The following is a 49015-nucleotide window of genomic DNA, read 5'->3' as shown; positions in this document are numbered from 1 at the left end:
GGAGGAGGATGTGAGAATCCAGTGCTTGCATTTGGAGTGATTGATTTCCCAAAATACTTTACACCAAACAATGATGGAATCCATGATGTATGGAAGATTCAAGGATTGGAGAGTGGAGATTATATTAGTGTAGAGATTTATATCTTTGATAGATATGGAAAAGTAATCTCAAAACTAGATCCATTACAAGGATGGAATGGACTTTCAGTTCATGGAAATCCGCTACCATCAACTGATTATTGGTTTACTTTAGATATCGTTAAGCAAGTTGGACAAACACAAGAAGGTCTGCCAACAACTAGACGTTATACGAAGAAAGGACATTTTAGTTTGATTAGGAGATAATACTTTAAACTAATAAAAATAAAAACCTCTCAATTTCATTAAGAATTGAGAGGTTTTTTTATTTAATAAAAATTGTATTGAAAACAAATTTGGCTTAGGGATAGCAGCGGCATCCTTTTGCGTAGGAACGGAGCAAAAGATATAGCGGATAGCCCGACCTAAAATGTAATGGAGGGAAAGCTCCAGAAGTTAATTTTCCAATTTGTAAAAAGGTTCTAAAATCTTTTTGTTATTAGAATAAATTGCAAAAGCGATATTTTCAAATTGATTTGGGAATTTTTCTGAAATTACTTCCTTAAAATACGTTGCAATATCTTCAGGATTGTTTTGAAAAACTCCACATCCCCATGCACCTAAAACAACAGAAGTATGATTGTTTTCAAGAGCAATTGCGAGTACTTTTTCAATTCGGATTTTCATCACATTTTCGATTAAATGTGCTTTTTTAGCTTCTTTTTTACGTACAATTCCTGCGTTTACAGCTGGAGCTGTGATGATGCTACAAGTAACTAAATTTTCTAAATTTTCTCCACTTTCATCTTTGAAAATTGGAACATTTGGACTATAAATCATATAGTCTGTGTAAAGACAAGATCGCGTATTTCGATTAGTTTGATAATATTCGCTAGCATTTAAAAGTGTAGGATAAAGTCCGGTTGCACGAGCAATACTTTCTTCTTGTGCCTGACTTCCACCAAGAAAACCACCACCTGGATTTTTCGCAGAAGCGAAGTTTAAGCAAATTGTATTTTCAAAACCGTTTTCAATTAATTTTCTTGTTGCATTTAAAGTGGTATCTCTAATTACATAAATATTTGTTTCAAAAGTCGGTTTAGTAGACCAGTCTGTTTCTAATAATTTATCAGATTCGTTTGGTCTATATAATTTGGTGTTTTTTTCTGCTTTTGTTTGAATGTCTTTAATTGTAATTTTCTTACCAGAGGAAGTTGAGAAAAAACCATCATCTAGGATTTTTAAAGTTTCTTCTGCTAAGCTTTTTCTTTTTTGTCTGTTTGTGTTCATTTTTATTTTATACCAATTTTTGTTTGAATTTCTTTAGGAACAGGATACACTTTTTCAGTAGGAAGTAATCTTTTAGCTTCTTTATACTTCCCTTGTTTTCGAAGTTGATTGATTTTTTTAGTTAAAGGAGTGAAATCAATAATTTCTTGTATACCTTCATTATTAAATTCCTCGATTAAAAATCTGCTAATTCCAACTTGAATGGAACGTTCATTTAATTTTCCACCTTTTAAAGTTCTTTCAGGATCCCATTGAATATGAACTTTTGCATTTGAAAATTGTTTTTCCCAATCAAATCCAGAAGAATAAATTTCTTTATCAGGATGTGTTAGAACTCCTAGAGAAAGTGCTTTTTCCCAAAAATCTCTTTTAATTTTTATACCTAAAATAAATTCTTGATTACTTTTTGTTCCCCAATTACTTCTCTCCATTAACCAGAGATAGGAAGGTTTAATCCAAGTCATTCGATGAAAAGAAAAAGGAGTTTCAAATTTATTGTTTCTAATTGCTGGTAAGGCAATATTTTTATTATAAGCTTGATAAACAGTTATTGTTTCTTTTGTAAAAGTTGCTCTAATTTCTTGGTTTTTCATTTTTCATTTTCAAGCAATAATTTATTTTGTTTTTGCAATGATACAAAAAAATAGAAAGTAACGAAATATAAAAAGACTATCTTTAATACAAAAGATAGTCTTTCAAATCATACTAATTGAAACCAATATTTATAGCTTCATCAAATCTAAAGTAAATACTATTCAACTGGGTCTGGAGGTAAAATAATATAACCCATATCTAAAGTTCCTACGAACTTTTGAACGAAAGTTGGATCATGCATAAAACTATTATTGTTTAAAAATTCTGCATGATAAGCCAAACCATTAATTCCTCTATACACCTTCACTTTGATATAATAGTTCGCTACAACGTTTCCGTTTACCTTTTTACGCATTCTTCCTGTGAAAGTTTGGTAATCTGGTGCTGAAATTTGAGCATAATCTCCATCATAATTATATGCTGCACCGTCGAAATAAAAGCTTCCTTTTACAGAACCTTCTGCTGGGAATTCTTCGATTAAATCTCCAGGAATGATAACTTGCGCAGAAGTTACAAAAGACAGTGCAAAGATTGCTAATAAGCTTAAAATAAGTTTTTTCATTTTTTTGTTTAAAAATTTAGATTATTAATTTATTCATCCAAATAAGGAACTTACACACCTTATTTAGTTTAAATAATTGTGAAAATATTTCTTCAATGTTTGTAGTAATAATCGATTATTCTCTTTAACAAAATTTTGTTACTCTAAATAAATGAAAAACTTATAATTATCCTTGTCTTTTTTTTACAAATACTGATAGAATATTATCTAATATAAAAGATAAAATAGTATTAGTATAACTATTTATATAAACTTAATTTTTATTGTATTGATTTAGATATAAATTTGTCAATTAAAATATTAAAATGAAAAAAGAGCAGAAAAAAGGAATTCGAAATTTAGTATTGATTTTTTTATTTTTTATTGTTTGTTTTGCTGCGTATAAAAAAGATAAACAAATTAAACAAAAAGATATCGTTTATGGATGTAGAACACATTTAATCGAAAGAAAATTAAATGATGAGCAAAAGATTGGAAGAAAAATTTTCAATTCATATTGTTCGGTTTGTCACAAATTAGATAAATATATTCTAGGGCCCAAATTAAAAGATGTTTCTAAAAATGACTGGTTGAAATTTCAAAAGAAGAGAGTAATAAGGAAAGATTCTATTTATAATCATGAATTATTTTTTTCTGAAGAATCTATTGTTTTAGATTCTATTTCTTTAGATTATTTATGGAAATATTTACATTGATTTTTTCTAAAATATAATTAGAAAAACACGTATTTTTGCTTTTAATTGGAAACAAAAAAAAGGTTTTTCAGTCTTTAAATTAAAAACATATTAAATAGTTTATTTTCAATTATTTAATATGTTTTTTGTAATTTATATGTTAAATAGATTTTATTTATCTATTGTTAAAATAAACATTTAAATTATTGATTTACAGTTGTTTAAATAAATTTAGTTCAAGTTTTAGTTTAGATTTTTAATTTGTTAAAATACTGAAGAACTCATAATTGTTAATTTTTAAAAATTTGTTGCTTTATCAAATATATTAATGTCATATTACCAATTTCTGTTCAGAATTTATTCACTTACAGAATAACGGAAGCTGAAGCTTCTTTTTTGAAAAAAGGAATGCGTGTTGCAGTTCCATTTGGAAAGTCGAAAATCTATACTGCGCTTGTAGAAGAAATTCATGAAACTGCTCCTACGAAATACGAAGTCAAAGATATTTTTCAGATTTTAGACGAAGAACCAATTGTAACTGAAAAACAATTACTTTTTTGGAAATGGATTGCAGAATATTATATGTGTACTTTGGGCGAAGTTTTTCGAACAGCAGTTCCGACAGCTTTTATTTTGGAAAGTGAAACGATTGTTTTTAAAAATCATTCTTTTACGGAAGAATCCATGTTAAATGACAATGAGTTTTTGGTTTTTGAAGCGTTGACAAATGCATCTCAATTGACAATTCAAGAAATCAGTAAGATTATATCAAAGAAAAATTGTTTGCCAATTATCAAATCTTTATTAAAGAAAGAAGCGATAAAAGTAAAAGAAGAAATTTTTGAACAATACAAACCAAAATTGGTAAAATATGTTCGATTAAGTGAAAAATGGGAAAGCAATGAAAAGCTTGGAGAATTATTAGATTCATTAAATCAAAGAGCTCATAAGCAAAGAGAAATTGTTTTGACTTTTTTCCAATTAAAAACTTCAGGTAAACCAATTACAGCAAAAACTTTACAAGAAAAATCAGGAACTTCGAGTGCTATTTTAAAAACTTTAGTTGATAAAGGAGTATTTGAAATTTACCATATTCAAACAGATCGAGTTTCATTTCAGCCTGAAGAAAAAGAAAAAATTAAAGAATTAACTGAAGCACAAGCAGAAGCTTTTGAAAAGATTGTCGATTCGTATAAAGAGAAAGATATTACGCTTTTTCAAGGTGTTACATCAAGTGGAAAGACAGAGGTTTATGCGAAATTAATTCAACGAGTAATTGATGCTGGAAAACAAGTTTTATATTTAGTTCCAGAAATTGCTTTAACAACACAATTGATTGAGCGTTTACAATTGTATTTCGGAGATCAAATGACTGTTTTTCACTCGAAATATTCGGTAAATGAACGCGTAGAAGCATGGAATCATGTTTTGAATAAGACAGAAAAATCAAAACTAGTTATTGGCGTTCGAAATGCAGTTTTTTTACCTTATGATAATTTAGGTTTAATTATTATTGATGAATCGCACGAATCCTCATATAAACAATCTTTAAAAGCTCCATATTTTCATGGAAGAGATGCAGGAATTGTTTTAGCAAAATTATTTCATGCTAAAACGTTGTTAGGTTCTGCGACGCCTTCTTTAGAAAGTAGTTATAATGTAGAGCAACAAAAATATGGATTCGTTCCTTTAACAACACGTTACCAGAATATTTTACTTCCAGAAATTGAATTAATTGATATTAAAGAAAAATATCGAAAAAAGCGTATGAATGGTCATTTTTCAGATCGTTTGCTTAAAATGATGGAAGAAGCTTTAGAAGAAAAAGAGCAAATTATAATTTTCCAGAATAGAAGAGGATATGCGCCAATTTTAGAATGTAAAACCTGTGGAAATATCCCAAATTGTCCAAATTGTGATGTTTCTCTGACTTTTCATAAACATCGTAAAGAACTTCGTTGTCATTATTGTAATTATGTTCAAGCTGTGCCACATAATTGTGTTGCATGCGGAAGTAGAGAATTGGATACAAAAGGATTTGGAACAGAGCAAATCGAAATGGAATTGGAGAAATTGTTTCCAAATCATAAAATTGGAAGAATGGATTCGGATACTACAAGAAAAAAATATGGATTTCATACTATAATTTCTAAGTTTAAAGCACAAGAAATTGACATACTTGTTGGAACACAAATGCTTGTAAAAGGTTTGGATTTTGATAATGTAACTTTGGTTGGAGTTTTAAATGCTGATACGATGTTAAATTTTCCAGATTTTAGAGCACATGAAAAGAGTTTTCAGCTTTTAACACAAGTTGCAGGAAGATCAGGGAGATTTAAAAAAAGAGGAAAAGTAGCAATTCAGACATTTAATCCATATCATCAAATTTTACAACAAGTTTCTACAAATGCCTATAATTTGATGTATAAAGAGCAATTACATGAACGCTGGATTTTTAAATATCCGCCTTTTTATCGTGTGATAAAATTGACTTTTAAACATCGAGATTATCAAAAAGTAGAAGCAGGAGCAAATTGGTTTGCACAAGGTTTAAGAAATGGGTTTCAAGAAAATGTTTTAGGACCTACAATTCCACCAATTTCTAGAGTTCGAAATGAATATATTCGAACAATTATTGTAAAAATTCCACCAAAACAAGGTATTAAAGGAACGAAGAAATATATTCAGAAAATGAAAAATACATTTCAAGCTGTTGCAGAATTTCGTCCAATTAAATTCATAATTGATGTAGATGCTTATTAATCTAAAAAATATTTTTAAATATTTATTGCTTAAAACTTTCTTTTTAAATTATTGATTTCAAATAATTTGAAAACATCTTTTTTTAGTTTGCTGTTTGTTTTTTTAATTAAAATATTTACTATCTGTAATGATTCTAAAAATTACCGACTAATAGGGAAATTTAGAACAAAACATGTATAGAATAGCACTTGCAACATTAGGATTATTAGTTGCGTCATGTAATACTTCAGAAGGAAAAAAGGAAATTCACAAAGAAGAAAAGCCTCAAGAAATTAAAGTAGATATTTCAAAATATCCAGTAGAATTAGTTAAAGTTTTTGAAGCACATGGAGGAATCCAAAATTGGAAAAACCAGAAAATGCTTTCTTATAAGCGTGGTGGTGAAAAATTCATGACGGATTTACATACAAGACAAAATGTTTTAGAAACTGAAAAATTCAAAATGGGATTTGATGGAAAAGAAGCTTGGATTCAACAAGATTCTACTTATTTCAAAGGGAAACCTGAATTTTACCACAATTTATATTTTTATTTCTTAGCAATGCCTTTTGTTTTAGGAGATGATGGAATTGTGTATGATACAAATGTTGAACCGATTACGGTGGACGGAAAAACATATAAAGGAATTAAAGTTTCTTATAATGATGGTGTAGGAACATCATCAAAAGATAATTATATTTTATTCTACGATGAAGAAACACATCAAATGAAATGGTTAGGTTATACTGTTACTTATTTTTCAAATGAAGCTTCAGAAAAATATAGCTTAATCAAATATGAAGATTGGAAAAATATTGATGGCGTTTCTTTACCAACGAAATTAACTTGGTTCGATTTTACAGATTATAAAGTTGGAGAACCAAAAGGAAAACCTACTGTTTTTGACAATATTATGTTGAGCAAAGAAGCTCCAAGTCAAGACATGTTTATGAAACCATAATTTTTATCTAAGGAATCTATCTTTGAGAGGGATAGAAAATCAAAAAAAGCATTGATATTTATTTTCAATGCTTTTTTTATTTGAATAAATTAAAATTGTCTTTTTCCTTTTTTTAAATTATTTGTAATTTAAATGAAAATTGAAAAAAGGATGACAAAAAATGAAGTTAAGGGAATTAGTTTTGCTTTTTTAACAGCTATTTTAATTGGTGTTGAATTAATTGTTGTAAAACTTGGTTTAGATAAAATTGATGTAATTACTGTTATTTGGTTACAGTATTCTTTAGCGATGATTGGATTTTTGATTATGACACAAAAGATGAAATTCAATAAAACTAGAATTAAAGAAAATTATAAAATGATTATTATTTCCAGTTTAGCACAATTGGGAAATATCGTTTTTCTTTACAATGCTATTTCTGAACTTTTTCCTGATTTTGTAGCAATGATGGAGCTCTCTGGCGATTTATTTGTGATTGTTGGTGGAATTATTTTCCTACAAGAAAGTATTTATAGAATGCAAAAAATTGGTTTTGTTTTAGTGCTTTTAGGAATCGGACTTTATTTTCATCAAACTTTTTTTCAAGTGGAATCGAAACATTTTAATTTAGGCTTATTGAATTTATTATTGGCTGAAATTTGTTGGGCTGTATATGCTTTGACACAAAAAGTTTTAGTGAAAAAAGAAATTCCTGCTTGCAATTTAAATTTCTTCACTTTCCTTTGTACAAGTTTATTTTTGCTTCCTTTTGTTGAATTTGGTCATATTTCTAGTTTCAATACTGGAATTTGGTTTTTAATTGGAATTGCCGTTTTTTCAACTTTATATACATACACTTCTTTTATTAAAGCTTTTGAATATATTGATGCTGGAAAAGTGAGTGTTATCTTAGCAATTTCGCCTTTTTTGACTGTAATTTTAATTTACATTTATAATTTATTTGGAGAAAACCCTATAAAATTAACTACGTTAAATACTTTAGAAGTTTTCGGAGGTGTTTTACTTTTTGCAGGCGCAATTTTGAGTAGTTGGACTCCAAAAACTTCAGAAGCGAAAACTTAATTTTTTGGCAAATATTCTTTTGGAATTGGATTTTCTGCTGTTTCTCTTAACCAATAAACTGTCAAAACATACCATCTTCCGTTTTCATAATAAAGCTGAATATTATTAATTCCACGCAAAGTTGGTTTTTCTTGTTCTTTTGTCATTCGAATTTCATAAGTAGTAAAAACTTGCGCATTTGTTCCAAAAACATTTTGTGTTCGGTGAATTTCTCTTTCAAAAAAACCATTTTTTTCCATCCAAATACCATGTGTTTCAGAAAATTCTCTAGGACTTATAAAAACTAATGAATCTTTACCAGTTTTTGAACGAACAGAATGAATTAAATTTGCTTTTGGATGATATAGATGTAGAAATAAATTCCAATCTCTTTTCTTTCCAGCTGGGCCAGAAATAACTTCATATAATGTGTTGATTGTCGAATTTATATCTTTCGTATATGCTGAATAATCTTTTTCTTGAGCTTTTAAATTCGAAAAGAAAAAAGATAGACAAATAAAAAGTATTAGTTTTTTCATATAAATTTGGATTTATTCTAGATTTAGTAAAAATAAGAATTCAATTTACACTTTAATAAAAAAATAAAGAATGAAATTTATAGAAATTGAGCCAAAAAATAGTTTTGAATCTAATAATCCAAAAATTGAAAAATTGTATCCACAATTTGTAAAAATTTTAGAAGAATTAAATAAGAGAGAAGTTCCTCAAGAAATTGTAGAAATTATAAATAAAGAAATTCAAAAAATAAATGAAACAAAAGATGAAGTTTTAGCTTTACGAAAACAAATTATGAAATCGCAATTAGTGATTTTAAATATTGTGGAGAAAAAGATGAAATTAGTAACAAAAAATTATTATAAAAATTTATGGTTAACGCTTGGAATGACAGTTTTCGGACTTCCTTTTGGAGTTGTATTTGCGTTTGCTTTAGATAATATGGCATTTATCGCGATTGGTTTGCCAATCGGAATGGCAATTGGTTTAGGTGCTGGATCTCAAATGGATAAAAAAGCTGAAAAAGAAGGAAGAATGTTAAATATTTAATTCCTTATAAAATAAATTAGATAAAATGAAAAACCTCAGAATTTCTGAGGTTTTTTTTGTTATTTAGAAAGATAAATTAAAGCCAAATCATCTGTAAGAACATGATGATAATCAACTTCCAATTCTTGGATTTTTTGATATAATTCTTGTCCACTTTTTATATTTTCATTTAATAAAAAATCAATTACCTTATCTTCTTTCCATTCTTTGTTTCGAAATTTTAAATTTTTAAAAGAGAAAATTCCATCTGTTGCAATAATCAATTTTTCAAAAGTAGAAAGCTTCATTTTTTGAGGGAAATTAGTATACCAATTTTCAAAATCTTCTTGTAAATGATATGCTAAATAATCAGGTTTATCATTTTGATCAAAAATAAAAACTTCTTTTTCTGTATAAATCATTCCATCACCAATACAAATAATAGTAGTTTTTTGAGTTTCAATATTTGTAATTCCTAAAATTAAAGTGGATAATAATTCATTTGTTTCTAAATGTAATTGATTTTTAATCTGTTTTAATTCAAAGAATAATTTAGAAACAACATTTTTTAAAATAAAATCAATAGATTTTTCAGTTGCTGAAACAAATTCTTGATAATAAAAGTCTTTTGCTATTTTCCGTAATATTTTACCAAAAAGAGTAGAAGCAAAGGAAGATTCTGTTCCCATTGAACAACCATCCATCACAGCGATTAATTTTAAATTTTTTGCAATTTTTTCTTCAACAAGGAAATCTTCACAGTTGTTTGTATGAAAACTTCCGATTTTCAATAAGTTAAATGAATTCATAGACTTCAAAATTAATTATAATTTATTTCATATTATGTATAATTTTTAGATTAGTTTACTAAGAATTCTTTAATTGGCATGTGCTTTGTTATGAGATTCGAAACTTATTAACTTAGAATAGAAAACCAAACAATCATGAAAAAAAACTACATTTTATTAACTTTAGCTTTATTGCTTAGTATTCAGTTATTTGCTCAGAAAAAATACAATGTCATTGTTTATACAAATGAAAATGAGAATTTTTGGTTGACACTAAATGGTGTAAAACAAAATGAAGAACCAACAACCAATGTAAAAGTGACAGATTTGAATGCGCAGAATTATGCGATTAAAATTATTTTTGAAAACAAACATAAAGAACCTTTAGAAAAAACACTTTGGTTACCTGAACAATCATCAGAAATTACATATCGAATTAAGAAAAAGAAAAAAGGAAATTTAGTTTTAAGGATGTTTTCCGTAGTTCCTTTACAAGAATCTGTAATTCAAAAATCGGATAAAAGTGTGGTGAAATATACTCCAGTTCCAAGAAATGCAACAGAATCTACAAAAGTTGTAACAACTACGACAACAGTTTCTGGAGGAAAAAAGAAAGGAAATAAAGGAGGAAGTATCAGTGTAAATATTGGAGATAATAGTTTTGGATTAGATGTAAATATTAACGATTCAGATGCTGATACAGATAAAGAAGTTGTTGTTACAGAAACAATTACCACAACAACACAAGAACCAGAAGTTGTTTATGAAATTGTAGAAGAAGGATGTCGTTTTCCAATTGAAAATGGAGAATTGAATAGAGCAAAAGAATCCATTTCTTCTAAAAGCTTTCCTGATACAAGAATTAGTATTGCAAAACAAATAATCGATAACAATTGTTTTGATGCAAATCAGGTGAAAAATTTAGTGAGTATTTTTACTTTTGAAGATTCAAAATTGGAAGTTGCAAAATATGCTTATCATAAAACTATTGATAAAGAAAATTATTATAAAGTAAATGATGCTTTTGATTTTGACATGACGATTGAAGAATTACAAGATTACATTCGAAATCAACAATAAATTATTACCAAACTTTAAATTAATTCTAATATGAAAAACTATTTAATTTTTACACTTTTATGTTTATTTTCATTTACAACTTTTGCGCAAAATGATTATGAACTTACAATTTTTAATAAAAGAGAAAAGAAATTTACACTTTTTATAAATGGAATAAAACAAAATGATCATCCGACAGATGAAGTTACAATTCCAGGATTAACAGATCGAAAATATAATTTAATGATTATTTTTAAAAATAAAAATTTAAAATCTTTCCAAGAAGAAATTACAATGCCAGATGAATCTGGTGAAATTGCTTATAAAATTAAAAGAAAGAAAAAAGGTGATTTTTATTTAAAATTATATGCACAGATTCCTAGAGAATATAAAGATTTTATTCACGTAGAAGATAATGAAGAAGTGGTTGATTCTGAAGGTCCTGATAATGAAGTGGAAGTGGTTGTAGTAAAAGAAGATGAATGTAAACCGATGACTTCTTCTGATTTTGATTCTGCTAAAAAATCAATTAAATCTAAAGCTTTTAGCGAAACAAAAATTCGTGTTGCTAAGCAGATAATTGATTATAATTGCTTTACTGTTTCGCAGGTTGGAGAACTAATGAAGATTTTTTCTTTTGATGATTCAAAATTAGATATTGCAAAATATGCTTTTGATAAAACAACAGATAAAGGAAATTATTATAAGTTAAATGATCTTTTTTCTTTTGATTCTTCCATCGAAAAACTACAGAAATTTATTAAAAATCAAGAAAAATAAACTAAAAATAGCCTTCAATTTGAAGGCTATTTTTTTATTGTAATGCTTTATAAAATTCATTTCTTAATTCTTCCACTTCATCTGCATTGTATTTTCTAGAATAATGAACTGGTGTCGGATTTTTCACTTCACATTCTTTCATAATTTTTGCAGAAGCACTTGCATAACTATGAAAATTTAAAATAGCTGCTTCTTTATCTTCCTCTTTATAAAATGCTTCAATATAAACTTGATTTGTTTCTGAAAATAGATTTTTAATTTTTTCATGATTTTCAGAATTTGCAGCATGATCCATGATAATTCCAAAAGAATCTCCTTGTTTTCGCTCTAATAAATGAAATAAATCTTTTGCAAAATAAGTAGTTCCTTCAATTTCTATTTCCTGATTTTCATTTTTGGAGTCAAATGCTTCTTTAAGTTGTCTTGCCCAAATTCCACCTTTAAAACCGCTATCTTTAATATTTAATTTCACAGTGTCAAATTCTTTAAAAAGATAGGCAATGGAAGGTGTTTTATGATCTAAAATTGTAAAATCAACTTCAAATTTTTTTGTTTTATAAATTTTTTCAGAAGTTACAGTTTTCAATTTTTTTAATTCCCAAGTTGGAGGAATTAATTCATAATAATCAATTGTGTTTTCATCAATAATCTCACGAATTTCATAAGCGATTGCATTTTCTTGAATTAAATTCCAAGTAAAACCTAGAATTTTAGCTTGAACTTGTTTAGCAATATCTTTTGGTCCACAAATAACAATTCGTTTTTGAATTCCTAGTTGATGTCTTAAAATTGTATCGAAATTGATAAAATGATCGATGTGTGTATGACTTATAAAAATAGCCTCCGTTTCATGACAATCTTTTATAGTTAAATTGCTTGCATCTCCGCATTCGCAAATAAAACTTCCACTATAATTAGAAACTTTTACCATTACGGAAATATCTTCATCAGCATTATTTTTTAATTCTGGTGTAAACATATGTAATTTTTTTGCAGCGAAAATAGGGAAAATATTTTATGAAATTGAATTCAATAAAAAAACTCCAACCAAAACAGCTGGAGTTTTTAATATATTTTTAAATAATTATTTACTTGCAAAAAGTTTTACATCACTTTCAGAAACTTGACTTCCTCCTAGGATGATTAATCGTTCAACAACATTGCGAAGCTCACGAATATTTCCTGTCCAATCATAATCTTGTAAAAGAGTTACGGCATCTTGTGTAAAAGATTTTGGAGCACTTCCTTGTTCTTCACTAATCTTTTTTGCGAAATGATTTACCAAAGCAGGAATATCTTCTTTTCGGTCATTTAAAGAAGGAACTTTAATTAAAATTACAGCCAATCTATGATATAAATCTTCTCTAAATTTCCCTTCTTCAATTTCTTGTTTTAAGTTTTTATTCGTTGCAGCAATTACACGAACATCCACTTTAATATCTTTATCAGATCCAACTCTAGAAATTCTATTTTCCTGTAAAGCTCTCAAAACTTTAGCTTGTGCAGACAAACTCATATCACCAATTTCATCTAAGAAAATAGTTCCGCCATTTGCCAATTCGAATTTTCCAGCTCTATCTTTATTTGCGCCTGTAAAAGAACCTTTTACATGTCCGAAAAGTTCACTTTCAATAAGTTCAGATGGAATTGCAGCACAATTTACTTCAATCATTGGTTTTTTCACACGATCACTTTTTTCGTGTAACCAATGTGCAACAATTTCTTTTCCGGCTCCATTTGGTCCAGTAACTAAAACTCTTGCATCTGTATGTGCAACTTTTTCAATAATAGATTTAATATGAACAATTGCTTCACTATCACCAACCATTTCATATTTTTTGCTTACTTTTTTCTTTAAAATTTTATTTTCAGTAACCAGTTTATTTTTGTCCAGCGCATTTCGAACCGTATTTAAAAGTCTATTTAAATCTGGTGGTTTTGAGATATAATCAAAGGCTCCAAGACGCATTGTGTTGATAGCAGTATCAATATCACCGTGACCAGAAATCATTACCATTACCGTTTCTGGTTTAACAGATTTTAATTTTTCTAATACTTCAACACCGTCCATTTTTGGCATTTTAATATCGCATAAAATTAAATCGTAATCATTTTTGGTTGCCATTTCAAGTCCCATAAGACCATCTTCAGCTTCTTCAATTTGATAAGCGTCGTTTTCTTCTGCAATGATTTTTTTCAAAACTCGACGAATTGCAGCTTCATCTTCTATGATCAGTATTTTTGACATTCTTCGCTAATTAGTTAATTTTTGTTAATGGTTCTTTTCTTTAGTTTTGATACTTTTTCTTTCTATCGAAAAAACTATTCAATAAATAAAAATTGACTTAAAAGACTATTAACTTTACAAAGTTCTATTTTTATTTTTGGTCTAAAAGTTATAAAAATGATAAAATGTATCCAACTAAAGTTTTTGTTAATTAAAATTGTTTGGCTAAAAGTGTTTTTAATTTAAAATAAACTAAAATTAAAAATTGCTTAGTATTTTAACCATTTCCATAAGTCTTTGTAAGTAGGCTTTTTACCGTACATTAAAATTCCAACTCGATAGATTTTGGCAGCAAACCAAACAATTCCAAGGAACGTAAGCAATAATAATACCATAGATATTGCTAATTCTCCCCAAGAAACACCGAAAGGAATTCGCATTAACATCACAATTGGTGAAGTTAATGGAATATATGAAAAAGCAACAGCAATTGGACCATGAGGATCGCTAATTACAGCAGCAAATCCAACATAAACAGCTAACATTAATGGTAAAATTACTGGAAGCATAAATTGTTGTGTATCAGTTTCATTATCAACAGCAGCTCCGATTGCAGCATAAATTGAGCTATATAAAAGATAACCTCCAAGGAAATAGAAAATAAACATTACCACAATTTTTAGAATAGGTAATTGTAAAATCTCCACTAAAATTTGTTGAATTTTTCCTTGACTTTGAATTTCTTTAATCGCTTCTAATTGCTCAGAATTCATTTGCATTTGTGGTGTTTGTGCATGAAGTTCCGAAGAATCGATTCCAAGAACAATAGTTAAAACAAATCCGAAAATAAAAATTAAAACTCCCCAAATAGCAAATTGTAATAATCCAGCAAAAGCATTTCCTAAAATTTTTCCAAGCATTAAATGAAAAGGGCGAACAGAAGAAATAATTACCTCAATAATTCTACTTGTTTTTTCTTCAATTACACTACGCATTACAGAAGCTCCATAAACAATAATAAACATCATGATTAAATAACCAGAACCCATTCCGATAATGGTTTTAATAATTCCAATGATTTTAGAAGTTTTTTCTCCAGAAAAATTAGAAAGTTTAATGTCTGCCTTTATATTTGAAGCCGAAAGTTCAGTTTTATCAATTCCAAATTCTTGTAATTTTCTTGTTCGAAGATTTTTTTCAATTACATTTTCGATATTATCCAAAATGTTTACACTTGGTGTATCATCAGAATGAAACTCGATTTTTTTAGCTAATTCATCAATATTTTTAGTTTTAGGAATTACTAAAAGTCCATAATATTTTTCTTTTTCAGTTATTTTCTCCGCTTCATCAACACCCAATGCTGTAAGATCTTTATATTGAATTCCGTCAACATCTTTAAAATCTTGTTTGGTGAAATAGGCTGAACCATCAACATATGCAATGGTTTTAATTTTATCGTTATTTACTTTGCTTAAGAAAACTATCAAAAATCCCATTCCAACCATCAAAAGTGGACTTAAAAAAGTCATGATGATAAAAGATTTGTTACGCACTTTCGCGTTGAATTCTCTTTTGACAATTAATTTTAAATTACTCATTTTTCTTTTTAAATAGGATTTTAATTATTTTCTACAGATTGGATAAAAATATCGTTTACACTAGGAATCATTTCAACAAAGTGAGAGATTTCGGCTCTTGAAGTTAAAAATTGCAATAATTCGTTTGGTGAAGTTCCTTTTGGAATCTGAATATTTAGTTTTAAATTATCATAGATAGAATTAAAACTAGCTTCTGAAATAGAGAATTTTTCATTTAATTCATTACGTAAAATTTCTGTATTTTCTGTATGAATTCCAACTTCAAAAGTATTTGTTCTAAATTGTTTTTTTACATCGATTAATTTTCCATCTAAAATTTTATTAGACTTATGAATTAAAGCAATATGATCACAAAGTTCTTCCACAGATTCCATTCGATGTGTAGAGAAAATGATGGTTGCACCTTCATCACGAAGTTGTAAAATTTCATCTTTAATCAAATTTGCATTCACAGGATCAAAACCACTGAAAGGTTCATCGAAAATCAACAATTTTGGTTTGTGCATTACAGTTACAATAAATTGCACTTTTTGCGCCATTCCTTTAGAAAGTTCCTGAACTTTTTTTCCCCACCAATTAGAAATATCAAATTTTTCAAACCAATATTCCAAGCGAGCTTTTGCTTCTTTTTTAGACAATCCTTTCAATTGGGCTAAATAAAGTGCTTGTTCACCAACTTTCATACTTTTATATAAACCTCTTTCTTCAGGTAAATATCCAATATCTTTAATGTGTTTTGCTTCTAATTTTTCATTGTCTAGATAAACCGTTCCTTGATCTGGTAAAGTAATTTGATTTATAATTCTAATTAAAGAAGTTTTTCCTGCACCATTAGGGCCTAAAAGACCAAAAACGCTTCCTCTTGGAACAGCAAGAGAAACATCATTTAATGCTCTGTAATCTCCGTAATTTTTAATAATATTTTCGGCAACTAGTAAATTATCCATGTATTCACTTTTTTTTACCAAATATACAGTTTTAAAGTAAAAATGAGATTAGAAAAAATGTTTTAAAAAGAAAAGGATTTTTAAGTAGAATTTAATTGAAAATCTTCATAAAAAATTAAGTCAAAAATATTATGATTTTCTTGTTTTTTTAACAGATAAAATTTGGCTAAATGTTAAATATTCTAAAAAGCTGATAAAAACATAAATTATTGATTGTCAGTAAATTAAATATGTTTTAAATTTATAATAAACAAAATTAAATAATATGAAAACAATTAATTACTATTTAGTTTTATTGACTATTATTTTATCGTTTTCTGCCTGTGTGGATAAAGAAACACTTCCAACAATAGAAGAGGAGGCTGTAGGGTTTTTATATACAACTACAAATTCTTCAAATGGAAATGAAATAGTAGCAATGGGACGAAACAGACATGGGGCTTTGACAGAATTGAAAGATTCGCCATATAGCACAGGAGCAAATGGTGATGCAATTCGAGGTGATTTTGATTCACAAGAAGCGATGATGCTAGTAGGAGATTTTTTATTAGTTGTGAATGCGGGAGGAAATCCATTGAATGGATCAATTAGTGTGTTTAAAGTAAATAAATATAATGGTACTTTAGAACAAGTAGATCAAAATCCAGCAACTTCAACAGTTGACAATTGTGATTCAAAAGGAGTGAGACCTGTGAGTTTAGCACATACTTTTGATTCAGGAAAATTATGGGTGATTGTTGCAAATCAGTATGCAAATCCAAGTTACACTGGAAATCCACCAGTTCAAAATGGAACAGTTGAAAATACGAATTTACGTAATTTAGCAGTTTTTGAATTAGATCAGTCTACAGGAATTTTATCATATAACAATACAGATATTGTTTATAATGATGGAAATTATGGAGGACCGTCTGCAATTGCTTTTAATTCTACAGGAACAAAATTAGCTGTAACAACTTGGGGAGTTCCACATTTTGAGGTTGCAGAACCAGATCCAGCTTTACAACAACCAAGTAGAGTTTATTTCTATGATTTTAGTGGAGGAATGTTATCACAAACTGCATATTTTGAAGAAGAAGGAATTTCAGGAAGTATTGGTTGTTCTTGGAGTCCAAATGATGCATATTTATATGTAGCAAACTTTAATTTAACAGCAGATAAAGAAGCAAATAGTTTAACTGTTTTAGGAACAGATGCATCAAAAGCTCAAAATTTTGCAACAGGAGATAGAAATGATGAGGCTTGTTGGACATATGTTGGAAACAACCAGTTAAATTTATTTGTAAGTAGTTTTGGAGAAAATATAGTTTCAAGTTTTGAAATTGATCAGATGACTGGTTTAGTCTCAAAAACATTGAATCCTAATTTTTGGGGAAGAAGAGGAAATGTTCCTCCAGGAGATACAAAAGATATGTATGAATTCTATGATAATAGATTATATGTTTCGGGAGCTCTGAAAACGCATGAGATTAGTATTTATCATGTTAGAGGAGATGGAAAGCTTCATGAAATTAAACATTCACCTTTTGTAATTCCTTCTTCAAGAAACAGAAGTAGTTATGATAATGCATTTTTAGGATTAATAGGTTTCGAACGAAAGAAATAGATTAATTGTTTTATTTCATATATCATATTTAGTAAGAATTCCTAATCGATGAAGATTAGGAATTTTTATTTTGTATGAGTTTAAATTTTATTTTCCAATAGTTTCACCCATTTTTACAACAGTTTCTAGACCATTTTTTGTGTTTTCTAGTAAATCTGAATCTAAAGTAATTTTACCTTTTTCAAAGAATAAAACTAGAGTAGAACCTCCAAAAGCAAAATATCCTTTTTCACTTCCTTTTTCTACAATAGAATTTGGTTTATACGTTTGAATAATACTTCCAACCATAGTTGCTCCAACTTCTGAAATTAGAATATCACCATTTTCTTTAGTTTTTAAAATGCTGTATTCTCTTAAATTCTGACAAAAAATTTCTAAGCTTTTTTGTAGTGCTAAAGGAGAAACAGAAAAATAATCTCCATTTATAATTTTAGAATCTGAAATTTCACCAGTTGCTGGCATATGAAAACGATGATAATCAACAGGAGCTAAACGAATAATAACCATTGCTCCATCTTTATATTTTTCAGATAAATTTTTATCGTTTAAAAAAGTTTCAGCAGTAAATTCGCTTCCTTTTACAAAAAAAGAATTACTATCTTTTATAGTTTCGAAAGCTAATAATTTTCCATCAGCGGGAGATACAACTCCATTTCCAATTGGTCTTGCTTCTGGTTTGATTTTTCTATAGAAAAAATCATTAAATGTTTTAAAACCTTCTTTTGGACAAATATATTCAGACATGTCCATATTATATTCTTTAATAAATGAGTCAATTCTGTTTTTTGATATTCCAGAATTCATGAACCATCCACCAAAACTAGAAACGATTTTTCTTTTAAATAATAAATGTAAAGTAGCTTTACCAATTGGTGAATTATATAAAAATTTTAGCATTCCAGCTCCTGGAATTTGCTCAACTATTTTTTTTCCTGTTTTTCGATCAACAAAAGTAACGGACTCCATTCTTTTTATTTCTATTCTTTTTAAAGTTATGCTTCTTGCTTTTCTTGAAAAAAAGCTCCCAAAGATACTATATCAAAAATAAACTAATTGTAACATTTGGTAAAAAATAAACATATTTATTTTTCTAAAAGCAATTTTCTAAATGTCAAACTCATTCTTCCATTTTCTGTATTTTTCTTCGGAATTGCATGTTGCCATTCTTTTTGAACTTCTGCTGTCATGTAAAACAAAGAACCAGAAGGTAATTGGTATTCTTTTTTGATTTCTGGATTAGCAATATTTCTAAAGCGAATTGTTCTTGTTTCTCCTAAAGAAATAATAACAACTCCTGTATTTTCAGCTAAAATATCAGTTTGATCGGAATGATATCCCATTTTTGAATTTCCATCCAAATAATAATTAATCAAGCAATTGTTTGGTTTAAATCCAATATTTTCTTCAATCAGATTTAAAATATTTAATAGACTTTCTGGAAATTCTTGAAAAGGATATGAAATTTGAGAATAATTATACGCTTCTCCAAAACTAGCAGTTTTTCTAGCTTTCATTCTTTCATCCCAAAGAACAAAATCTTTAAGAAATGAGTATAATTCTGCGGAATTTTCAATAAAATTCAGAAAAAATTGAATTCCGATAATATTTTTTTCTTTTAACATCGTTTTTAAAATTTAATAATATAATATCATACTTTTATCTAATATTTATAAAAAAATAATGCAGATATTTTGAATTTAATAAAGATTATTTCTATCTTGAATAAAGGAGAGAAATGCAAAATGCGAAAATAATTAAATATTCTATTATTATTAATTTAAAATTTTGATAAAATATTTAGTTTTGCTGAAAAATATTCAAAATAAAATTAACAAAAAAAGAGATTGAGATTTTAAAATAATTAAAATTTACATCTTGAAATTAAAATTTCTTTTTTGATACAATTGTATTAGAATTTTTTAAATACTTGAACAGAAATATTTAGCTATAAAAAGAAGAAAATTACATTATGGAACATTATAATTTCTTTGCAGGAAATGATTTTAAAGAAAGATATCTAGATGATATAGAGTGTTTTGTCGAGCATTTTGTAGATTTTAATTTTGTGTTTATGGATGAAAAAGAGTTGGAGATTTTACTTTCTCTTATCGGAATTCCAAAACCGAAATGGATTGAAATTGACAGTGATGATTATTCCAAATATTACGATTTTTCTGGTTTTAAATTACCAGAATTTACGGAAGATGATTTTAAAAACTTTTATGAAAAGTGGATAAATAAATCGAATAGGAATAATAATATGGATGAATATGGAAGTTTGTTGTTTTTACAGCAATTTTCAAAAAGATGGAACCAGAGAAAATTCCGAATTATCGTTGTTGAAAAGTAAAATTCACTAAAAAATAAAAAGATTTTCATATAATATTTCCTAACTTCAAAAGAAATGTTATTTCTATGTTTTTTAGGAGATTTATTGTCAAATTGGAAGAAAAATTATTTAGTCCTGGAAGGGTTTTATTTCAGAATTTAAATTCGTATACAAAAGATTTTAAACAATTAATTTCAAAAATAAATAAAGATAAACTACAAGAAGTAGAAGTAATTACACATGGAGTAGGTTCTTGGAGATTTTATCCGATGGGAATTAATAAAGATGAAATTGTTTATGGAAATGGATTTGAATTTCAAAAAACACCAGCGAAAAATATCAACGATTTGATAGATGAGGTTTTAAAAAAGAATCCTACAATTTCTTTTGAAATAGATGTGCAATATCCTCCAGAAAATCATGAAATTCGAAAGAAATTTCCTTTGAATTATGGATGTGTAATTCATGATATTCCTAATTGGGAAAAAATAAAAGTTACTTCAAAAGCTACACAATATTTACAAAGAAATTCTATAAAAAATGTTTTAAATCATTTTGTAAATTGTAAATATTATCAAAAAAGTAAATTACATATTGAAATTAAAGTAACAGAAGAATGTTATGGAAATCAGACTGTAAATTGTGAACTTATTTGTAGAGACTTAGCAAAAGATTTACTAGAATTCATAGAAAAATATAAAAGAGCATCTAATGAAAATTGGATTTGGATTACTTCTTTTTCACCTAAAGCTTTAAAAATATTTCGTAAAAACTTACCTGAAAATTTAAGAAATTCTATAGAATACTCTTTGATTTTAGGATATCAAGGTGGATTTATAAAATCTAAATTAGCACAATTAAAAGGATTTGTTCCAGCTTTTGATGAGAAAATCAAATTAGAAATTTTAGAAATGGATTGGTTGAATTGTATTTGGTTTTCTATACAAGGAATTCCTAATTTTAAAGAAGAATTTATTATATTAAATCAAAAAAGGAAAGAAAGAAATCCAAATATTCCTAATTTAGAATTTAATTTTTCAACATATCAATTTCGAAAAGAAAAGCTTTTTTTGATGCTTTTAAAACATGGAAAATATCCTTTTAATTTTAGAAGTTTTTTAATAGATATTGATGATAAATAAAAATAGTATTAGTATTTAAATCTAAATTATCCGAAACATATTTTTTATTTTATTTAGAATTTTTATTCTGTCAAAAAATCAAGTTCTCCTTTATTTATTTTTTTAGTGAATTGTTTAGAATCCCTATCATTGTTTAAAAAATTAATTACCACAAGATTTGACGATTCTAGATAAGTAAAATTGAAATTTTTCTGTGATACATGAATGTTACCATTGAAAGAAGCTGGATTTGATTGCCAACCAATTTTATTATTTTTTAAAAAATCAATAAATTTTATCCACTTTTCAGAATTTATTTTAATTTCTTTAGTTAGGTTTATATTTAAATTCTTTTGGTTAAGAATTTTCAAAGAGAATGATTCTTTTTGATTAATTATATTATTAAAATCCAAATTGCTTTGGCAGCTAGTCATTGTTAGAATTATAATTATTGTCAGAATTAAATTTCTCATTTTCATATGGGTTCGATTAATTATAAGGAAAAATCATTTTTCATCAGGATTCCAACTGGTGTGTGAATAATAATTTAAATTAACTTTCTTACCAAATTTTTGAATTACTTCTTCCATGCTATCAAAAGTATCAATAATGGATTGTTCATCTAAAATATTATTTCCTAAATGCCAATCAATATAAAGTGGTTCTCCAAAAGGAGTTTCACATTCTTTTTGATCTTGGTAAATAAATTTTAAGAAATGATCGGTAAGAGTCGGATTATCATAATCTCTAGCGAGAGAAAGATAACAATATTTAACCAACTCAGTTTCTTCAGAAGATATAATTGGTGTATCATTTTTATGTGTAATTTGACAACAAACCAAACGGTCTTGTTCATCATAAACTCTGATCCTATATCCTATCTTAGTTTCATTTTGATAAATGTAAGTTTCTCTTTCTCTTTCGATAAAAAAATTACCTATAGGAACTTTACGATCTATAAAAACAACAGAATCAATTTGTTGGTAGGATTCTTTGAAAATATCTTTCTCGTTTTCTCCTTTATCCAAATAATAAGTTAGTTTCCAAAATTCCTGATTTAGATAACTTTCTATTTTTTTAATAATACCATTTTCTTTATATATTTTTTCATAACTACCATCTTCTAAAGCTTCTTTTTCAGTCATTTCAGATGTTAAAATATTAATATAGGGATAAATGCGAGCATATGTAATTTCCATAGTTTTGTTTTTTTTTGAATTAATAAATATATTTTCAAAAGATATTAAAATCGTCCTTTTTCATCTTCTAAATTCCAAATCTCATGATTTAAATTATATTTTGCAAACATTTCTTTTGCTTCTTTCATCGTCCATTTTTGCCAATTTTCATCAAGATGATTACCATACCATTCTTTCGAAAACTCCCAAATTTTTGAGATTGGTTGTACATCTCCTTTTGGAATATTATGTTGTTTTACCCAATCATCAATTTGCTTTTCATTTTTAAATACAAGCATTGTGCTACAAGTGTAAATCACATTGTCCCAAGCATTTTTCATCGGAATAGGGAAGTGTATATATAAATCTTGATTTACAACTTTTCCATCTTTAATTTGAATTTCCACTTTTTCTCCATGCGCTCCATAACTTGTTGTAATGGTTAAATCTTCACTTAAAAGCGCAGCAACACCCAAAGAGCACCAAGCACAATTTCCCCACCATTTTCCTTTTTCTGATGTGACCAAAAAGTTTGTTGGAGCTAGAGAAAATGGATGAATTACCCAAATTTTAGGCTTATTAGGATGTAAAACAACACCATGATATTCTTGTAAATCATACAATCCTTTTTCAATATTGGATTTATCACTATTTAAAAGTTTTGACAAAGTTTTATTCGTAGGAGCAAAACCATTGTCAATAATATATTTGATGATTGTATAATGTAAATTGGAGTTTGTAATCATTTTTTTATTGATTTGATTGAGAAAATAAGTGAAAGTTTTTAGAAATAGAATAAACTTTTTATTCTAATCAATTTTCATTTTTTGTAATCTTCTATTTTGTCTTATACTTTTTTAGCTAATTCATGTAGAATGGAGTCAGTATCATTTACTTGATTATCGATTTCTTCTTTTGTTGCACCTCTTAAATCTTTAAATGTTGTATGAATACTTTTTGACATTCTTTTTAACTATTTTATATTAGTGATTTTTTTCATGTTATTTTCAAACTTTAGTATAATGTCTTGAAATTTTAATAATAATTTTTCTGTATCAATTTCTAATTTTGGTCTATTCCATAATTCAAATTTTTCTTTATTATTAAATCTTGGCCAAAAAATAAATTCATAATAATAATCCAAAGTTTTTTTTATTAATTCATCATCAATATCTTTCTGAAGGTGTTGATTCTTTTCGTCTTGATTTATGTAATCATCAAATAAGCTTATAAAATCTGAAAAACTTTCAATTGTTTTAATATCTAAAATATTTTCTTTCAAATTATTAATTACAGAAATTAAATCATAAGTGGTAGATTCGACCATTTTCATTTCTTTGGTATTTTCTAACCATTGATTTACATTTTCAGACTTGATCAACTTATTTTTTTTAGATTGTATTTTTCTCCTTAATTCAGTCAAAGTTTTGGAAGTGAAAATTTCTCCGTTTTTATAAGACAAGATGTGTTCAGTTTTGTTTTCGCTAATGTCTCTGTACCAAATTATAAATATTGATTTATAGTAATATTCTGAACGATATTTAATTATATAAGTTGAATATTCTTCACACAAATCTTCAAACTTTCTTGTATTTTCGATGTTTGTCATAGCTTTTACTAACGGTTTGTGTAAGTTTCGTTTTTTGTGTTGCGATTGTAGCAAAAAGTGAGACATATATTTTTATTCCAAATGAATCCATATGTTTAAACTATATAGAAGTTTCTACTTCAATTTCTTTTTTAATAATAAAATCTTAAGGTAATTTCCTTACACTTTCATATTAAAAATAATTGGTTTTATTTTAAGCATTAGCTTTTTGGATTATACTAACTTTTAGTTTATTCTTTATATATGTTATTACCAGTTTTTTTATCCGAATATTTTGTTCCATAGATTTTTTTTCTTTTTATCTATTGTTCTTTCTATTGTAATTTTGGCCACATACAATACTCTTTCTTGAATTTCCTTTATCCATTCATCAAAACCTTCAAAATTTGTAATATTTTCAGCTTGGTATTTGGAAATTTCAGATAATTCAGTTTCTAATAATCGAAGTTGTTCCTTTAAGTTTTTTTGAGTATAGTTTTTGAAGTATTTAATTTGTTCGAATTCATTATTTTTAATTAAATCATCAAGAATGTCACTTGTATATCTATTCCAATCATTTAAATAATCGTGCTTTATTAACACATAACTAGCATAAGCTATACATAATCTTTTAAAATTGGGTTTTTCAATATGAGTTAAAACAAAATTAGAGTTAGTAGAAACTTTAAACTTTTCAAAATATTCATTTTCTGCTATCTCATAGGATTCGAATGATGAAATATTTGATGATTTATTTTTATCCACCTCAATAATAAAGAATGGATTTTTGTTCGGACTTATATCAAACCAATCTTTTCTTATTTTAACGTGGTTTTTTATAAATACTTCATTTAACTTGCTGTGTATATTGTATTTATCATCAATTCTGATTAATTCTTTTTGCTCATCTAAACTTAAATTTTCATTATTTGCAAGTAAAAGATGGAATTTTTCAAAATCAGGATGTTGTTGACCTTCTTTAATTTTTAGATTATAAAGTATATCAATAATCTCAACCATTGAAGCCCATTTATGACTTTTTACAGTTCTAACTTGAATTTCAATTATTTTATGCTGGTTTATTGGACTTTTAATATAAATATGATAACCTTTGTAGCCATCTTCTTTGTTCTCTGCTAGGTAGTCATTTTCTCCAACAACTTCAAAATTCAATTTTAAATTTTTAATTACTTTTATTAATGAATCTTTGCTATAAAGTAATATTCTACATCCAGCAATATCCCCCATATTACCTAAAGACATAGTAGGTTGTCTTTTAATTTTAGATAATATAGATTCAATTCGTTTAATTCTAAATGAAGTTATACTGTCTTTTCTTGCATTTTTAGCAACATTAGATATCTTTTCAAAAACAGCAGAAAGGTCTTCCTTATAAGATGTTCTATATTCTTGCAATTTTTCCAATAATTCAATTTCTGGTGTTTCTCCTGCTTGAATTTTTTTTCGAAGAGCTTTTCCTAATTTATTTACTTGTGATTTTGTCATTTTTCTTCAAATGTTGGGTAACATAGCTATAACAAGTATTCCTGTTATTTATACTTTATCTGAGACTATAATATATTTGTGAAAAATGATTTTCATAGAATCAGTCAAACAAATATAAAAGAATCAATAATTTTTAACAAGAGAAGATTTAAATATTTAAAACAAAGAAAAAATATTCCACCCAAAAAGAAAAACGACACAAAGAAAGAAATCTAAGTGTCGTTTAAGTTATGTTTTTGATGCGGTATTAGTAAATATTGCCTTCGAGAGCCTCAGGCAGCGGCATCATTAACCTAATGAATAATCTTAAAAATTAATTCTTTCAATAAATCTTCATTTGAAATGTTTGCTTCTACACCTTTGCTTTTCACATCTGCATCTCGTAGGAAAGAAATTACTTGCGAAACTTTTCGCATTGGGTAATTTTTTAAAGCAATTAAATATTCAGGAACAAAAAACATATTTACACCCAAAGTTTTCGAAATAGATTGTTTGGATTTATCAGATAATCCGTGAACCAAAAGTAATTGTGTAAAAAAAGTATTTAACAAAGAAATTGTTACTTGTAGTGGATGATTTTTCGGATTTAAACTAAAATGCGTAATAATCTGATTTGCTTTTAAAATATTTCGTTCTCCAATTGCTTTTCGAAGTTCGAAATTGTTGAATTCCTTACTAATTCCAATATTATCTTCCACATGTTTTGCTGTAATTGTCGTTCCTTCTGGAAGAATAATTAATAATTTTTGAAGCTCATTATTAATTTTAGCCAAATCAGTTCCCAAAAACTCTGTCAACATAATTGAAGCTTTTGGCTCGATTTTATATTTTTTTCCAGCCAAAACTTTTTGAATCCAATCTGGAACTTGATTTTCATACAAACGTTTACTTTCAAATAAAACACCTTTTTTATCAATTGATTTATAGAGTTTTTTACGTTTGTCAAGCTTTTTATATTTATAACAAAAAACCAAAACAGTAGATTCTTGCGGATTTTCTGTATATGGAACTAATTGCTCAATTGTTCGAGATAAATCTTGAGCTTCTTTGACAATAATTACTTGCTTTTCAGCCATCATCGGAAAACGCTTTGCATTCGAAACAATTTCATCAATAGAAACATCTCTTCCATATAAAACCATTTGATTAAATCCTTTATCAGCTTCTGACAATACATTTTCTTCAATATATTCGGCGATTCGATCAATGTAATACGGTTCTTCTCCCATTAAAAAATAAATAGGTTTTGTATTTCCATTTTTAATATCCGAAACTATTTTGTTTACATCCTTCATAAATCAAAAAATAATTAGCATTTTTGCGCCATGCAGCAATTAAATTTACCTACATACCAATTCAAAATCAAAAGTAAGGAAAATAAACAATTCATTTTTGACTCTGTAAGGAAAAAATATGTGATTTTAACACCAGAGGAATGGGTTCGTCAACATGTGATGCAGTTTTTAATTCAATTTAAAAAATATCCAGCTTCTTTAACTGCTGTAGAAAAGGAACTTAAGCTTCATACAAGAAAAAAGCGAACGGATATTGTGATTTATAACACAAATGCAACTCCTGAAATTATTGTGGAATGTAAAAGACCAACAGTGCAAATTACACAAGCAACTTTTGATCAAATTGCAAGGTATAATATGGCGTTAAATGCTAAATATTTGATGATTACAAATGGAATCAATCATTATTTTTGTAGTATGGATACTGAAAATGAAACCTATACATTTTTGAGAGATCTTCCAGAATGTGATTATTTCAAATCTTAAAAAGACTTTATGACGGTAGCGATTGTAATACTAAATTGGAATGGAAAAGAGCTTTTAGAAAAATTTCTTCCAAGTGTTTTAAAATATAGTGAAAATGCAACAGTTTATGTTGCAGATAATGCTTCTACAGATACTTCTGTTTCTTTTTTAAAAGAGAAATTTAAAGAAGTGAAAATTATTCAGAATGCTGAAAATACTGGATATGCAGGAGGATATAATGCAGCTTTACAAGAAGTAAAAGAAGATATTTTAGCTTTGGTAAATTCAGATATTGAAGTTACTGAAAATTGGTTGCAACCAATTGTGAAAGTTTTTGAAAAAGAGAAAAATACAGCGATTATTCAACCAAAAATTTTAGATGAAAAAAGGAAAACACATTTTGAATATGCTGGAGCAGGAGGTGGATTTTTAGATACATATGGTTATGCTTTTTGTCGTGGAAGAATTTTTAATACAATAGAAAAAGATTCAAATCAATATAACGATACAACTTCTATTTTTTGGGCTTCTGGAGCTTGTCTTTTTATTCGTAATTCTGTTTTTCAACAAGTAAAAGGATTTGATACAGATTTCTTTGCACATTATGAAGAAATAGATTTATGTTGGAGAGTTCATTCTCTTGGATTTGACGTGAAATATGTTGGGAATTCTAAAGTTTATCACGTTGGAGGAGCAACTCTAGAAAATACAAGTCCTTTTAAAACGTATTTGAATTTTAGAAATAGTCTCTATACTTTATTAAAAAACTTACCAAAAGGAAAGCTGTTTCCTGTGATTTTTCCAAGAATGGTTTTAGATGGAATTGCTGGAATTCGATTTTTATTAAAATTTCAGTTTTCTCATTTTTTTAGTATTCTAAAAGCACATTTTAGTTTTTATAAGAATATGCGTAAAATGTATAAAAAACGTTCTGAAAATCAGATTTTAGATTATTTTGAAGTAAAAAATATTGTTGCAGATTATTTTATAAAGGGGAAGAAAAAATACACTTCTTTAAAGAAATAGAATTAATTTTTTAATACATTCGCATTGTATCAAAAATCTATGTAAAATGTTGCGAAAAATTATTTTTCTTTTTTTAGTTTCTACAAGTTTATTTGCACAACAAGAACCTGATTTTATTCAATATTCAACAAACATGAATATTATAAATCCTGCGTATGTAATTCATGAAGAAGGAATTATTAGAGTAGGAGCGTATTATAAAAATCAACGAGTTTCTGAGCTTGGAACTGTGCATACAGCAAATATTTATGGAAATATTCCAATAACGAAGAATTTTGAAGGAAGTTTTAATTATACTCGCGATGATTTTAGTGGCTTTTTTCATGAAAATGCTTTTGATGTTAATTTCTCATACATTTTTAAAGTTTCTGAATGGTGGAATTTATCATTAGGAATGAAAGTTCGAATTGATGAATATGATATCAATTTTGAAGATACAGGTTTTGCACATGATTTTGCTTTAGCAAATGAAAATAATGCTTTGTTCAATTTTGGAGCTGGAGCTTATTTTTTCTCAGATCGTGCTTATGTTGGAATTTCTGTTCCGAGTTTTAGTCAAGATACTAATGAGAATAGAAATATTGAAAAAGAATTTAAAATTTACGCGATTGGTGGATATGTTTTTGAATATGATGATTTTAAATTGAAACCTTCTTTTTTAGTAAAACAGCCAGAAAAAGGAGATTTTTCATTTGATATTTCAGGAAGTGTTTTATATCAAAATATTATTGAGGGTGGAATTTCATATCGTTATGATCGAGGAATTGTTATGAATGTAGGGTTCTATGTTTTAAATGGATTTTATCTAAATTATGCACATCGATTTGATGATACTAAATCTTTAATTGATTATGAAAGTAATCAGTTTTTATTACAATATAAAATCGATTTAATTGGATTAGATAAGAAATTTAGAGAACCACGCTTTTTTTAAAGAAAAAAAGTAAATTTAACGCTTATGTGTATTGTGTAAAAATTTAATAATATAATTGTTGATTTATTAAAGAATTTCTATTTTAGTTAGAAACTTATAATAAAAATAACATAATATGATTAAAAAAATTACTTTTTTATTTGCTATTGCATCTGCTTTAGCTAACGTTAGTAACGCCCAAACAATACACTACACGGAGGATTTTGAAGGAGAAAATATTGACAGCTGGACACAGCATAATATAGATGCAGATCCTTATGAATGGACACATCATGATTGGGGACAAGAAAATGGAATTTTAGGAAACAAAACTATTTATTCTTTATCTGGAGGTTATACACAAGATGGAACTTATGTAGAATTGGATCCAGATAACATGATTACTTCACCACTTTTTTCGCTTCCATCTGAAAATCCTGATCAATTAGTTTTACGTTTTAATTATTTTACAGCAACAGCAAATCCTGATATTCAATCAGAGAAATTTTCAGTGTATGTTTCTACAGAAAATGATTCTGATGCGATTGTTGCAACAACTCCTTTATACACAACAATCATTGAAGATAGTTCTATCAATGTTGCTTATGTTGATTTATCAGCGTATGCAGGACAAGATGTATATGTTTCTTTTAGACATTATGAATGTGCAGGGAATTATACTTTAATGATTGACAATGTAACAATTCAAACACAAGAACAATTCGATTTAGCTGTTGCAGGTTTAGGATTGGTAAAATATAGTGAGCAAAATGTGGATAATGATCTTGCTTTTGCTGTAACAAATAACGGTTCTGAAGCAATTACTTCTTATACATTAAAATGGTCTGATGGAGAAGGAGTAGAATACACAGAAACATTTACTCCAGAAACGGCAATTGCTTTAGGAGAAACTACAAGTACAACAGAGCCTGAAGTATTTGCAGATAAAGTAAATTTCAGTTCTTTAGTTAATAAAAGTATCACAGTTTCAGTAATTAGTGTAAATGACGGAGAAACGGATGCAAATGCAGATAATGATGAAGCATCTACAAAATTTATTACAGTAAGTGAAAAGCCTTCAAAAAATGTTTTATTTGAAACGATGAATGGAGTTTGGATGGAAGAAGCAGATTCTCCATCTTCAGCTTTGGATTATATGCAAGATAACCATGAAACGTTTATTGGTGTTGCAGTGCATCAAGCAAAAGACGAAGCAATTACGGATCCTTTTGAAGTGGAAGCTTATACAGAAGGTTCAGGTTTACTAGAGACAGGAATGCATATTGACAGAATTAATAGAAATATTCTTTCTTCTCAAGAAAATATGGTAGAAAGACATGATGTTTTGTCTGATGAAACAGTTCCTGCTTCACTTTCTGTTGAGACAGATGGGACAGCAGACAATTTAGCAATTGAAATTACAGCAGATTTTAAAGCAACGATTAATGATGGTGATTTTAGATTAGGAGTAATTATTACAGAAGATGAGGTTGATCATGATGGAAATTCATACAATCATGTTGCTAGAGCAATTTTAGGAACTTATGATGGTATGGAAAATTCTATTGCTGCTGAAGATATTGTAGATAATCAATCAGCTTCTTATACTTTTAATTATTCTGTTCCAAATGGATCAGATTTTACAAAAATGAATGCTGTTGCAGTTTTAATTGACTCAGAAGATGGGACAATTTTAAATTCAAAAAAGATTGCTTTAGAACCTGTTTTAAATGTTGGAGAAAATGAATTAGCAGATATTAATTTGAAAATGTATCCAAATCCAGTTTCTGATGAATTAAATATTTCTTTTTCAGCAGAAGGAAATTATACAGTTCTATTAACAGATATGTTAGGAAAGGTAATTTATAAAAAGGAAATTAAGAATGCTTTTGGAGCTTACAATCATACAATTCCAGTTTCAGAATATGAGCAAGGAAATTATATTTTAAGTGTTTCAAATTCGAAAATTTCATTTAATAGAAATATAGCAATTCAATAGAAAAATAAAACACAAAGGCTAATTTTTAATTTTAAAAAAGCCTTTGTGTTTTTTATTTTTAGTCATTAAAAAGCAAAGTAGGTTCGTCTTTTGTTATATGAATTATATTTTTGTTTATATCATATTGTCCATAAAGTTTTATATTTTTTCTTTCATTTGCTTCATTTTTTAGAACAATTTTATACTCGATTAAATAACCAGTATTTTCATTTTTTTCTTTTTTTTGTAAATCGCTAATCAAAGTTTTTATACTATCCGCATATTCCTTAAATTGATCATTTTCTCCAGACATTAAATATAAATTAGTAAGCTGAAGTATATTTCTTTCATGATTAATTCTTCTATAAGCAGGAATTTCATAAGCCTCTTTAATAATTGTTGAATCTATTTTCACGCCTTCATTTAATGAAGTACTAAACAAATTATTAAATTGTTCTTTTACTTTTGCATTTTCATCAGTACATGCGAAAAAAAATAAACAGATTGGAATAGAGAATAATAGTTTTTTCATTTTTTCATGGTTAATTAAGCCCGAAAATAAGAAATCAAATGAAATAAAAAAAGAGCAAAGACTTTTAATCAATGCTCTTTCTATTATTTTGATAAAATAGATTAGTTTTTCACTATTTTTTCAGTACGAACTCCTTTATCTGAATTAATTCTAACAAAATAAATTCCATTAGTATAATTTGATAAATCAATTTCTAAAGCTTGATTAATTGGAGTGTCTTTGATGTATTTAATAATTCTTCCTTGTTGATCAAATAAACGTATTGAAACATTAGAATTTTCGTTCCATTGAATGTTTATCTTATCTTTTGCTGGATTTGGATAGATTTTAATATCTTCTAAAAATTTATGATTTTCAATTCCGATATTTGGACTATATAAAGCTGATCTCCAAACTCCTCTTCCATAAGTAGAAACATAAATATTTTGATTTACATAATTGATTTCCAATTCTGTAATTCTAACATTTGGAAGATTATTATTAAAAGGAACCCATTCTTCAAGGTTATCATTAATCATATAGATTCCATAATTCATTCCTACATATAATGTATTTAATTCATCATCTTGCCAAACGATTGAAGTTTTGCTAAAGTTAGGTAAGTTTTTATCAAATTGTTCCCAAGAATCTCCACCGTCATTAGAAATGTAAACTTGATTTGAACTATTGATACAAACTGCTATTTTATCTGGATTCGTCGGATGAATTGCAATATCACGAACTCTTCCGAATAGTCCAGAAACTGTTTCCCATGAATCACCACCATTATTTGTTTTATACAATCTATCAGCAGCTCCAAAATAAATTACTTGATTGTTTGTTGGTGCAATTTCAATATCTGAAATATAATCACCAAAACTCTGTGAAATGCTTGTCCAACTTAATCCTCCATTTGTAGTTTTATTTAAGCTAGCTCCACCTCCATAAAAAGTATTTGAATTATTTGGATCTGGTTCAAAAGGTGTTACCCAATCACCATAAAATCCTTGAGGTAATTGTGAAGAATTAAATCCACCATTCACTGTTTTATATAATGTTCCATTATAAATAGTTCCATAAACAATATTTGGATTATTTATATCAAAGAAAGTTTCCATTCCGTCTGCACCAAGCCAATCAATCCATTGATTTGTTTCTTCATCATAAATAGAAGAACCATTATCTTGAGAACCACCTGAAATTTTTGTTTTTTCTGTTTGTGTAATACCAAATTTATAAAACTGACGAATTCCTAAACCATCAGTTAAATCTGTATAATAATTTTGACTGATATTATCTGGATTTTCAGCAGTAAATAAACCTCCGTCACTTCCTACAAATAATTCACCATCCGTAAATTCTAAAATATCGACATCTGCGTGACAATAACCTACATTTGCAGCAGCAGCACTTCCAGGAACCCAATCTGATGTATTTTGGAATGTAACACCACCATTTGTAGATCTCCATGTTAAGATTCCGGCAATATGAACCTCATTTTCATCTGTAGGAGAAACAGCAATATCCATATCTCTTGGAGCTTGACCATTTGCGTCTGCTGCAGAAGTACTATAACCAAAATAATTATTAGTTCCATGGTCTAATTCGTTAAAATTATTACCTCCATCTACAGAAACATACAATGCATTAAAAATTCCTTCTCCTTCTTCAATTACATAAATTTTATCTGGATTTGCAGCTGTTACACCGATCATTTTAATTCCTGAAGAGAAACTGTGTGTAATAGATTCTGAATTATCAATTGTTGTTTTATAGAAATTACTTCCACTTAAATAAACAATATTTGGATCTTCTTTATTAAACTCTACATCATAACCTCTATTGTCACTAACTACTTGATGCCAATTTTCACCGCCATCGAGAGTTCTATAGAATCCTCCATAACTCATTGCAGCATATATAATGTTAGAATCTGTTGGGTGAACAGCAATTTTAGTAACAGAATATCCAGATAAATTTGCGAATATACTCCAAGTAATTCCTTCATCTTCGGATTTATAAATTCTTCCGTTTGAAGAACCCCAATAAACAGTACTTAAATCAGAAGGATCAATCGCAAGCGATTGTACAACTAGATTTGTAAATTCATCTGTTAAAGGTGTCCAATTTGTACCTTTATCTTTCGTTGACCAAACTCCACCAGTTGGACTTCCAATATAAATATTACTTGAATTTGTAGGGTTAATTGCTAAAGCTGTAATTCTTCCAACTCCAGGATTCCATCCAGAAGTTTGATTATAATATGTTGGTCCTAATTCTTCCCAATTATCATTTGTTTCAAATTCTTCAGTTCTTCTGTTTTGATATTGGTTTACTCTTTTTAATTCTTCAAAATAGAATTCATTTGGTTTTAAATAACCGTTCTCATCCATATCTTGAAGCGCAGTAAATTCCCAACGTTTGAACTGTTTATATCCAGTTCCTTTTCCTTTTCCAGTTTTTTGAAAATAATTATCAGCTGATTCTTGAATTTCTTGAACTCTAAAATTCCCTTCTCGAATCATTTCTTTATATTCTTGTGCATACAAACTTGTTGTACCAATTAGAATCAAAGATGCAATTGAACGTAATTTTTGCTTCATAGATTAAAATATTTTGGAGTTAATTTTCATCAAAAGTATTACATTTTAGATATAAACAAAATAAAATACATAAAAAACAATAAATAATTTATTTTCTGTTATTAATCATAAAAAAATACGACATATATAATATTTATATTAAAAAAATGATTTATTAAATTTTAAAAATTAAATTTAGGATAAATTTATTAATGAAGAGAAGGAGGGAAGAAATTTGCTAATATTCTGAAAATAAGTTTATTTAATTTAATTTTAAATAAGAATCAAAAAAAAATATAACCTTACATTTTCGTCTTTTTTGATTTTAAAATAGAATAGTAAATCAAATAAAAAAGAGCAAAGAATTGAATCCTTGCTCTTTAAAAAGTTTTTATTTAAAAAAGACTACTTCTTGATAATTTTCTCAGAAAATATTCCTTTTTCAGTATTAATTTTAATAAAGTAAATGCCAGGATTTAAATTATCAATGTCTATGATATTGTTTTTATTAAGCGTAAAATCTTTTAAATATTTTACAACTCTTCCACTTTGATCATAAATACTAATCGAAGTTTTGAATGAATCTTCAAGGTTTTTGATATTGATTTTATCTTTAGCTGGATTTGGAGAAATAGAAATATTTTGTTCTAATACTTCTTGGTTTTCTAAACTTTCACGAGAATTGTAAAGATTTGTCTTCCAAATTCCTCTTCCATAAGTCGAAGTATATAAAGTATTATTTGTATGATTAATTTCTAATTCTGTAATCATAACATTTGGTAAATTGTTATTGAAAGCAACCCAGTTAGTTAAATCATCATTGATCATATAAACTCCATAATCCATTCCTACATATAATGTATTATTTGAATCACCTTGCCAAACAATTGCTGTTTTACTAAAATTAGGAAGGTTTTTGTCATATTGTGTCCAAGTACTTCCACCATTATTAGAAACATAAACTTGGTTACTACTATTAACACATACAGCTACTTTATTAGAATTTGTTGGATGAATTGCAATATCTCTAACTTGTCCATAAATTCCACTTACTGTTTGCCAAGTTTGTCCTCCATTAGTTGTTTTATAAAGTCTTGACCCTTGACCATAATAAATAATTTGATTATTTGTTTGTGAGATTTCAATATCATTTATATACCCAGATCTAACACTAGAAATACTTGACCAAGTTTGTCCTCCATTAGTTGTTTTATAAAGACTTGAACCTCCACCATAGAAAGTGTTAGAATAATTTGGGTCTGGTTCATAAGGTGTTACCCAAGCTCCATTAAATACTTTTGGAAGAGAAGTATAACTATTTCCTCCATTATAACTTTTGTAAAGTTGTCCATTGTAAATTGTTCCATAAACAATGTTTGAGTTATTGATATCGAAGAAAGTTTCCATTCCATCAGCTCCAAGCCAATCTTTCCATTGGTTTGTTTGCTCTGAATAAATTGAAGTACCATTATCTTGAGATCCTCCAGAAATTTTAGTACTTGATGTTTGTGAAATTCCCATTTTGTAAAACTCACGAATTCCTAAACCATCAGTTAAATCTTCATAATAATTACTATTTATATTACTTGTGTTTTCAGCAACAAATAACCCACCGTCACTTCCTACAAATAATTCACCATCAATGAATTCTAAAATATCTACATCTGCATGACAATATCCAATATTTCTAGATGCAGCATTTGCTGGAACCCAGTCAGATGTAATTTTGAAAGATGTTCCTCCATTTGTTGATCTCCATGTTAAGATACCTGCAATATGTACTTCATTTGCATTCGTATTTGAAACTGCAATATCCATATCTCTTGGAGCTTGTCCTCTATCATCAGAAGCGTAAACACTATATCCAAAATAGTTTTTGCTTCCATGATTTAATGTTGTAAAAGTTGTTCCTCCATTGTTTGAAACATATAAAGCACCAAATTTTCCACCACTTTCTTCTAAAACATAAATTTTATTAGAATTTGCAGCAGTAACACCAATCATTTTAACTCCTGAGCTAAAATTATGTGTTTTTATAGGACTAGAATTGTCGATTGTTGTTTTATGGAAATTTGTTCCACTTAAATAAACAATATTTGGATTACTTTTATTAAACTCTATATCATAACCTCTATAGTCTGATGTAATTTTAGTCCAAGATGCTCCTCCATTTAAAGTTCTATAAAATCCACCATAATTCATTGCAACATAAACAATGTTTGAATTTGTTGGGTGAACTGCAATTTTGTAAACTGAAGATCCTGATAAATCTGCAAAAGTTTGCCAAGTTGATCCTTGGTTTGTAGATTTATAAATAACTCCACTATTAGATCCCCAATAAACAGTATTTGAATTAGAAGGATCCATCGCTAAAGACCAAACCTTTAAATTAGAGAAATGATCTGTAAGTGATGTCCAAGTTGTTCCTTTATTTGTAGTTCTCCAGATTCCTGCGTTAGGAGTTCCAATTACAATATTATTAGAATTAGAAGGATTAATTGCTATAGATGTAATTCTTCCAACTCCTGGATTCCATCCTGAAGTTTGATTCCAATAAGTAGGTCCAAGTTCAATCCAATTATCATTTGTTAATGCCTGATTAACTTTTTGATTTTCGTACTTGTTAACTCTTTTTAATTCTTCGAAGTAAAAATGATCTGGTTTTAAATAACCATCTGGTCCCATTTTTTTAAGGGCAATAAATTCCCATCTCTTAAATTGCTTATAACCTGAACCTTTTCCTGTTCCTTTTTTTTCAAAATACCTTTCTGCTGAATCTTGAATTTCTTGTACAGTAAAAGTTCCTTTTCTGATCATGTCTTTATATTCCTGAGAATATAAACTAGTAACGCAAATTAAAATAAGAGACGTTAATAAATGTAGTTTTTTCATTTGTTAATAAATTTGGAGTAAAAACCTGTCGATAGGTTTTTATTGAGTAATTGTTTTAAATTGTTTTTTATTAATTTTACATAAAATTAGTTAAAAAAAAAGAATAAGAGACTTTTTTATCATAAATTTTAATTATAGTGATAAAAATGAAAGTGGAAGTGATGAAAATGCTAATATTTAGAAAATAACTAATTTTAATATAGTTTTAAAAAAGAAGTGAAATATTTTTAAAACCTTTCATTTTTATTCTCTAACATTATACTAAATTTACAGCAAAATTTAAGAATGAGCACAAGTATAGATAATTTAAATCCGAAAGAATTTATTTTAATTAAAGGAGCAAAACTCCATAACTTAAAAAATATTGATGTTGCAATTCCTAGAAACAAGCTAGTTGTAATAACTGGTTTGTCAGGTTCTGGTAAGTCAAGTTTAGCATTTGATACTCTTTATGCGGAAGGTCAAAGACGTTATGTGGAAAGTTTGTCTTCTTATGCTCGTCAGTTTTTAGGGAGATTGAATAAACCTCAAGTTGATTATATCAAAGGAATTTCTCCTGCAATTGCAATCGAACAAAAAGTAAATACGACAAATTCTCGTTCGACTGTCGGAACTTCTACAGAAATTTATGATTATTTAAAACTTCTTTTTGCAAGAATTGGAAGAACATTTTCACCAATTTCAAATAAAGAAGTAAAGAAACATACTGTGAAAGATGTTTTAGATTTAATTAAATCTTTTGAAGAAAAAACAAAATTATTGTTGCTTGCTCCGATGGATTTAAACAATGGAAGAAAACTTCCAGATATTCTTAAAATTCTTGGTCAACAAGGATATTCTCGTGTGAAGATTGATGGAAAAGTAGAACGAATTGAAAGTGTTTCTGTTGCAAAAGCAAAATCGCTATTTCTTGTTGTCGATCGTATTGTTCTTTCTCATGATGAAGATTTTTACAATAGATTGGCGGATTCTATTCAAACTGCTTTTTTTGAAGGAAAAGGAACTTTGATAATTGAAAATATTGCTACAGGTGAAAATGTAGAATTTAGCAATAAATTCGAATTGGACGGAATGCAATTTTTAGAACCAAATACACATTTATTTAGTTTTAATAATCCTTATGGTGCTTGTCCAACTTGCGAAGGTTATGGTGATATTGTTGGAGTTGATAGGGATTTAGTAATTCCAAATACAGGGCTTTCTATCTTTGAAGATGCAGTTTTACCTTGGCGTTCAGATTCTTTTAAAAAATATAAAGATGCATTTATAAAAAATGCTTATAAATATGATTTTCCAATTCATAAACCTTGGTTCGAGTTGACAAATGAACAGCAAGAATTGGTTTGGAAAGGAAATAAAGATTTGCCTGGAATTAATGACTTTTTTAAATTTTTAGAAGAAAAAAGTTATAAAATCCAATATCGTGTGATGCTTTCTCGCTATAGAGGAAAAACAATTTGTACTACTTGTCATGGAAAACGCCTTCGTGAAGAAGCTTCTTATGTAAAAGTTGGTGGAAAAAATATTACAGAATTAGTAGATATTTCTATTGATAAGTTAGCTGATTTCTTTAAAGATTTAAAACTAACAAAACATGAAAATGAAGTTGCAAAACGTTTGTTGATTGAAATAAATAATCGTTTGGAATTTTTACAAAATGTTGGTTTAAATTATTTGACATTAAATCGTGCATCCAATACACTTTCTGGTGGAGAAAGTCAGCGAATTAATTTAGCAACTTCTTTAGGAAGTAGTTTGGTTGGTTCGATGTATATTTTAGATGAACCAAGTATTGGTTTACATCCTAGAGATACCGAAAAATTAATAAGCGTACTGAAGAATCTACGTGATTTAGGAAATACAGTAATTGTTGTCGAACACGATGAAGACATTATGAAAGCAGCAGATTATATTATTGATATTGGTCCAGAAGCTGGTTTTCATGGTGGAGAAGTTTGTGCTGTTGGAACTTTTGATAAAATAATTAAAACGAAAACACTTACAGCTTCTTATTTAAATGAAACCAAAGAAATTCCAGTTCCAACACAAAGAAGAAAATCGAATAACTTTGTTGAAGTTGTTGGTGCAAGAGAAAATAATTTAAAAAATATTGATGTGAAATTTCCTTTAAATGGAATGACTGTGATTACAGGAATTTCTGGAAGTGGAAAAAGTACATTAGTAAAGAAAATTTTATATCCAGCACTTCATAAAAAAATAAATCAAGCAGGAGGAAAAGTTGGTCAGTTTTCAGAGTTAAAAGGTTCTTATGAACAGTTACAAAATGTAGAATTTATTGACCAAAACCCAATTGGACGTTCTAGTCGTTCAAACCCTGTGACTTATATTAAAGCGTATGATGATATTCGTAATTTATTCGCTTCTACAAAATTGGCGAAACTTCGAAATTATAAACCAAAACATTTTTCTTTTAATGTAGAAGGAGGAAGATGTGAAGTTTGTAAAGGAGAAGGGGAAGTTACGATTGAAATGCAGTTTATGGCAGACGTTCATTTAGAATGTGAAGCTTGTAAAGGAAAACGTTTTAAGAAAGAAATTTTAGAAATTACTTATGAAGAAAAAACAATTCATGATATTCTTACAATGACAATTGAAGAAGGAATTGCGTTTTTCGAAAAACATAAAGTAACAAAAATTGCAAAAAAATTAAAACCATTGTATGATGTAGGTTTAGGCTACGTCCAATTAGGGCAATCTTCTTCAACTTTATCAGGTGGAGAGGCACAGAGAATTAAATTAGCTTCCTTTTTAGTTAAAGGAACTAGACAAGCCAAATCGTTATTTATATTCGATGAGCCTACAACTGGTTTGCATTTTCATGATATTAATAAATTATTAGATTCTTTTAATGCATTGATTGCTAATGGACATTCTTTAATTGTAATTGAACATAATATTGATTTAATCAAATGTGCAGATACAATTATAGATTTAGGAAAAGAGGGAGGAGAAAATGGAGGATCTTTAATTTTTACAGGAACACCAGAAGAACTTGTAAAATGTAAAGATTCTTACACCGCAGAATTCTTGAAGGAAAAATTAAATCAAATCTAAAATAATAACAGAAAAATGAAATTAATCGTAAAATCCCTAGCTGTTTGCGCATTACTTTTAGTATCTTGTAATGAAGGAAAAAAACAAGAAGTTGAAACAACAACGAAACCAGTAAAAGAAATGGCAAAACAAACAAATGATGCAACTCAAAACACTTCAATTTATCAGTTTAAAGTAAATGATATCGAAGGAAATTCTTTTGATTTTAATTCTTTAAAAGGAAAAAAAGTAATGATTGTAAATACAGCTTCAGAATGTGGATTAACTCCGCAATATGAGTTGTTAGAAAAATTATACAAAGATTATAAAGATCAAAATTTCGTAATTGTTGGTTTTCCAGCAAATAACTTTGGAGCTCAAGAGCCAGGAACAAATGTTCAAATTGCTGCTTTTTGTCAGAAAAATTATGGAGTAACTTTTCCAATGATGAGTAAAATTTCTGTAAAAGGAGATGATATTGCACCAGTTTATAGTTTTTTAACAGAGAAATCTAAAAATGGTGTGGAAGATTCTGAAGTGAAATGGAATTTCCAAAAATATTTAATTGGAACTGATGGAAAAGTAGAAAAAGTTATTGCACCAACAACATTACCAAATGATGAAGAAATAATTACATGGATTAAAGCTTAAAAACTTTATTTAAAATATTACTAAAAAGCACATTAAGTTTTAGGATTTAATGTGCTTCTCTATTTTAAGGACATGGTCCATTTTCACAACAAGGTCCAAATCCACATTCATTAAAAGCTGCAATGACATTAATAATTATAATGATTAATGACAAATAAAGAGCAACTTTTTCAAATTTATAAATCTTTCGTTTTCTTTTTGTTTCTTTTTTTACAGACATTATAAAAATTGTAGAAGCAATAATTCCACAAAGATAAACGATTAATGCCCAAGTATAGAGATGTAGTCCAAAAACTGGACTTCCATAACCAGACGTTCCAGAAGTTGGACAAATATGTAATAAAATTTGTCGAATAGAAAAACTACTTCCAAGCAATGCAAAAAGAATTACAAAAGCAAAATTTCTATATTTAAATCCGTTGACTACATTTAAGGATAAACCAAAAATCATCAACATCATTCCCATTCTTTGTAATAAACACAAAGGACATGGTTCGTCACCAATGATAAATTGAACTCCTAATGCACTTAAAAGCACAAAATTGAGAACATATATAAAAAGCGCATTGATGAAATAGCTTAATTTACTATTATTCATAATCAGAAATTTAAATCTAACGTTGAGGTTGCATGATGGAAAAACATTCCAATCGTAACAATGATTGCAATGACAATAAGTGGATAGTAGATTTTAGGTTTTTTCTTGATAATCATCCACATTATGATAGCGTAAAGCAAGAATATTAATGACATAATTTTCCATTTTAAAGATTAAAATCATTATTCTTGTTTGGTAGTTTTTTGGTTGAAAATAAGTTTGTTAATGTGAATTTTTGGCGACTTAGATTATCAATAATTATACCATAGTTGTTACTTTTTTCTTTAATAAAACTATTTAACTATTTTGTTTTCAAAAGTTTATTTTCCGAAATTTATAAGTAGTAGGATTCTAAATTTGAAAAAAAATGACAGCGCAAGAAGCTTTTGATTTTGTGGATGCAAAAAAATGGAAAGAAACAACAATTTATGAAAGATTGTATTTGCTTGAAGAAATAAGAGAAAATTTAAAAGAATATGCAGAAGAATTAGGAAAGTCAGAAGCGAAAATGAAAAATAAACTTGCGGAAGAAGAAATTTACCGAATTCCTGAATGTATGGTCGGAATTGTCTATCCAATTGCAACAATTATTAATGCATGTATTCATTTATACGAATCTATCAGTAGAGGAAAAATGCCAGAAGCTGAAAAAATTTCTCAAATTTCAGATTCTATTTATGATATAGAACTTCATCCTCTAGATGCAAAAGAAAAAGTATTTTCTAATTCACAGACATTTCATTTACGAGTTGAAGGAAAGCCAAAACAAAAAAATCCTTTAGAAAAAAAAGGAGGAATAATTGCCGTTTTGGGAGCAGGAAATTATAGTTCTACTTTGGAAATCATCAAAGCTTTATTTCTTGAAAATTGTGCTGTAATTTTTAAATCGCATGAATTAAATCAAGAAACAGATCAAATTTGGAAGAAAGTTTTTAAACCTTTGATTGACAAAAAAGCAGTTGCATTTTGTGATTTCGGTCAAGGAAGAAATATGACGAAATTAAAAGGGCTTTCAAAAATATATTTTACAGGAGGAAACACAACTGCAAAAGCAATAATGAATTCTACAAATACACTTTTGATTTCAGAATGTGGAGGAAATAATCCTTTAATTATCGTTCCTGGAATTCGAAAATGGACAAAAAAAGAAATGGAACATCAAGCGAATCATATTGCAACTGCTGCAAAACTAAATGGCGGAGCTTTATGTGGAAGACCGCAAACTATTATAACTTCTAAAAATTGGGAACAGAGAGAAGCGTTTTTAGAGATTTTAAAAAAAGCAATTCAAAATAATACGCCAGCTTCTGGAACTTATTATCCAAATTCAAATAAAGTCAAACAAAAATTTTTAGAAGAACATCCAGAATCGGAAATTTTAGAAACTGAATTTGGGAAATATGAAAATTCTGAATTTGTTTTTATTGAAGATGTTTCTAAAGAAAGTTATGCTGTGAAAACAGAAGCTTTTTGTCAAATTATGAATGAAATTTGTATTGAAAATGCGAATGATATTCCAACATTTTTGAATCAAGTTTTTGATTTTTGTAATACAAAATTACATGGAACATTAAGTTGTATGATTGTAATTGATGATGAAACGAAAAGAGAATATAAATCGGATTTTGAAAATTTATTGACAAATTTACAGTATGGAAGTATTGCTGTAAATGCGAATCCTGTATTGATTTTTTTAACACCTTTTTTGACTTGGGGCGGAAATGAAGAAGGAAAAGAATTAGTTTCTGGAAGAGGAAATTTTGGAAATGTTTATTGTTTTGAAAATGTGAAAAAATCTATTTTAATTGATCATTTTATGTCTTTAGGTCATATTTTAAGAACAAATCAAAAAGCTTATAATCATCTTACAAAACATATGACAAAATATGCTTTACAGCCGAATTGGGTAAATTTGACTAGGCTTTTAGGAGGTGTTTTAATTGATAGTTTTAGAGGAAAAGATTTTTAATAAAATTTTGCTTATAATTCAAAAGTGAAAATATCGAAATAGAATTGAAATATAAAGTAAAAAATTAAATTTAATTGCAAAAATATTACATTTATGATTTTTAGAAATAATAAAATTAGGCTTTACGTGTTAGAAATAGAAAACTAATTTATATTTGTACAAATCAATCTATACATGAAACAATTATTTTTCTTCATTCTTTGCTTGAGTTTTATTTCTTGTAATAAAAGAGGAATTGAAAATTATTGTGATTCTTCAAGTTATTCGGAATTGATTGAAGCAATCGAAAATGAAAAACCTTCCTCAAATATTCATAGTCAATATTTTACATTAATTGAAAGGGAAATTGTCGCTAATTTTCATGAAGAAATCATTTATTATGCAAGGTTTATGAATGATCCATATGCGACTTTAGATGCGACTAATTTTGATTATAAAATTCATTTAATTAAAAAAAATAATCAAATTGCTTATATACAGCTTTTTAAAAGTATTCCTGTTGAGGAAAATAATGTTTGGACTCGAAAGTTAGAATTAGTATATGATAATAAAAATACATCTTTATTTAATGAAATGATTTATAATTATAATCATATGTTTGATTATGATTTAAATGTTCAAGAATTGTTTCAAACAGATGTTAAATATGGAAAAGGTTGTGGATTTGCAGTTACACTTCCACAAAAAAGAAAGCAAATGAATGCTTTGGTTGCTTTAAATAAAAAAGAAGAATTGATCAATTGGCTTGTTTTTCCAAATGTTGAAACACAAATTTATGGTTTAGAAGGATTAAAGGTTTTGCAAAGAAAAAATGTAAAAATCAGTGAGAAAATTCAAAAAATAATGGATTATGTAGAAGGTAAAAAAGGAAAAGTTTTTACTTGTTCTGTTTTTGAAAAATCTATGAAAAAAATTTCTGAAATTGATTTCGATAGCAATGCAAAATGGACTTTTGATAAAAAATATTTGGAAGATGTAATTGATAGATAAATTGATTTTTTGCATATTTGTTTAAAACAATCGTTTATCTAAACATGAAAAATATTCAAAAACAGAAAGTTGAAGGTTTTAATTCAAGTAAAATTATCATTTCTGATTTTCAAAGTTATTCGAATACTATTAAAAATTCTCCGCTTTCTATTAAAATGGTTTTTAGTGGAAAAGAGAAATATTTTTTAGAAAATAAACCTTTTTATGTGACGGATAACAGATATTTGATTGTTAATGAAACACAAGATTTTGACCTTTCTATCGATGAAAAAAACACCAGAACAAAAGGAGTTTGTATTTATCCACCTGCTGATTTAGTCCAAGAAGTTTATACACATTTTTCAACTTCAACTTGTGATGATTTTCTAGAAAAACCATATGAAAAAAGAAAATCGAATTTTTCTCCTTTGATTTTAAAATCGAAAGAAACTAAAACAGGAAAATTAATTCAAAAAAATTATCATCATTTTATAGAAGAATCAAATGATTTTGACTATTTAGATTTTTATATTGAATTAGCGCAGTGTATGAATTTAGATCAAATGAATTTTGAAAAAGTGATGAAAAAACTTTCAGCAACAAAAAAAGAAACTAAAGAAGAATTATTTCGTCGATTGTTTTTAGTAAGAGATTTTATTCATGATGCTAAAAATGAGAAAATCTGTATTGATGAACTAACAAAAGTTGCTTGTCTTTCCAAATATCATTTAATTAGAAATTTTAAAGAATTATTTCATAAAAGTCCTTATCAATATTTACTTTCTCTAAAATTAGAAAAAGCAAAAGATTTACTACAAAAAGGATATTCTTACCAAGAAATTTCCAATTTAGTTGGGTTTTCTGATGTGAAAAACCTTAGAAAATCGTTGCGAAAAACGATTTAAGAAAATTCGCAATTTTTACCCCATTTTAGAAAAATAACAAATTTAGTTTTGTCGAAATAGATAGAACTAGAATATGAAGAAAGTAATTCTGATATTTATTTTCAGTTGTTTTTGTGTTTCCATTTTATTTTCTCAAGAGAATAAAAACGAGCTACAAGCAATTGAAAATATTACTTATGCAAATTTCAAACATAAAGATTCCGTTTACACAAAACTTAATTTAATCTTACCGAAGAATGTAGAGAATCCACCAATTTTAATTTGGATTGGAGGAGGAGCTTGGGCTTATGTAGATCGACATAAAGAGATGGGTTTATGTAGGAAACTTGCAGAAAAGGGAATTGCTGTAATTTCAGTTGGACATCGTTTGAGTCCAGCACTTTTAGGAAGAAAAGATGATAAAGCAGAAGGAATTCAACATCCGGAACATATAAAGGACATAGTAAAGGCGTTTAAATGGATTATTAACAACGGTGAAAAATATGGGATGGATGTTGAAAATATTTATGTTGGAGGATATTCATCTGGTGCGCATTTAAGTTGTTTATTGGCTGCTGATAAAAAATATGTAGAAAACTTAGGTTTAAAAACAACAAATATTCGTGGAATTATTCCAATTGGTGGAGCTTATGATATTCCTTTTTATAAAGAATTATTGATTTCTGTAGAACCTTCTTATTTGGAAAAACATATTGAACCAGTTTTTGGAAAAACGAATGAGCAGCATAAAGATGCTTCGCCAATTACATTTATTGAAAATTTAAAACTTCCGATTTTTTTGATAGATGAAGGTCAAACATATGTTTATAATCAAGAATTTGAAAAAAAGCTTTTGGAACAAGGAAATTTACAAATACAATCTTTGCATTTATATAATGAAACACATGCGAGTTTGTGGACAAAATTATCTAATGAAAAAGAGTATGTAGTTAGAGAGATGATTGTAGAGTTTATTCAAAAATATAAGAAATAGGAAATGAAAATATTAAATAAATTAGTTTTAGTGCTGACAGTTTTCTTCATGATAAATTGTAGTGCACAAAAAGAAGAAAAAGAGAATTGGAAAACGTTTTCTGCAAATTTTGTAAAAGAATATAAAGCATTTGAATTTCCACAATTGGCGTTAGATTATGTGCAGAATTTTGAAGGAATTAAATCAGAAAAAGAACTTTTAAAACAAGAGAAATTTTTTAAAAGAGTAAAAAAAGAATTAAAAAAGTTTCAACCAGAAAAATTAAATGAATCAGATAAAATAGATTATGAATTAATTTCCTATGAAACGAAATTGAATTTAGAACGAATTTCTTTAGAGAAAAAATGGCGAAAGAAAAATAAAACGTCTATTTCAAAAGATGGACTTTCTACAATTCCTAATGGGAAAAAATGGTATACGTATTTTTTAAAACGTTGGATTGATGCAGAAGTAACTCCAGATGAAATTTACGAATTTGGACTTTCTGAAGCTAAAAGAGTAAAGGCAGAAATGCAGAAAATTCAAGAAAAATCAGGATTAAGTCCTGAAGAATTTAAGAAATTTTTAAATGATTCTTCTTTTTTTTACATAAATCCAGATACTATCCAAAATGCTTTTGAAAGTAAAAGAAGTTTGATTCAAAATAAAATGAAAAACTACTTTCCATATATTGATGAGACACCTGATTTTATGATAAAACCTGGAGATGATAAAGCATTAGCTAAAGTTGGAGGTTATTATAGAAACAACACTTTTTATTATAATTTCTTTGATAAACCTTATAATAAAAGAGAAGTTACATGGTTGTTTTTGCATGAAGCAATTCCAGGACATCATTATCAATTGTCTTATGAAAAACGTGAAAATAGAAGTGAAGTAAATAGACTCTTTTCTTATTCGTGGTTTATTGAAGGTTATGCAGCTTATGTGGAAGATTTAGCTTTAGAAATCGATTTATATAATTCTATATATGAGGTTTACGGGAAATATGAATGGGATATAATTCGCTCTGTTCGTGTTGCTCTTGATGTTGGAATTAATTATTATCATTGGTCAGATGCAGAAGCTTTAGCTTTTTGGCAGCAATATATTTCTGATCAAGATGATATTGCTTTGCGAGAAATTGAACGAATGAAAAACTGGCCTGTACAAGTTATTACCTATAAATTCGGAGCAAATGAAATTTTGAATCAAAAGCAAGAAGCAATGAAAAATAAAGATTTCAATTTAAAAGAGTTTCATAAACAGATTTTAAAAAATGGTTCCTTACCAGTAAGTATTTTACTAAAAAATAAATAGAATTTACCCCGAGAATTTTCACTATAAATAGTTTCAGACCATCCAGAAAAAGATGGTCTGTTTTTTTAGATAAATAATAAAAATAGTTTAAACTAAATTCTAATAATAATGAAAAAAACAATTACTTATCCACTCTTTTTATCCGTTTTAATTTTGTTTTCTTTTCTCTCTTGTGAAGATGATTTAGAGCAAGAAATCATAGAAAATAATGTAGCAAGTAAAACTTCTATTGTGAAAATTGCAAATGGAAATTCTGATTTAAAAAATAAATTAAATGCTGCAACAGCTGGAACGATAATTAAGATAAAAGACATAGGAAAATATACAGGTGATTTTGAAATTTCCAAAAATGGAACAGCTTCTAATCCAATTATTATCGAAGCTGAATCTGGAAGACCTGAATTTAAAGATGCGCTTTTTATTATTTCTGGAAATCATATTATTTTAAAAGGAATGGATTTTAATAATAGTACGGTTGAAATTTTTGGAAATAATAATCGTGTGACTCGAAATGAATGGCGAAATGGAAAAGAAGGAGGAAATGGTTCAAGATTAGACGATGCTTGTCATGTTTCGGGTTCTAAAAATAAAGGTCAAAACAATCGAATTGACCATAATTACCTTCACGATTGGAAAAGAAGAGGTTTTAGAATTATAGATGTGAAAAACAGCGTGAAAAATAATCGAATAGATCATAACTATATTAAAAACTTAGTGAATTCAAGCTATAGTAATTCTGGTGAAGCACTTCAAGCTGGAACAGATGCATCACATGCAAAATATAGTACAAATACTATTTTTGAATATAACCTTATTGAAAATTTTAGTAATGATTCTGAAGTTATTTCTTTAAAATCTTCTGGAAATATTTTTCGATATAATACTGTAAAAAACGCTACTTCAGGAAGTATTAGTTGTAGAGCAGGAAATAATCAAGAAATTAGAGGAAATACATTAAGAAATGTACAATTCATTCGAACTTATGGGGAAGATCATTTGATTATTGCAAATTATTTGGATAATTGTCAGATAAAAATTATGTCTGGACCTATTTATGAAATAGAACATTTTAATAACTCGCAATACAAAGCTTGTCCAGGAGTAAGTAAAAATGTTACGATTGTTAAAAATAAAGCACAACAATCTGGTACAAAAATGAGAATTGGAGCAGATTATATAGTTGGAAATTGTTCATTAAATAATAATATAAAAACAAAAA

The 49015-nt window shown here is 27.5% G+C and carries 45 protein-coding genes (1 of these 45 cut by a window edge); 23 read left to right on the top strand and 22 right to left on the bottom strand.

What is annotated here, in order from left to right; all coding sequences use genetic code 11:
- On the top strand, positions 1–345 hold a 345-nt coding region (locus I1A51_RS09035), incomplete at its 5' end, for a T9SS type B sorting domain-containing protein (RefSeq protein ID WP_196893172.1).
- A 189-nt stretch (positions 346–534) separates the two neighbouring features.
- On the opposite strand, the gene I1A51_RS09030 is transcribed toward I1A51_RS09035, so the two are convergent.
- The 3 genes from I1A51_RS09030 to I1A51_RS09020 form a co-directional block, all read right to left on the bottom strand.
- Complete coding sequence (locus I1A51_RS09030; RefSeq protein WP_196893171.1) at positions 535–1368, bottom strand: TIGR02452 family protein; 834 nt, start codon at positions 1366–1368, stop codon at positions 535–537.
- Between the two features lie 2 nt (positions 1369–1370).
- Positions 1371–1961 carry a DUF4291 domain-containing protein gene (locus I1A51_RS09025; protein WP_196893169.1) on the bottom strand — a complete coding sequence of 197 codons (591 nt, stop codon included), beginning with the start codon at positions 1959–1961 and terminating at the stop codon, positions 1371–1373.
- Between the two features lie 158 nt (positions 1962–2119).
- A complete protein-coding gene (locus tag I1A51_RS09020; RefSeq protein ID WP_196893167.1) occupies positions 2120–2524 on the bottom strand; it encodes a hypothetical protein in 405 nt (134 codons plus the stop codon).
- Positions 2525–2829: 305 nt separating this feature from the next.
- Here I1A51_RS09020 and I1A51_RS09015 point away from each other — a divergent pair, with 305 nt between their 5' ends.
- The 4 genes from I1A51_RS09015 to I1A51_RS09000 all read left to right on the top strand — a co-directional run bounded on the left by I1A51_RS09015 (position 2830) and on the right by I1A51_RS09000 (position 7963).
- On the top strand, positions 2830–3219 hold the full coding sequence (locus I1A51_RS09015; protein ID WP_196893165.1) for a cytochrome c family protein: 390 nt from the start codon (positions 2830–2832) through the stop codon (positions 3217–3219).
- A gap of 282 nt (positions 3220–3501) precedes the next feature.
- On the top strand, positions 3502–5961 hold the full coding sequence (priA, locus tag I1A51_RS09010) for a replication restart helicase PriA (protein WP_449500863.1): 2460 nt from the start codon (positions 3502–3504) through the stop codon (positions 5959–5961).
- Between the two features lie 172 nt (positions 5962–6133).
- Entirely contained in the window at positions 6134–6901 is a 768-nt protein-coding gene (locus I1A51_RS09005) for a DUF6503 family protein (protein ID WP_196893164.1), read from the top strand.
- Between the two features lie 150 nt (positions 6902–7051).
- Positions 7052–7963 carry a DMT family transporter gene (locus I1A51_RS09000; protein WP_196893162.1) on the top strand — a complete coding sequence of 304 codons (912 nt, stop codon included), beginning with the start codon at positions 7052–7054 and terminating at the stop codon, positions 7961–7963.
- Here the strand turns inward: I1A51_RS09000 and I1A51_RS08995 are convergent.
- Positions 7960–8481, bottom strand: a complete 522-nt coding sequence (locus I1A51_RS08995) for a hypothetical protein (protein WP_196893160.1) — start codon at positions 8479–8481, stop codon at positions 7960–7962. The genes I1A51_RS09000 and I1A51_RS08995 overlap by 4 nt on opposite strands.
- Positions 8482–8551: 70 nt before the next feature.
- On the opposite strand from I1A51_RS08995, the gene I1A51_RS08990 reads away from it, so the two are divergent.
- Positions 8552–9007: a hypothetical protein gene (locus I1A51_RS08990; RefSeq protein WP_196893159.1), complete on the top strand. Its 456-nt coding sequence runs from the start codon at positions 8552–8554 to the stop codon at positions 9005–9007.
- Between the two features lie 59 nt (positions 9008–9066).
- Here the strand turns inward: I1A51_RS08990 and I1A51_RS08985 are convergent, their stop codons facing one another.
- Complete coding sequence (locus tag I1A51_RS08985) at positions 9067–9795, bottom strand: protein phosphatase 2C domain-containing protein (protein ID WP_196893156.1); 729 nt, start codon at positions 9793–9795, stop codon at positions 9067–9069.
- A 135-nt stretch (positions 9796–9930) separates the two neighbouring features.
- Between I1A51_RS08985 and I1A51_RS08980 the strand changes: the two genes are divergently transcribed.
- On the top strand, positions 9931–10854 hold the full coding sequence (locus I1A51_RS08980) for a DUF4476 domain-containing protein (RefSeq protein ID WP_196893155.1): 924 nt from the start codon (positions 9931–9933) through the stop codon (positions 10852–10854).
- A gap of 30 nt (positions 10855–10884) precedes the next feature.
- On the top strand, positions 10885–11613 hold the full coding sequence (locus I1A51_RS08975) for a DUF4476 domain-containing protein (RefSeq protein WP_196893153.1): 729 nt from the start codon (positions 10885–10887) through the stop codon (positions 11611–11613).
- 34 nt (positions 11614–11647) lie between these two features.
- Here I1A51_RS08975 and I1A51_RS08970 read toward each other — a convergent pair whose 3' ends face one another.
- From I1A51_RS08970 to I1A51_RS08955, 4 genes are all read right to left on the bottom strand, one after another.
- On the bottom strand, positions 11648–12592 hold the full coding sequence (locus I1A51_RS08970) for an MBL fold metallo-hydrolase (RefSeq protein ID WP_196893151.1): 945 nt from the start codon (positions 12590–12592) through the stop codon (positions 11648–11650).
- 105 nt (positions 12593–12697) lie between these two features.
- Positions 12698–13861, bottom strand: a complete 1164-nt coding sequence (locus I1A51_RS08965; protein ID WP_196893149.1) for a sigma-54-dependent transcriptional regulator — start codon at positions 13859–13861, stop codon at positions 12698–12700.
- Between the two features lie 248 nt (positions 13862–14109).
- Positions 14110–15441 (bottom strand): ABC transporter permease, encoded by a 1332-nt coding sequence (locus I1A51_RS08960; protein ID WP_196893148.1) that lies wholly within the window; start codon positions 15439–15441, stop codon positions 14110–14112.
- A gap of 20 nt (positions 15442–15461) precedes the next feature.
- Entirely contained in the window at positions 15462–16388 is a 927-nt protein-coding gene (locus I1A51_RS08955) for an ABC transporter ATP-binding protein (RefSeq protein ID WP_196893146.1), read from the bottom strand.
- A 265-nt stretch (positions 16389–16653) separates the two neighbouring features.
- Here I1A51_RS08955 and I1A51_RS08950 point away from each other — a divergent pair, with 265 nt between their 5' ends.
- Complete coding sequence (locus tag I1A51_RS08950) at positions 16654–17994, top strand: lactonase family protein (protein ID WP_196893145.1); 1341 nt, start codon at positions 16654–16656, stop codon at positions 17992–17994.
- 87 nt (positions 17995–18081) lie between these two features.
- Here the strand turns inward: I1A51_RS08950 and I1A51_RS08945 are convergent, their stop codons facing one another.
- Together I1A51_RS08945 and I1A51_RS08940 are read right to left on the bottom strand one after the other, a co-directional pair.
- Positions 18082–18960, bottom strand: coding sequence for a phosphatidylserine decarboxylase (locus I1A51_RS08945; RefSeq protein WP_196893144.1), 879 nt, complete (start codon positions 18958–18960; stop codon positions 18082–18084).
- Positions 18961–19076: 116 nt separating this feature from the next.
- Positions 19077–19616, bottom strand: a complete 540-nt coding sequence (locus I1A51_RS08940) for an alpha-ketoglutarate-dependent dioxygenase AlkB (RefSeq protein ID WP_231373998.1) — start codon at positions 19614–19616, stop codon at positions 19077–19079.
- Positions 19617–19963: 347 nt separating this feature from the next.
- Here I1A51_RS08940 and I1A51_RS08935 point away from each other — a divergent pair, with 347 nt between their 5' ends.
- Together I1A51_RS08935 and I1A51_RS08930 are read left to right on the top strand one after the other, a co-directional pair.
- Positions 19964–20344: a hypothetical protein gene (locus I1A51_RS08935; RefSeq protein WP_196893143.1), complete on the top strand. Its 381-nt coding sequence runs from the start codon at positions 19964–19966 to the stop codon at positions 20342–20344.
- Positions 20345–20409: 65 nt separating this feature from the next.
- The gene (locus I1A51_RS08930) at positions 20410–21465 is read left to right on the top strand and encodes a PI-PLC domain-containing protein (RefSeq protein ID WP_196893142.1); all 1056 of its coding nucleotides are present in this window, start codon (positions 20410–20412) and stop codon (positions 21463–21465) included.
- A 62-nt stretch (positions 21466–21527) separates the two neighbouring features.
- Here the strand turns inward: I1A51_RS08930 and I1A51_RS08925 are convergent, their stop codons facing one another.
- From I1A51_RS08925 to holA, 6 genes are all read right to left on the bottom strand, one after another.
- Complete coding sequence (locus tag I1A51_RS08925; protein WP_196893141.1) at positions 21528–21917, bottom strand: hypothetical protein; 390 nt, start codon at positions 21915–21917, stop codon at positions 21528–21530.
- Positions 21918–21950: 33 nt separating this feature from the next.
- A complete protein-coding gene (locus I1A51_RS08920; RefSeq protein ID WP_196893139.1) occupies positions 21951–22589 on the bottom strand; it encodes a hypothetical protein in 639 nt (212 codons plus the stop codon).
- Positions 22590–22687: 98 nt separating this feature from the next.
- Positions 22688–23368, bottom strand: a complete 681-nt coding sequence (locus tag I1A51_RS08915; protein WP_196893138.1) for an alkylmercury lyase family protein — start codon at positions 23366–23368, stop codon at positions 22688–22690.
- Between the two features lie 227 nt (positions 23369–23595).
- Complete coding sequence (locus I1A51_RS08910; protein ID WP_196893136.1) at positions 23596–24231, bottom strand: hypothetical protein; 636 nt, start codon at positions 24229–24231, stop codon at positions 23596–23598.
- Between the two features lie 261 nt (positions 24232–24492).
- Positions 24493–25716 (bottom strand): RelA/SpoT domain-containing protein, encoded by a 1224-nt coding sequence (locus tag I1A51_RS08905; protein ID WP_196893134.1) that lies wholly within the window; start codon positions 25714–25716, stop codon positions 24493–24495.
- 293 nt (positions 25717–26009) lie between these two features.
- A complete protein-coding gene (gene holA / locus I1A51_RS08900; protein ID WP_196893132.1) occupies positions 26010–27011 on the bottom strand; it encodes a DNA polymerase III subunit delta in 1002 nt (333 codons plus the stop codon).
- 30 nt (positions 27012–27041) lie between these two features.
- Here holA and I1A51_RS08895 point away from each other — a divergent pair, with 30 nt between their 5' ends.
- From I1A51_RS08895 to I1A51_RS08880, 4 genes are all read left to right on the top strand, one after another.
- Positions 27042–27497 carry a type I restriction enzyme HsdR N-terminal domain-containing protein gene (locus I1A51_RS08895; RefSeq protein WP_196893130.1) on the top strand — a complete coding sequence of 152 codons (456 nt, stop codon included), beginning with the start codon at positions 27042–27044 and terminating at the stop codon, positions 27495–27497.
- A gap of 9 nt (positions 27498–27506) precedes the next feature.
- Entirely contained in the window at positions 27507–28502 is a 996-nt protein-coding gene (locus tag I1A51_RS08890) for a glycosyltransferase family 2 protein (protein ID WP_196893128.1), read from the top strand.
- Positions 28503–28548: 46 nt separating this feature from the next.
- The gene (locus I1A51_RS08885) at positions 28549–29436 is read left to right on the top strand and encodes a PorP/SprF family type IX secretion system membrane protein (protein WP_196893126.1); all 888 of its coding nucleotides are present in this window, start codon (positions 28549–28551) and stop codon (positions 29434–29436) included.
- Positions 29437–29551: 115 nt separating this feature from the next.
- The gene (locus I1A51_RS08880; RefSeq protein ID WP_196893124.1) at positions 29552–31414 is read left to right on the top strand and encodes a T9SS-dependent choice-of-anchor J family protein; all 1863 of its coding nucleotides are present in this window, start codon (positions 29552–29554) and stop codon (positions 31412–31414) included.
- A 58-nt stretch (positions 31415–31472) separates the two neighbouring features.
- On the opposite strand, the gene I1A51_RS08875 is transcribed toward I1A51_RS08880, so the two are convergent.
- The 3 genes from I1A51_RS08875 to I1A51_RS08865 form a co-directional block, all read right to left on the bottom strand.
- Positions 31473–31925, bottom strand: coding sequence for a hypothetical protein (locus I1A51_RS08875; protein ID WP_196893122.1), 453 nt, complete (start codon positions 31923–31925; stop codon positions 31473–31475).
- Positions 31926–32026: 101 nt separating this feature from the next.
- The gene (locus I1A51_RS08870; RefSeq protein ID WP_196893120.1) at positions 32027–34507 is read right to left on the bottom strand and encodes a T9SS type A sorting domain-containing protein; all 2481 of its coding nucleotides are present in this window, start codon (positions 34505–34507) and stop codon (positions 32027–32029) included.
- A 384-nt stretch (positions 34508–34891) separates the two neighbouring features.
- A complete protein-coding gene (locus tag I1A51_RS08865; RefSeq protein ID WP_196893118.1) occupies positions 34892–37378 on the bottom strand; it encodes a T9SS type A sorting domain-containing protein in 2487 nt (828 codons plus the stop codon).
- A gap of 285 nt (positions 37379–37663) precedes the next feature.
- Between I1A51_RS08865 and uvrA the strand changes: the two genes are divergently transcribed.
- Both uvrA and I1A51_RS08855 read left to right on the top strand, forming a co-directional pair.
- The gene (gene uvrA / locus I1A51_RS08860; RefSeq protein ID WP_196893116.1) at positions 37664–40453 is read left to right on the top strand and encodes an excinuclease ABC subunit UvrA; all 2790 of its coding nucleotides are present in this window, start codon (positions 37664–37666) and stop codon (positions 40451–40453) included.
- Positions 40454–40468: 15 nt separating this feature from the next.
- Entirely contained in the window at positions 40469–41083 is a 615-nt protein-coding gene (locus I1A51_RS08855; protein WP_196893114.1) for a glutathione peroxidase, read from the top strand.
- Between the two features lie 64 nt (positions 41084–41147).
- Here I1A51_RS08855 and I1A51_RS08850 read toward each other — a convergent pair whose 3' ends face one another.
- A complete protein-coding gene (locus tag I1A51_RS08850) occupies positions 41148–41681 on the bottom strand; it encodes a disulfide bond formation protein B (RefSeq protein WP_196893112.1) in 534 nt (177 codons plus the stop codon).
- A 2-nt stretch (positions 41682–41683) separates the two neighbouring features.
- Positions 41684–41836, bottom strand: a complete 153-nt coding sequence (locus I1A51_RS08845; RefSeq protein ID WP_196893110.1) for a DUF5993 family protein — start codon at positions 41834–41836, stop codon at positions 41684–41686.
- Between the two features lie 212 nt (positions 41837–42048).
- On the opposite strand from I1A51_RS08845, the gene I1A51_RS08840 reads away from it, so the two are divergent.
- The 6 genes from I1A51_RS08840 to I1A51_RS08815 all read left to right on the top strand — a co-directional run.
- Positions 42049–43650 carry an aldehyde dehydrogenase family protein gene (locus tag I1A51_RS08840; RefSeq protein WP_196893108.1) on the top strand — a complete coding sequence of 534 codons (1602 nt, stop codon included), beginning with the start codon at positions 42049–42051 and terminating at the stop codon, positions 43648–43650.
- A gap of 174 nt (positions 43651–43824) precedes the next feature.
- Entirely contained in the window at positions 43825–44640 is an 816-nt protein-coding gene (locus I1A51_RS08835; RefSeq protein ID WP_196893106.1) for a hypothetical protein, read from the top strand.
- Positions 44641–44684: 44 nt separating this feature from the next.
- Positions 44685–45524 (top strand): helix-turn-helix domain-containing protein, encoded by an 840-nt coding sequence (locus tag I1A51_RS08830; RefSeq protein WP_196893104.1) that lies wholly within the window; start codon positions 44685–44687, stop codon positions 45522–45524.
- A gap of 73 nt (positions 45525–45597) precedes the next feature.
- Positions 45598–46497: an alpha/beta hydrolase gene (locus I1A51_RS08825; RefSeq protein WP_196893102.1), complete on the top strand. Its 900-nt coding sequence runs from the start codon at positions 45598–45600 to the stop codon at positions 46495–46497.
- A 3-nt stretch (positions 46498–46500) separates the two neighbouring features.
- Positions 46501–47796, top strand: coding sequence for a DUF885 domain-containing protein (locus I1A51_RS08820; protein WP_196893101.1), 1296 nt, complete (start codon positions 46501–46503; stop codon positions 47794–47796).
- Between the two features lie 108 nt (positions 47797–47904).
- Positions 47905–49015 carry the beginning of a hypothetical protein gene (locus tag I1A51_RS08815; protein ID WP_196893099.1) on the top strand. It continues 1127 nt past the right edge of the window, so 1111 of the gene's 2238 nt are visible here — the first part of the coding sequence; the start codon lies at positions 47905–47907; its stop codon lies off the right edge, out of view.

The sequence above is a fragment of the Aureivirga marina genome (assembly GCF_015767265.1).
Classification (GTDB): Bacteria; Bacteroidota; Bacteroidia; order Flavobacteriales; family Flavobacteriaceae; genus Aureivirga; species Aureivirga marina.
This window is presented reverse-complemented; position numbering and strand designations above follow the sequence as displayed.

What these genes read in the sequence shown, in the direction of transcription:
- I1A51_RS09030 (WP_196893171.1), bottom strand. Translation starts at nt 1,368, where the DNA reads ATGAACACAAACAGACAAAAAAGAAAAAGCTTAGCAGAAGAAACTTTA.
- I1A51_RS09025 (WP_196893169.1), bottom strand. Translation starts at nt 1,961, where the DNA reads ATGAAAAACCAAGAAATTAGAGCAACTTTTACAAAAGAAACAATAACT.
- I1A51_RS09020 (WP_196893167.1), bottom strand. Translation starts at nt 2,524, where the DNA reads ATGAAAAAACTTATTTTAAGCTTATTAGCAATCTTTGCACTGTCTTTT.
- I1A51_RS09015 (WP_196893165.1), top strand. Translation starts at nt 2,830, where the DNA reads ATGAAAAAAGAGCAGAAAAAAGGAATTCGAAATTTAGTATTGATTTTT.
- I1A51_RS09005 (WP_196893164.1), top strand. Translation starts at nt 6,134, where the DNA reads ATGTATAGAATAGCACTTGCAACATTAGGATTATTAGTTGCGTCATGT.
- I1A51_RS09000 (WP_196893162.1), top strand. Translation starts at nt 7,052, where the DNA reads ATGACAAAAAATGAAGTTAAGGGAATTAGTTTTGCTTTTTTAACAGCT.
- I1A51_RS08995 (WP_196893160.1), bottom strand. Translation starts at nt 8,481, where the DNA reads ATGAAAAAACTAATACTTTTTATTTGTCTATCTTTTTTCTTTTCGAAT.
- I1A51_RS08990 (WP_196893159.1), top strand. Translation starts at nt 8,552, where the DNA reads ATGAAATTTATAGAAATTGAGCCAAAAAATAGTTTTGAATCTAATAAT.
- I1A51_RS08985 (WP_196893156.1), bottom strand. Translation starts at nt 9,795, where the DNA reads ATGAATTCATTTAACTTATTGAAAATCGGAAGTTTTCATACAAACAAC.
- I1A51_RS08980 (WP_196893155.1), top strand. Translation starts at nt 9,931, where the DNA reads ATGAAAAAAAACTACATTTTATTAACTTTAGCTTTATTGCTTAGTATT.
- I1A51_RS08975 (WP_196893153.1), top strand. Translation starts at nt 10,885, where the DNA reads ATGAAAAACTATTTAATTTTTACACTTTTATGTTTATTTTCATTTACA.
- I1A51_RS08970 (WP_196893151.1), bottom strand. Translation starts at nt 12,592, where the DNA reads ATGTTTACACCAGAATTAAAAAATAATGCTGATGAAGATATTTCCGTA.
- I1A51_RS08965 (WP_196893149.1), bottom strand. Translation starts at nt 13,861, where the DNA reads ATGTCAAAAATACTGATCATAGAAGATGAAGCTGCAATTCGTCGAGTT.
- I1A51_RS08960 (WP_196893148.1), bottom strand. Translation starts at nt 15,441, where the DNA reads ATGAGTAATTTAAAATTAATTGTCAAAAGAGAATTCAACGCGAAAGTG.
- I1A51_RS08955 (WP_196893146.1), bottom strand. Translation starts at nt 16,388, where the DNA reads ATGGATAATTTACTAGTTGCCGAAAATATTATTAAAAATTACGGAGAT.
- I1A51_RS08950 (WP_196893145.1), top strand. Translation starts at nt 16,654, where the DNA reads ATGAAAACAATTAATTACTATTTAGTTTTATTGACTATTATTTTATCG.
- I1A51_RS08945 (WP_196893144.1), bottom strand. Translation starts at nt 18,960, where the DNA reads ATGGAGTCCGTTACTTTTGTTGATCGAAAAACAGGAAAAAAAATAGTT.
- I1A51_RS08940 (WP_231373998.1), bottom strand. Translation starts at nt 19,616, where the DNA reads ATGTTAAAAGAAAAAAATATTATCGGAATTCAATTTTTTCTGAATTTT.
- I1A51_RS08935 (WP_196893143.1), top strand. Translation starts at nt 19,964, where the DNA reads ATGGAACATTATAATTTCTTTGCAGGAAATGATTTTAAAGAAAGATAT.
- I1A51_RS08930 (WP_196893142.1), top strand. Translation starts at nt 20,410, where the DNA reads ATGTTTTTTAGGAGATTTATTGTCAAATTGGAAGAAAAATTATTTAGT.
- I1A51_RS08925 (WP_196893141.1), bottom strand. Translation starts at nt 21,917, where the DNA reads ATGAGAAATTTAATTCTGACAATAATTATAATTCTAACAATGACTAGC.
- I1A51_RS08920 (WP_196893139.1), bottom strand. Translation starts at nt 22,589, where the DNA reads ATGACTGAAAAAGAAGCTTTAGAAGATGGTAGTTATGAAAAAATATAT.
- I1A51_RS08915 (WP_196893138.1), bottom strand. Translation starts at nt 23,368, where the DNA reads ATGATTACAAACTCCAATTTACATTATACAATCATCAAATATATTATT.
- I1A51_RS08910 (WP_196893136.1), bottom strand. Translation starts at nt 24,231, where the DNA reads ATGACAAACATCGAAAATACAAGAAAGTTTGAAGATTTGTGTGAAGAA.
- I1A51_RS08905 (WP_196893134.1), bottom strand. Translation starts at nt 25,716, where the DNA reads ATGACAAAATCACAAGTAAATAAATTAGGAAAAGCTCTTCGAAAAAAA.
- holA (WP_196893132.1), bottom strand. Translation starts at nt 27,011, where the DNA reads ATGAAGGATGTAAACAAAATAGTTTCGGATATTAAAAATGGAAATACA.
- I1A51_RS08895 (WP_196893130.1), top strand. Translation starts at nt 27,042, where the DNA reads ATGCAGCAATTAAATTTACCTACATACCAATTCAAAATCAAAAGTAAG.
- I1A51_RS08890 (WP_196893128.1), top strand. Translation starts at nt 27,507, where the DNA reads ATGACGGTAGCGATTGTAATACTAAATTGGAATGGAAAAGAGCTTTTA.
- I1A51_RS08885 (WP_196893126.1), top strand. Translation starts at nt 28,549, where the DNA reads ATGTTGCGAAAAATTATTTTTCTTTTTTTAGTTTCTACAAGTTTATTT.
- I1A51_RS08880 (WP_196893124.1), top strand. Translation starts at nt 29,552, where the DNA reads ATGATTAAAAAAATTACTTTTTTATTTGCTATTGCATCTGCTTTAGCT.
- I1A51_RS08875 (WP_196893122.1), bottom strand. Translation starts at nt 31,925, where the DNA reads ATGAAAAAACTATTATTCTCTATTCCAATCTGTTTATTTTTTTTCGCA.
- I1A51_RS08870 (WP_196893120.1), bottom strand. Translation starts at nt 34,507, where the DNA reads ATGAAGCAAAAATTACGTTCAATTGCATCTTTGATTCTAATTGGTACA.
- I1A51_RS08865 (WP_196893118.1), bottom strand. Translation starts at nt 37,378, where the DNA reads ATGAAAAAACTACATTTATTAACGTCTCTTATTTTAATTTGCGTTACT.
- uvrA (WP_196893116.1), top strand. Translation starts at nt 37,664, where the DNA reads ATGAGCACAAGTATAGATAATTTAAATCCGAAAGAATTTATTTTAATT.
- I1A51_RS08855 (WP_196893114.1), top strand. Translation starts at nt 40,469, where the DNA reads ATGAAATTAATCGTAAAATCCCTAGCTGTTTGCGCATTACTTTTAGTA.
- I1A51_RS08850 (WP_196893112.1), bottom strand. Translation starts at nt 41,681, where the DNA reads ATGAATAATAGTAAATTAAGCTATTTCATCAATGCGCTTTTTATATAT.
- I1A51_RS08845 (WP_196893110.1), bottom strand. Translation starts at nt 41,836, where the DNA reads ATGTCATTAATATTCTTGCTTTACGCTATCATAATGTGGATGATTATC.
- I1A51_RS08840 (WP_196893108.1), top strand. Translation starts at nt 42,049, where the DNA reads ATGACAGCGCAAGAAGCTTTTGATTTTGTGGATGCAAAAAAATGGAAA.
- I1A51_RS08835 (WP_196893106.1), top strand. Translation starts at nt 43,825, where the DNA reads ATGAAACAATTATTTTTCTTCATTCTTTGCTTGAGTTTTATTTCTTGT.
- I1A51_RS08830 (WP_196893104.1), top strand. Translation starts at nt 44,685, where the DNA reads ATGAAAAATATTCAAAAACAGAAAGTTGAAGGTTTTAATTCAAGTAAA.
- I1A51_RS08825 (WP_196893102.1), top strand. Translation starts at nt 45,598, where the DNA reads ATGAAGAAAGTAATTCTGATATTTATTTTCAGTTGTTTTTGTGTTTCC.
- I1A51_RS08820 (WP_196893101.1), top strand. Translation starts at nt 46,501, where the DNA reads ATGAAAATATTAAATAAATTAGTTTTAGTGCTGACAGTTTTCTTCATG.